The sequence below is a fragment of the Dokdonella soli genome (genome assembly GCF_039523175.1).
GTDB classification, from domain to species: Bacteria; Pseudomonadota; Gammaproteobacteria; order Xanthomonadales; family Rhodanobacteraceae; genus Dokdonella_A; species Dokdonella_A soli.
Map to the genome: position 1 here is coordinate 171,781 of NZ_BAAAEU010000007.1, position 57,088 is coordinate 228,868.

At 66.6% G+C, this 57,088-nt stretch carries 52 protein-coding genes and 1 other RNA gene (1 of these 53 cut by a window edge); 8 read left to right on the plus strand and 45 right to left on the minus strand.

The features are described from left to right. From ABD002_RS09160 to rsmI, 14 genes are all read right to left on the minus strand, one after another. Window positions 1–135 carry the 5' end (the start) of a cell division protein FtsQ/DivIB gene (locus ABD002_RS09160; RefSeq protein WP_343789869.1) on the minus strand. Its footprint begins 693 nt before the window's first position, so the window shows 135 of its 828 coding nt (coding positions 1–135); it begins with the start codon at window positions 133–135; its stop codon lies beyond the left edge, outside the window. After that, entirely contained in the window at window positions 132–1,112 is a 981-nt protein-coding gene (locus ABD002_RS09165) for a D-alanine--D-alanine ligase (protein ID WP_343789871.1), read from the minus strand. Before ABD002_RS09165 ends, ABD002_RS09160 begins: the two co-directional genes overlap by 4 nt. Further along, entirely contained in the window at window positions 1,109–2,554 is a 1,446-nt protein-coding gene (murC, locus tag ABD002_RS09170) for a UDP-N-acetylmuramate--L-alanine ligase (RefSeq protein WP_343789874.1), read from the minus strand. The genes ABD002_RS09165 and murC overlap by 4 nt, the downstream gene beginning before the upstream one ends. Beyond that, a complete protein-coding gene (murG, locus tag ABD002_RS09175; RefSeq protein WP_343789877.1) occupies window positions 2,551–3,615 on the minus strand; it encodes an undecaprenyldiphospho-muramoylpentapeptide beta-N-acetylglucosaminyltransferase in 1,065 nt (354 codons plus the stop codon). The genes murC and murG overlap by 4 nt, the downstream gene beginning before the upstream one ends. A 32-nt stretch (window positions 3,616–3,647) precedes the next feature. Beyond that, window positions 3,648–4,856 carry a putative lipid II flippase FtsW gene (gene ftsW, locus ABD002_RS09180; RefSeq protein ID WP_343789880.1) on the minus strand — a complete coding sequence of 403 codons (1,209 nt, stop codon included), beginning with the start codon at window positions 4,854–4,856 and terminating at the stop codon, window positions 3,648–3,650. A gap of 139 nt (window positions 4,857–4,995) precedes the next feature. Further along, window positions 4,996–6,129 carry a phospho-N-acetylmuramoyl-pentapeptide-transferase gene (gene mraY, locus ABD002_RS09185; RefSeq protein WP_343789883.1) on the minus strand — a complete coding sequence of 378 codons (1,134 nt, stop codon included), beginning with the start codon at window positions 6,127–6,129 and terminating at the stop codon, window positions 4,996–4,998. Further along, entirely contained in the window at window positions 6,119–7,495 is a 1,377-nt protein-coding gene (locus ABD002_RS09190) for a UDP-N-acetylmuramoyl-tripeptide--D-alanyl-D-alanine ligase (RefSeq protein WP_343789886.1), read from the minus strand. The genes mraY and ABD002_RS09190 overlap by 11 nt, the downstream gene beginning before the upstream one ends. Then, complete coding sequence (locus tag ABD002_RS09195; RefSeq protein WP_379988853.1) at window positions 7,489–9,030, minus strand: UDP-N-acetylmuramoyl-L-alanyl-D-glutamate--2,6-diaminopimelate ligase; 1,542 nt, start codon at window positions 9,028–9,030, stop codon at window positions 7,489–7,491. The genes ABD002_RS09190 and ABD002_RS09195 overlap by 7 nt, the downstream gene beginning before the upstream one ends. Next, window positions 9,027–10,796, minus strand: a complete 1,770-nt coding sequence (locus ABD002_RS09200; RefSeq protein ID WP_343789889.1) for a peptidoglycan D,D-transpeptidase FtsI family protein — start codon at window positions 10,794–10,796, stop codon at window positions 9,027–9,029. The genes ABD002_RS09195 and ABD002_RS09200 overlap by 4 nt, the downstream gene beginning before the upstream one ends. Before the next feature lie 72 nt (window positions 10,797–10,868). Then, window positions 10,869–11,126, minus strand: a complete 258-nt coding sequence (gene ftsL, locus ABD002_RS09205; protein WP_343790195.1) for a cell division protein FtsL — start codon at window positions 11,124–11,126, stop codon at window positions 10,869–10,871. Between the two features lie 8 nt (window positions 11,127–11,134). Then, window positions 11,135–12,058, minus strand: a complete 924-nt coding sequence (gene rsmH, locus ABD002_RS09210) for a 16S rRNA (cytosine(1402)-N(4))-methyltransferase RsmH (protein ID WP_343789892.1) — start codon at window positions 12,056–12,058, stop codon at window positions 11,135–11,137. A 13-nt stretch (window positions 12,059–12,071) separates the two neighbouring features. Then, complete coding sequence (mraZ, locus tag ABD002_RS09215) at window positions 12,072–12,518, minus strand: division/cell wall cluster transcriptional repressor MraZ (protein ID WP_343789895.1); 447 nt, start codon at window positions 12,516–12,518, stop codon at window positions 12,072–12,074. Window positions 12,519–12,860: 342 nt separating this feature from the next. Then, an RNA gene (gene rnpB / locus ABD002_RS09220) (RNase P RNA component class A) lies at window positions 12,861–13,311 on the minus strand. A gap of 215 nt (window positions 13,312–13,526) precedes the next feature. Further along, window positions 13,527–14,369: a 16S rRNA (cytidine(1402)-2'-O)-methyltransferase gene (gene rsmI, locus ABD002_RS09225; protein ID WP_343789898.1), complete on the minus strand. Its 843-nt coding sequence runs from the start codon at window positions 14,367–14,369 to the stop codon at window positions 13,527–13,529. Window positions 14,370–14,565: 196 nt separating this feature from the next. Here rsmI and ABD002_RS09230 point away from each other — a divergent pair, with 196 nt between their 5' ends. The 5 genes from ABD002_RS09230 (at window position 14,566) to ABD002_RS09250 (ending at window position 20,705) form a co-directional block, all read left to right on the plus strand. Further along, complete coding sequence (locus tag ABD002_RS09230; RefSeq protein ID WP_343789900.1) at window positions 14,566–16,341, plus strand: penicillin-binding protein activator; 1,776 nt, start codon at window positions 14,566–14,568, stop codon at window positions 16,339–16,341. Next, the gene (locus tag ABD002_RS09235) at window positions 16,338–16,712 is read left to right on the plus strand and encodes a YraN family protein (RefSeq protein WP_343789903.1); all 375 of its coding nucleotides are present in this window, start codon (window positions 16,338–16,340) and stop codon (window positions 16,710–16,712) included. The genes ABD002_RS09230 and ABD002_RS09235 overlap by 4 nt, the downstream gene beginning before the upstream one ends. A 9-nt stretch (window positions 16,713–16,721) precedes the next feature. Next, complete coding sequence (locus tag ABD002_RS09240) at window positions 16,722–17,312, plus strand: BON domain-containing protein (protein WP_343789906.1); 591 nt, start codon at window positions 16,722–16,724, stop codon at window positions 17,310–17,312. Window positions 17,313–17,413: 101 nt separating this feature from the next. Beyond that, the gene (locus ABD002_RS09245) at window positions 17,414–18,802 is read left to right on the plus strand and encodes an FAD-binding oxidoreductase (protein ID WP_343789909.1); all 1,389 of its coding nucleotides are present in this window, start codon (window positions 17,414–17,416) and stop codon (window positions 18,800–18,802) included. A gap of 454 nt (window positions 18,803–19,256) precedes the next feature. After that, window positions 19,257–20,705, plus strand: a complete 1,449-nt coding sequence (locus tag ABD002_RS09250) for a hypothetical protein (protein ID WP_343789912.1) — start codon at window positions 19,257–19,259, stop codon at window positions 20,703–20,705. Window positions 20,706–20,721: 16 nt separating this feature from the next. Here ABD002_RS09250 and ABD002_RS09255 read toward each other — a convergent pair whose 3' ends face one another. The 9 genes from ABD002_RS09255 to glyA form a co-directional block, all read right to left on the minus strand. Next, window positions 20,722–21,213 carry a phosphatidylglycerophosphatase A family protein gene (locus ABD002_RS09255; RefSeq protein ID WP_343789915.1) on the minus strand — a complete coding sequence of 164 codons (492 nt, stop codon included), beginning with the start codon at window positions 21,211–21,213 and terminating at the stop codon, window positions 20,722–20,724. Next, a complete protein-coding gene (gene thiL, locus ABD002_RS09260; protein WP_343789917.1) occupies window positions 21,210–22,193 on the minus strand; it encodes a thiamine-phosphate kinase in 984 nt (327 codons plus the stop codon). The genes ABD002_RS09255 and thiL overlap by 4 nt, the downstream gene beginning before the upstream one ends. A gap of 181 nt (window positions 22,194–22,374) precedes the next feature. Next, on the minus strand, window positions 22,375–22,839 hold the full coding sequence (nusB, locus tag ABD002_RS09265; protein WP_343789920.1) for a transcription antitermination factor NusB: 465 nt from the start codon (window positions 22,837–22,839) through the stop codon (window positions 22,375–22,377). Then, the gene (gene ribH / locus ABD002_RS09270; protein ID WP_343789923.1) at window positions 22,836–23,366 is read right to left on the minus strand and encodes a 6,7-dimethyl-8-ribityllumazine synthase; all 531 of its coding nucleotides are present in this window, start codon (window positions 23,364–23,366) and stop codon (window positions 22,836–22,838) included. The genes nusB and ribH overlap by 4 nt, the downstream gene beginning before the upstream one ends. Window positions 23,367–23,597: 231 nt before the next feature. After that, window positions 23,598–24,704: a bifunctional 3,4-dihydroxy-2-butanone-4-phosphate synthase/GTP cyclohydrolase II gene (gene ribBA, locus ABD002_RS09275; RefSeq protein WP_343789926.1), complete on the minus strand. Its 1,107-nt coding sequence runs from the start codon at window positions 24,702–24,704 to the stop codon at window positions 23,598–23,600. Further along, window positions 24,701–25,312 carry a riboflavin synthase gene (locus ABD002_RS09280; protein WP_343789929.1) on the minus strand — a complete coding sequence of 204 codons (612 nt, stop codon included), beginning with the start codon at window positions 25,310–25,312 and terminating at the stop codon, window positions 24,701–24,703. Before ABD002_RS09280 ends, ribBA begins: the two co-directional genes overlap by 4 nt. Window positions 25,313–25,332: 20 nt before the next feature. After that, window positions 25,333–26,637, minus strand: coding sequence for a bifunctional diaminohydroxyphosphoribosylaminopyrimidine deaminase/5-amino-6-(5-phosphoribosylamino)uracil reductase RibD (gene ribD / locus ABD002_RS09285; RefSeq protein ID WP_343789932.1), 1,305 nt, complete (start codon window positions 26,635–26,637; stop codon window positions 25,333–25,335). A 4-nt stretch (window positions 26,638–26,641) separates the two neighbouring features. Then, window positions 26,642–27,160 (minus strand): transcriptional regulator NrdR, encoded by a 519-nt coding sequence (nrdR, locus tag ABD002_RS09290; protein WP_343789935.1) that lies wholly within the window; start codon window positions 27,158–27,160, stop codon window positions 26,642–26,644. Between the two features lie 178 nt (window positions 27,161–27,338). Further along, window positions 27,339–28,592, minus strand: a complete 1,254-nt coding sequence (glyA, locus tag ABD002_RS09295) for a serine hydroxymethyltransferase (RefSeq protein WP_343789937.1) — start codon at window positions 28,590–28,592, stop codon at window positions 27,339–27,341. A 201-nt stretch (window positions 28,593–28,793) separates the two neighbouring features. Between glyA and ettA the strand changes: the two genes are divergently transcribed. After that, window positions 28,794–30,455: an energy-dependent translational throttle protein EttA gene (gene ettA / locus ABD002_RS09300; protein ID WP_343789940.1), complete on the plus strand. Its 1,662-nt coding sequence runs from the start codon at window positions 28,794–28,796 to the stop codon at window positions 30,453–30,455. Window positions 30,456–30,652: 197 nt separating this feature from the next. Further along, a complete protein-coding gene (pyrF, locus tag ABD002_RS09305; protein ID WP_343789943.1) occupies window positions 30,653–31,495 on the plus strand; it encodes an orotidine-5'-phosphate decarboxylase in 843 nt (280 codons plus the stop codon). A 130-nt stretch (window positions 31,496–31,625) separates the two neighbouring features. On the opposite strand, the gene def is transcribed toward pyrF, so the two are convergent. Further along, entirely contained in the window at window positions 31,626–32,156 is a 531-nt protein-coding gene (gene def, locus ABD002_RS09310) for a peptide deformylase (RefSeq protein ID WP_343789946.1), read from the minus strand. Between the two features lie 170 nt (window positions 32,157–32,326). Here def and ABD002_RS09315 point away from each other — a divergent pair, with 170 nt between their 5' ends. After that, on the plus strand, window positions 32,327–34,288 hold the full coding sequence (locus ABD002_RS09315; protein ID WP_343789949.1) for an OPT family oligopeptide transporter: 1,962 nt from the start codon (window positions 32,327–32,329) through the stop codon (window positions 34,286–34,288). A gap of 4 nt (window positions 34,289–34,292) precedes the next feature. On the opposite strand, the gene ABD002_RS09320 is transcribed toward ABD002_RS09315, so the two are convergent. The 21 genes from ABD002_RS09320 to ABD002_RS09420 form a co-directional block, all read right to left on the minus strand. Next, window positions 34,293–35,198 carry a glycosyltransferase family 2 protein gene (locus ABD002_RS09320; RefSeq protein ID WP_343789953.1) on the minus strand — a complete coding sequence of 302 codons (906 nt, stop codon included), beginning with the start codon at window positions 35,196–35,198 and terminating at the stop codon, window positions 34,293–34,295. A 17-nt stretch (window positions 35,199–35,215) separates the two neighbouring features. Beyond that, on the minus strand, window positions 35,216–37,075 hold the full coding sequence (locus ABD002_RS09325; protein WP_343789956.1) for a hypothetical protein: 1,860 nt from the start codon (window positions 37,073–37,075) through the stop codon (window positions 35,216–35,218). Beyond that, complete coding sequence (locus ABD002_RS09330) at window positions 37,072–37,992, minus strand: class I SAM-dependent methyltransferase (RefSeq protein ID WP_343789959.1); 921 nt, start codon at window positions 37,990–37,992, stop codon at window positions 37,072–37,074. Before ABD002_RS09330 ends, ABD002_RS09325 begins: the two co-directional genes overlap by 4 nt. Continuing rightward, on the minus strand, window positions 37,989–39,194 hold the full coding sequence (locus tag ABD002_RS09335; protein WP_343789962.1) for an ABC transporter ATP-binding protein: 1,206 nt from the start codon (window positions 39,192–39,194) through the stop codon (window positions 37,989–37,991). The genes ABD002_RS09330 and ABD002_RS09335 overlap by 4 nt, the downstream gene beginning before the upstream one ends. Then, window positions 39,191–39,961 carry an ABC transporter permease gene (locus ABD002_RS09340; RefSeq protein WP_343789965.1) on the minus strand — a complete coding sequence of 257 codons (771 nt, stop codon included), beginning with the start codon at window positions 39,959–39,961 and terminating at the stop codon, window positions 39,191–39,193. The genes ABD002_RS09335 and ABD002_RS09340 overlap by 4 nt, the downstream gene beginning before the upstream one ends. 106 nt (window positions 39,962–40,067) lie before the next feature. Further along, entirely contained in the window at window positions 40,068–41,024 is a 957-nt protein-coding gene (locus ABD002_RS09345) for a peptidylprolyl isomerase (RefSeq protein ID WP_343789967.1), read from the minus strand. A 446-nt stretch (window positions 41,025–41,470) separates the two neighbouring features. Next, a complete protein-coding gene (locus ABD002_RS09350; protein WP_343789970.1) occupies window positions 41,471–42,802 on the minus strand; it encodes a hypothetical protein in 1,332 nt (443 codons plus the stop codon). Between the two features lie 160 nt (window positions 42,803–42,962). Continuing rightward, window positions 42,963–44,435 carry a hypothetical protein gene (locus ABD002_RS09355; RefSeq protein ID WP_343789973.1) on the minus strand — a complete coding sequence of 491 codons (1,473 nt, stop codon included), beginning with the start codon at window positions 44,433–44,435 and terminating at the stop codon, window positions 42,963–42,965. Window positions 44,436–44,609: 174 nt separating this feature from the next. After that, complete coding sequence (locus ABD002_RS09360) at window positions 44,610–45,023, minus strand: hypothetical protein (protein ID WP_343789977.1); 414 nt, start codon at window positions 45,021–45,023, stop codon at window positions 44,610–44,612. Next, window positions 45,013–47,352 (minus strand): type II secretion system secretin GspD, encoded by a 2,340-nt coding sequence (gene gspD, locus ABD002_RS09365; protein ID WP_343789979.1) that lies wholly within the window; start codon window positions 47,350–47,352, stop codon window positions 45,013–45,015. Before gspD ends, ABD002_RS09360 begins: the two co-directional genes overlap by 11 nt. Window positions 47,353–47,365: 13 nt before the next feature. Continuing rightward, a complete protein-coding gene (locus ABD002_RS09370; protein WP_343789981.1) occupies window positions 47,366–48,109 on the minus strand; it encodes a hypothetical protein in 744 nt (247 codons plus the stop codon). Next, window positions 48,106–48,714 (minus strand): type II secretion system protein GspM, encoded by a 609-nt coding sequence (gspM, locus tag ABD002_RS09375; RefSeq protein WP_343789984.1) that lies wholly within the window; start codon window positions 48,712–48,714, stop codon window positions 48,106–48,108. Before gspM ends, ABD002_RS09370 begins: the two co-directional genes overlap by 4 nt. Next, window positions 48,701–49,948 (minus strand): PilN domain-containing protein, encoded by a 1,248-nt coding sequence (locus tag ABD002_RS09380; RefSeq protein ID WP_343789987.1) that lies wholly within the window; start codon window positions 49,946–49,948, stop codon window positions 48,701–48,703. The genes gspM and ABD002_RS09380 overlap by 14 nt, the downstream gene beginning before the upstream one ends. A 6-nt stretch (window positions 49,949–49,954) precedes the next feature. Then, window positions 49,955–50,899, minus strand: a complete 945-nt coding sequence (locus tag ABD002_RS09385; protein ID WP_343789989.1) for a type II secretion system minor pseudopilin — start codon at window positions 50,897–50,899, stop codon at window positions 49,955–49,957. Then, entirely contained in the window at window positions 50,896–51,609 is a 714-nt protein-coding gene (locus ABD002_RS09390; protein WP_343789991.1) for a prepilin-type N-terminal cleavage/methylation domain-containing protein, read from the minus strand. The genes ABD002_RS09385 and ABD002_RS09390 overlap by 4 nt, the downstream gene beginning before the upstream one ends. Further along, window positions 51,606–52,169 (minus strand): type IV pilus modification PilV family protein, encoded by a 564-nt coding sequence (locus tag ABD002_RS09395; protein ID WP_343789994.1) that lies wholly within the window; start codon window positions 52,167–52,169, stop codon window positions 51,606–51,608. The genes ABD002_RS09390 and ABD002_RS09395 overlap by 4 nt, the downstream gene beginning before the upstream one ends. A gap of 36 nt (window positions 52,170–52,205) precedes the next feature. Then, window positions 52,206–52,682, minus strand: a complete 477-nt coding sequence (locus tag ABD002_RS09400; RefSeq protein ID WP_343790197.1) for a GspH/FimT family pseudopilin — start codon at window positions 52,680–52,682, stop codon at window positions 52,206–52,208. A gap of 80 nt (window positions 52,683–52,762) precedes the next feature. Beyond that, entirely contained in the window at window positions 52,763–53,194 is a 432-nt protein-coding gene (gene gspG, locus ABD002_RS09405; RefSeq protein ID WP_343789997.1) for a type II secretion system major pseudopilin GspG, read from the minus strand. Window positions 53,195–53,340: 146 nt separating this feature from the next. Next, window positions 53,341–54,558 (minus strand): type II secretion system inner membrane protein GspF, encoded by a 1,218-nt coding sequence (gene gspF, locus ABD002_RS09410; RefSeq protein WP_343790000.1) that lies wholly within the window; start codon window positions 54,556–54,558, stop codon window positions 53,341–53,343. Window positions 54,559–54,562: 4 nt separating this feature from the next. Further along, window positions 54,563–56,305, minus strand: coding sequence for a type II secretion system ATPase GspE (gspE, locus tag ABD002_RS09415; RefSeq protein WP_343790002.1), 1,743 nt, complete (start codon window positions 56,303–56,305; stop codon window positions 54,563–54,565). A 59-nt stretch (window positions 56,306–56,364) separates the two neighbouring features. After that, window positions 56,365–57,088: exosortase H-associated membrane protein (locus ABD002_RS09420; RefSeq protein ID WP_343790005.1), on the minus strand; the 724-nt coding region annotated here is incomplete at its 5' end.

Genomic DNA, 57,088 nt, shown 5'->3' on the forward strand with positions numbered 1-57,088 from the left:
GGCACGCACGCTGATCTGTGTCACCGGCCAGCGGTCACTCGCGAACCAGCCGTTCAGCACGCCGACGATCGGCAGCGCGACCAAGGTCAGCGCGATGCCCCAGGCGATGAGCTTGAGCAGGAAACCGCCGTTCATGTCGCGCTCCCCGCGGGGGCGCCGGTGGCGGACTCCCGATCGAAGCTGGTTTCCAGCACACGCCAGCAGAGTTCCTCGAACCCGATGCCGACCGTGCCGGCCGCCTTCGGCACCAGCGAGTGGCTGGTCATGCCCGGCGCGGTGTTGACCTCGAGCAGGAAGTTGCGGCCCTCGCGATCGCGCATCACGTCGACGCGACCCCATCCGGAACAGCCGACCGCGTCGAACGCGGCCAGCGCGAGCGCGCGCAGTTCGGCCTCGGCCGCACCCTCGAGACCCGGACACAGGTACTGCGTGTCCTCGGCGACGTACTTCGCGTGATAGTCGTAGAACGCGCCTTTCGGCACGATGCGGATCGACGGCAGCACCTCGCGGCCGAGCACGGCCACGGTCAGTTCGTCGCCCTCGATCATCTGCTCGACCAGCAGATCGCCGGGGTAGCGCGCCGCGAGTTCGGCGGCTGCGTCGAGATCCGCATCGCGGAACACGCGGGTGACGCCGACGCTGGAGCCCTCGCAGGCCGGCTTCACGATGACCGGCAGACCGAGCTTCGCCGCGGCCGCATGCACGTCGACCTTGCCTGCCGCTGCGCCCTTGCGCAGTGCGACGAAACGCGGCGTCGGCAGGCCTTCGGCGATCCACACCTGCTTGGTGCGCACCTTGTCCATCGACAACGCCGAGCCGAGCACGCCGGAACCGGTATACGGCACATGCAGCGATTCCAGCGCCCCCTGCAGCACGCCGTCCTCGCCACCGCCGTGCTGGCCGTGCAGGATGTTGAATACGCGTGCGTAATGGCCCGCGCGCAGTGCGTCGAGCAGGGCCGGGATGCCGTCGACCGCATGCGCATCGACGCCCCTCGCGCGCAGTGCATCGAGCACGTTGCGGCCGGAATTGAGCGAGACCTCGCGCTCGGCGGACCGGCCGCCCATCACCACCGCGACTCTGCCGAATTCGCGCGCGTCCGTGACCCTCATCGTTCGGTGTCCTCGTTGCCCAGATGGCCGCTCGTGGCGATTTCGTTCGCGGTCGCGCCGATGTCGCCGGCGCCAAGCATCAGCAGCAGATCGCCATCGCGCAGCAACGGCGGCAGTGCATCGCGCAGGTCGCGCGGATGCTCGATCAGCACCGGGTCGACCTTGCCGCGCGCGCGCACAGCACGCGCCAGCGCGCGGCCGTCCGCGTTCGCGATCGGCGTCTCGCCGGCCGGATAGACCTCGGTCAGCACCAGCACGTCGGTCTCGGCCAGCACGTTCGCGAAATCGTCGAGCAGGTCGCGCGTGCGCGAGTAACGGTGCGGCTGGAACGCGACGACGAGGCGACGCTCCGGCCAGCCCGCGCGCGCGGCGGCGAACACTGCTGCGAGTTCACGCGGATGGTGGCCGTAGTCGTCGACCAGCATGGCCTTGCCTTCGCTGAGCGCGATCTCGCCGCGCATCTGGAAGCGCCGACCGACCCCTTGGAATTTCGCCAGCGCGCGCTGCATCGCCTCCGGCGGCACGCCGAGCTGCCAACCGACCGCACAGGCGGCCAGTGCGTTCAGCACGTTGTGGCGCCCGGGCAGGTTCAGCGTGACCGGGAAGCTCGGGCCGCCTTCCGGAAGGTGCAGCACGAACTCGGTCGCGCGGCCGCTCTGGTGCAGGTCCGACGCGCGCACGTCGGCCGGTGCATCGATCCCGTAGGTGAGCACGCGCCGGTTCGTCTCGCGCGCGAGTTCGGCGACTTCCTCATCGTCCACACAGAGCACGGCGACGCCGTAGAACGGCAGGCGGTGCAGGAAATCGCGGAATGCCTTCTTGACGCGCTCGAAATCGCCGTCGTAGTTCTCAAGATGGTCAGCATCGATGTTGGTGACGATCGCAATGACCGGCGACAGCAGCAGGAACGAGCCATCCGACTCGTCGGCCTCGGCGACCAGGTACTCGCCGGTGCCCAGGCGCGCGTTCGCGCCGGCCGCGATCAACTGGCCGCCGATCACGAAGGTCGGATCGAGGCCGGCCTCGGCGAGCACGCTCGCGGTCAGGCTGGTCGTGGTGGTCTTGCCATGCGTGCCGGCGACCGCGATGCCACGGCGGAAACGCATCAATTCGCCGAGCATCTCCGCGCGCGGCACGACCGGGATGCGGCGCTCGCGCGCGGCGAGCAGTTCCGGGTTGTCCGGCTTGATCGCACTCGACATCACCAGCACATCGGCGTCGGCAACGTTCGATGCGTCGTGGCCGCGGTCGATGCGCGCGCCAAGGCCTGCGAGGCGCCGCGTCGTCGCGTTGTCGGCCCTGTCCGAACCCGACACCGAATAGCCGAGATTGCACAGCACCTCGGCGATGCCGCTCATGCCGACGCCGCCGATGCCGACGAAATGCACGCGGCGGAAGTCCTGCATGATGTCGCCATGCTGCTTGAGGCTGACCGGTGTCATGCGGCCACCTCCAGGCAGACATCGGCGATATGCGAGGCGGCGTCGGGTTTGGCTAGGCTGCGCGCCGCCTCCGCCATGGCGAGACGACGCGACGGATCGGCCGCGAGCGTGGCAATCGCATCGGCCAGCCGTCGTTCGAAGTCCGCGCCTTCCGCGGCCAGCACGGCTGCGCCCTGCGCGACCAGTTGCGTGGCGTTGCGGGTCTGGTGATCGTCGACTGCCTGCGGGAACGGCACCAGTACCGAGGCAACGCCCGCGGCGCAGAGTTCCGCCAGCGTCAACGCGCCTGCGCGGCAAACAACCAGATCCGCCCAGGCATACGCCCCGGCCATATCCTCGATGAACGACTCGACGCTGACCTCGACGCGCGATGCGCCATAGACGCGGCGCGCACGCTCGAGATGGTGCGGTCCGCACTGGTGGCGCACCACGATCGCAAGATCCTTCAGGCGCCCTAGCGCCTGCGGGAACGCTACGTTCAACGCGTGCGACCCCTGGCTGCCTCCAAGCACGAGTACGCGCAGCGGTCCGGCACGATCCCTGAAGCGCTCGCCCGGCTGCGGCAGCGCAGCGATCGATGCGCGCACCGGGTTGCCGACCCATGTCGCCCCCGCGAACGCATCGTCGAATCCGGCGAGCACGCGCCTGGCGAAGCGCGCGAGCAGGCGGTTGGTGAACCCGGGAACACTGTTCTGCTCGTGTACGACCACCGGAATGCGCGCCAGCCATGCGGCGATGCCGCCGGGCGCAGCCGCATAACCGCCCATCGACAACGCGCTGCGCGGTGCATGGCGCTTGAGTACGGCGCGCGTCGCCGCGACGGCGCGTATCAGCCGCAGCGGCGTGACGAGCAGGGTGAGCAAACCCTTGCCGCGCATACCGGAAATCGCCAGCGTTTCGAGCGGCAGGCCGTGCTGCGGCACCAGACGCGTTTCCAGACCGCCGTCCGCGCCGAGCCAGATCACCGGCACCTTGCGCGTGGCCAGTTCCGCGGCAACGGCGAGGCCCGGGAAGATATGTCCGCCCGTGCCGCCGGCCATGATCAGCACGGGCCGATTCATCGTGGGGCGATCCGTGCCGGAGCTGCTCGCGGTCATGCGCGCACGTCCGCGAGCTGGCGCTCGGCAATCAATTGCAGCATCGCGTTGTCGGCACGGCTGACTTCGTAGCTGATGCGCACGAGCAGGCCGATCATCGCGCAGGTCATCATCACGCTGGAACCGCCGGAGCTGATCAGCGGCAGGGTCAGGCCCTTGGTCGGCAACACGCCGAGGTTCACGCCGATCGAGACCAGCGCCTGCAGCGCGATCATCAGCGACACGCCGAACGCGCAATAGCCGGCGAAACGCTGGCCCTGCTCGACCGCGCGCAGGCCGAGCACGAAACCGCGCCCGACCAGCCACGCGAACAGGCCGAGCACGAGCACGATGCCGGCGAGACCGAGTTCCTCGGCGATCACTGCAAGGATGAAGTCGGTGTGCGCTTCGGGTAGATAGAACAGTTTCTGCACGGAGGCGCCGAGACCGACGCCGGTCCACTCGCCGCGGCCGATCGCGATCAGCGCCTGGGTCAGCTGGAAACCATCCTTGAACGGATCGGCCCAGGGATCGAGGAACGAGGTCAGGCGCTTGACGCGGTAGTCCTGGCTGAGCGCGAGCCAGCCGAACACCGGAAGCGCGAGCGCGCCGAGCATGGCGAGATTGCGCACGCGGGCGCCGCCGAGCCAGATCATGCCGACGGTAACGCCGAGCAGCAGCGTCGCCGAACCGAAATCCGGCTGCGCCAGCAGCAGTCCCACCAACCCGCCCGCGATAACCAGCGGTTTGATTACGCCGAAGAAGCTTGCCTGCACGTTCTCGCGATGGCGCACCAGATAGCTGGCCATGTAGATGACCAGGATCAGCTTGACCGCCTCGACCGACTGGAAGCCGACGAAGCCAAGCCGGATCCAGCGCCGCGCGCCGTTGACGCGGATGCCGATCAGCGGCACGAACACGAGCAGCAGCAGCACGATGCCGCCGAGCAACAGCGGTAGCGCGTTGCGTTCCAGCCAGGACAGCTCGACGCGCGCCATCACGACGCAGGCAGCGAGGCCGAGCGTGAGGAACACCAGATGACGTTCCAGATAGTAGAACGGCCCGACGTGCTGGCCGTCTGCGATCGCGATCGAACTGGACGCGACCATGACCGCGCCGAGGCTGGCGAGCGCGAGCGCGGCAAGGATCAGGCTGAGGTCGTAGCGCCCCTTCGCCTCGCTGCGCCGCGTCGCCTGGGACTCCTCGTTGTAGTTGAACAGCAGCATCAGCGCACCCCAGAAGAGAACCCGGCCGCCGCAGGCGGCCGACCACCGTCGCTTTCCCGCGCAGCGGGAGAGGGGGGGACCACTTGCGAAGCAAGTGGTGGGGTGAGGGAACGCTGGCTCGATGCCATCTGGCCGTTCATCAGCGCACCTTCAACGTAGCTAACCCAATCAGCACCAGCACCACAGAGATGATCCAGAAGCGCACGATCACGCGCGGTTCCGGCCAGCCCTTGAGCTCGAAGTGGTGATGGATCGGCGCCATGCGGAAGATGCGCTTGCCGGTCAGCTTGAAGCTCGCGACCTGCAGCACCACCGACACGGTCTCCATCACGAACACGCCGCCCATGATCAGCAGCACGACTTCCTGGCGCACGATCACCGCGACCGTGCCGAGCGCGGCGCCGATCGCCAGCGCGCCGATGTCGCCCATGAACACCTGCGCCGGATAGGTGTTGAACCAGAGGAAGCCGAGCCCCGCGCCGGCCAGTGCACTGCAGAAGATCGCCAGTTCGCCAGCACCCGGGATCGCCGGAATGCCGAGGTATTCCGAGAACACGCGGTTGCCGGCGAGATACGCGAACACGCCAAGAGCGGTCGCGACCAGCACGCTCGGCATGATCGCGAGGCCGTCGAGGCCGTCGGTCAGGTTCACCGCGTTCGAGAATCCGACCACGATGAAGTAGGCCAGCGCGATGAAGACCGCGGCGCCGAGACCGACCAGCCATGGCCCGGAGGCCGCCGCGTCGACCACGTGGCCGAGCGGGATCTGCGCCTGCTTGATCAGCGGCAGGTAGAACGTCGTCGAGGCCGGCGTCTCCGCGGTGAAGTACAGGAACAGCGCGACGCCGAGCCCGAACAGCGACTGCCAGAAATACTTCCAGCGCGCGGCGAGACCGCGGCTGTCGCGCAGCACCAGCTTCTTGTAGTCGTCGTAGAAGCCGATCGCACCGAACGCGACGGTGACGCCGAGCACGAGCCAGACATAACGGTTGCGCAGGTCCGCCCAGAGCAGGGTCGACACCGCGATCGAGGCGATGATCAGCGCGCCGCCCATGGTCGGCGTGCCGGCCTTGACCAGATGCGTCTGCGGACCGTCACTGCGGATCACCTGGCCGGCCTTGACCTCGGCCAGCTTGCGGATGATCGCGGGACCAGCGAGCAGCGACACCGCGAGCGCGGTCAGCGTGCTCATGATCGTGCGGAACGTGAGGTACTGGAACAGATGGAAACCGCTGATCCAGCCCTTCAGCAACTCGGCGAGTTCAAGCAACATTGCGCTCTCCTCCGTGGCCGTTCGCGCCGTCCAGCAGCGCGCGCACCACACGGTCCATCGCCGAAGAACGCGAGCCCTTGACCAGCAGCACGACCCCCCCGCGCAGCTCACCGCGCAGCGCGTCGATCAATGCCGCCTGATCGGCATAGTGCTCCGCACCGCCGCCGAACGCATCGACTGCAGCGCGACTGAGCCGACCGACCGCGCGCAGGTGCCGGATGCCACTGCGCTTTGCGAGCGCGCCGATGTCGGCGTGCAGGCGCTCCGCGTCGGTGCCGAGCTCGGCCATGTCACCCATGACCAGCACGCGCTCGCCGGGCTCGCCGGCGAGTGTCGCGATCGCGGCCGCGAACGAGCCGGGATTCGCGTTGTAGCTGTCGTCGATCACGATCGCACCGGACGCATGCTCGCGTCGCAGCAAGCGGCCGGAGACATTCGGCACCGCCTCGAGGCCGGCGCGAATCGTCGCCAACGGCACGCCGAGCGCGATCGCGATGGTGCTGGCGGCGAGCGCATTCATCACGTTGTGGCGGCCCGGCAGCGGCAGCGCGATCTCGGTGTTGCCGGCCGGCGTCAGCAGGCGGAAACGGCCTGCGGCGTTCGCTTCCGGATCGAGGTTCGCGCTGATGTCGGCGCGTCGCAGCAAGCCGAACCTCAGCACGCGCCGCGGCGCCGCGAGCACCGCGAAATAGTCAGCGAACGCATCGTCCGCATTGATCACGGCGACGCCGTCGGCCGGCAGCGCGCGATAGATCGCGCCCTTGGTCTCGGCGACGCCCTGCAGGGTGCCCATGCGTTCCAGATGCGCGGCGGCGACGTTGTTCACCAGCGCGACGTCCGGCTGCGCTATCGCTGCGAGATACGCGATGTCGCCCGGCTTGCCGGCGCCCATTTCGAGCACCGTGTATTCGCTGTCCGCAGGCATCGCGAGCAGGGTCAGCGGCAGGCCGATCTCGTTGTTGAGATTGCCGGCATTGACATGGGTGCGACCATGCCGCGCGAGGATCGAGGCGACCAGCGTCTTCACCGTGGTCTTGCCGTTGGAGCCGGTGATACCGATCACGCGCACGCGGCGCCGTGCGCGCATCGCGCGCGCTGTCTCGCCGAGCGCGACCTGCGTGTCGGCGACGATCACTTGCGGCAGATCGACCGGCAGCTCGCGGCTCACCAGCAGCGCTGCGGCGCCGCGCTCACGTGCGTTGGCGGCGAAATCGTGCGCATCGTGGTGCTCGCCCTTGAGCGCGACGAACAACATGCCGGCGCCCAGCGTGCGCGTGTCGGTGGAGACCGCTTCGATTGTGCAATCGGCCCCGCGCAACTGGCCGCCCGTCCATTGCGCGATGTCGCTCAGGTGCAGGTTCAGCATGCGCGCTGCTCCAGCGCGCGGCGCGCGATCGCGAGGTCGTCGAACGGCTGCTTCACGCCGCCGATTTCCTGGTACGGCTCGTGGCCCTTGCCGGCGATCAGCACGATATCACCCGGCTGCGCGTCGGCGATCGCGTGTGCAATCGCGGCGGCGCGGTCGCGTTCGATCGTCGCGCCCTGCGGCCGCGCGAGCCCGGCGACGATCTGCTCGACGATCACGTCGCCATCCTCGCCGCGTGGATTGTCGTCGGTGACGATGATGCGGTCGGCCAGCGCCTCGGCGATCGCGCCCATCTCGGGCCGCTTGCCGACGTCGCGCTCGCCACCGCAGCCGAACACGCAGATCAGCCGTCCGCTGCAGTGCGCGCGCAGGCTGGCCAGTGCCTGTTCGAGCGCGTCGGGCGTGTGTGCGTAATCGACGACGATCAGCGGCTGCGCGCCGACGCCGCCGAGCCGATTCATGCGGCCGGCGACCGGATCGAGCGCGGCGAGCGCAGCCCGGATCGAGTCAAACGTGAAGCCGATCTGGCCGAGGCAGGATGCAACCGCGAGCAGGTTCGAGACATTGAAGCGGCCGAGCAGGCGCGTCACAACCTCGCCCTCGCCCCAGGGAGTGGCCAATCGGAAGGCCTGGCCGGTCGCGCCGGTTTCGATCGTGTGTGCGACGACATCGACGTCGTCGCGCTCGACGCCGTAGCGCAGCAGCGAGACGTCGGCCGGAACCGTCGTTGCGAGCGCGCGCCCGAACGCGTCGTCGGCATTGATGACCGCGGCGCCCAGCCCGGGCCATGCGAAGAGACGTTGCTTGGTTGCGCCGTAGGCGCGCATCGTGCCGTGATAGTCGAGATGGTCGCGGGTCAGGTTGGTGAACACCGCGACGTCGAATGCGACGCCGTTGACGCGGCCCTGATCGAGCGCATGCGAGGACACTTCCATCGCGACATGGCTCGCACCGGCGTCGCGGAATTCCGCGAGCAGCCCGTGCACCGCGATCGCGTCCGGCGTGGTGCGTTCGCCTTCGCGAATCGCGCCGTAGAGACCGGCACCGAGCGTGCCGATCGTCGCGACGCGATGTCCGGCATGGTGCAGCGCCTGCGCGAGCAACTGCACGGTCGAGGTCTTGCCGTTGGTGCCGGTCACGCCGATCACGTTCAGCGCGCGCGAAGGCTCGCCGAAGAAGCGCGACGCGATCGCGCCGAGTTCCGCACGCAGCCCTTCCACCCACACGACAGGCACGATCTGCTCTTGCCCGATTCCCGATTCTCGATTCCCGATTCCCGGCTGTAAGGCGACGCCGGACGCGGACGCCGTGCTGCCCGGCTTCTCGGCCAGGATCACCACAGCGCCACGCGCCGACGCCGACGGGGCAAACGTGATGCCGTGTGCGTGCGCGCCAGCGAGCGCGACAAAGGCATCGCCCGCGCTGATGCGGCGCGAATCAAGGCTGAGCCCGTGCACGACGATGTCGCCCGCGGCGCCGGCATCACCGCGGCCTTGCAGGAGATCGCGCACGCGCATGTTGCGTACGATGCTCATTCGGGGACTTCTTCCTCGTAGTTCGACTCTTCGGTTGCGCCATCGGGCGCCTGCCGGGTCGTGCGTACGGTGTGCGCGTTTTCGGGCGCCGCGGTGTACCAGTTCTGGACGTTGTCGGGCGGCACGTCGAGCAGACGCACCGCTTCCTGCATGACCTTGCCGAACACCGGCGCGGAGACCAGCGCGCCGTAGAACGCGCCCTGCGGGTCGTGGATCACGACCACGCCGACCAGGCGCGGATTGCTGGCCGGCACCATGCCGGCGAACAGCGAGATGTATTTCTTCTGGTAGCCGCCGCCGATCGCGGTGCGCGAGGTGCCGGTCTTGCCGGCGACGAGGTAGTTCCTGATCGCGGCCTTGATGCCACCGCCGGGCGGCACGATGACCGTCTCGAGCATCGTGCGCAGACTCGCCGCGATCTGCGGATCGATCACCGCACGGTCCGGATTCTGCGCGCCCTTCACGAACGTCGGCGAGCGCAAGCGGCCACCGTTCGCGAGCGCGGCATACCCTTGCGCAAGTTGCAGCGGGGTCACGCTGACGCCGTAGCCGTATGCGATCGTCGCCTGCTCGACCGGACCCCAGTTCTTCGCGATCGGCAGATAGCCCGGCGATTCGCCCGGGAAGCCGCAGCCGGTGGCTTCGCCGAAGCCGAAGCGGTGGAACACGTCGTACATGTGGTCGCGCGTCATCGTCTGCGCGATCTTCGCGGCGCCGACGTTGCTCGAATAGGTGATCACGCCGGTGACGTCGATCAGGCCCTTGTTGTGCACGTCGCTGATCGTGTGGCCATACAGCGTGTAGGTGCCGGGCGAGGTGTCGACCGGCGTATGCGGCTTCCACTTGCCGCTCTCGAGCGCGGCCGAGATCGTGAACGCCTTCATCGTCGAGCCGGGCTCGACGACGTCGGTGACCGCGCGGTTGCGCCGATACGCGGGATCGACGTTGCTGCGCGCGTTCGGATTGAACGACGGCTGGTTGACCATCGCGAGGATCTCGCCGGTCGGCACGTCGAGGATCACCATCGAGCCGGACGAGGCGTGGTGTTCCTGCAGCGCGGCCTTGAGTTCGCGATAGGCGAGGTACTGGATGCGCCGGTCGATCGAGACCGTCAGGTCTCGCCCCGGCTGCGCCTCGCGCACGAGCTCGACGTTCTCGACCTCGTGGCCGAGGCGGTCGCGGATCACGCGCTTGATGCCCTTCTCGCCGGCAAGCCAGTGGTCGAACGCGAGTTCGAGACCTTCCTGGCCGTGATCGTCGATGTTGGTGTAGCCAAGCACGTGAGCAATCACCTCGCCACTCGGGTAGTAGCGACGGAATTCGCGCTGGCTGGAGACGCCGGGGATGTTGAGCTTCAGGATCGCCTGCGCGTCATCCGGGTTCAGATGGCGCTTGATGTAGTAGAACTCCTTGTCTGAACGCTCGATCAACCGCTGCTTGAGCGATTCCTCGTCCAGGCCGGCCGCGTTGGCGAGTTCCGAGATGCGATCGGCATGCTCGAGCAGTTCCATCGGATTCGCCCAGATCGATTCGACCGGGGTCGACACCGCAAGCGGCTCGCCGTTGCGGTCGAAGATCGTGCCACGCGAGACCGGAATATCGATGTCGCGCAGGTATCGCGCGTCGCCCTGCTCCTGATAGAAGTCCTTGCGTACGACCTGCAGGTCTACCGCGCGCACGACCAGCGCGCTCGAGGCCAAGCCGAGCATCAGCAGCACGACGTAGAGCCGCGTGCGTGGATTGGCCGGCTTCATGCGCTGGTTCACCGCGTCGCTCCCGCGTGACGCGCGGCGCATGGGGCACGGCCGGCCGTTTGGCGAATGGTTCCCTTCATTGCCTCACCGCTTGATCACGACGGTTTCCGGCGCGCTCGGCGAGACCATGCCGAGCTTGCCGCGCGCGATCTGTTCGATCCGGTTGTTCTCTGCCCAGGTCGCCTGCTCCAGCTGCAGGCGGCCGAACTCGAAGTTGAGGTCGTCGCGCTCGTTGCCGAGCCGGGTCAGCTCGACGAACGCGAGCCGGCTCTGCTGGCGCGCGTAGACGACGCCGATCGCACTGGCGACCGTGGCCAGCAGCAGGATCGAGAACGCGGTCATGCGCACGATCACGTGCGCTTCTCCGCGACGCGCAACACCGCGCTGCGCGCGCGCGGATTCGCCGCGACCTCGGCCTCGCCGGCGAACTGCGCCTTGCCGATCGCAAGCAGCGCCGATGGCGTCGCCTCCGGCGCCGGCAGTCCGCGCCGCACGCTGCGCACCACCTCGCCGCGGATGAACTGCTTCACCGCGCGGTCCTCGAGCGAATGGAAACTGATCACGGCAAGGCGTCCGCCCGGCTTGAGCCGCGCAAGCGCGGCCTCGAGACCACGTTGCAGCGCGCCGAGTTCGTCGTTGATATGGATGCGCAACGCCTGGAACGTGCGCGTCGCCGGATGCTTGTGGCGCTCGCGGTAGCCGATGGATTTGGCGACGAGGTCGGCGAGGTCGCGAGTGGTCGCCAGCGGGCGCTCACGTGTGCGTTCCACGATTGCCCGCGCGATGCGTCGGCTCATCCGTTCCTCGCCATGGCGCCACAAGACATCGGCGATCTCGTGCTCATCCGCCGCTGCCAACCATTGCGCCGCACTCAATCCCCGCGTCGGGTCCATGCGCATGTCCAGCGGACCTTCGTTCTGGAAGCTGAAACCGCGCGTCGCGTCGTCGAGCTGCGGCGAGGAAACGCCGAGATCGAGCAACACGCCATCCAGCCCCGCCTCCGTTTCCGGCCAGTCCGCGAGTTCCGAGAAATTCGCGTGCCGGATCGCCACGCGCGGATCAGCCTTGAATTCACGCTCGGCGCTCGTGATCGCCTCCGGATCGCGATCCATCAACAGCAGGCGGCCCTTCGGACCCAGCCTCTTGAGCACCTCGCGCGCATGCCCGCCGCGTCCGAGGGTGCCGTCGAGATAGATTCCATCCGGCCGCACGCGAAGGCCTTCCAGGACCTCCGCCAACATCACCGGCACGTGCTGCAATGGCGTCGAACTCACGTACCTGACTCCCTTACAACTTCAGATCGGCCATGTCCTCCGTGATCTGGTCCTCGCCGATCGTTTCGCGGATCTTGGCGAGGTGCGCTTGTTCGCCCCACAGCTCGAGCTTGTTGTCCATGCCGAGCAGCACCGCGCGCTTCTCGATGCCGGTCGCAGCGCGCTGGCTGCCCGGCAACTGGATGCGGCCGTTGCCGTCCGGTTCGACGTGCGCGGCGGCGCCCACCAGCTTCATCTGCATGTCGCGATGGACCTTCTTGACCTTGGACAGCGCATTGACCTCGTCGCGCACGCGCTCCCATTCCTTTTCCGGGAAGATCCACAGGCAGCCGGGCTCGAACGGGTTGTAGGTGACGACCAGGCGATTGCCACTGACCTTCGCGACAAGCTCGCGCTGCGCCGCGGGAATCGCGACCCGGCCCTTGTCGTCCAGCGTGACGGCTGTTTCGCCTTGGAACATAACCCACTATCCACCACAAAAAACCACTGAAACCCACATTAGGCCGCAAGCTACGGTCTGTCAAGGAAAAATCAGGGCAAAACGCGGGCAATTCGCAAGTGTTTGTGACGGGTCGGACAGGGCCGAAAATGACTCGCCTTCACGTGATTCCGAGGAGTGTTCGCCAACGTATTGAACGGACAATGCGAACGACTCCCACGAGGCCGAGAAAATGTGTACAAATACGGCGGATCGACGGAATCCCGGCCGGCGGGTCCGTCGTGCTCCGGCGATCGCCGCAGGCGCGCCGATGCGATGGCGGCGACATGCTCGGGCACGGCCGCATCCGGTTCATCAGGAAAAAGGGGGAGCCGGCCGGTAAGCCGGGTTCTGTCGTGAGCAGCCATTCCTCTAGGTCCTGCGTCGCCGCAGGACTCGAGCGACCAACCCGGGAACGACGCGGGCAGCGTCATGGTTCCCCTATTCGGTCTTGCTCCAGGTGGGGTTTGCCGTGCCGGTCTGTTGCCAGACTCGCGGTGCGCTCTTACCGCACCGTTTCACCCTTGCCACGCATCCCGTCACCCCTCTGCTGCCCCGCATCCTTTTGGATACGGACTTGGCCGTCGCGCTACGCGCGCCGGCAAGTCCTCCAATCGTTTTCATGGCAGCACAGGGGTGACGGGACCGTTCGGCGGTTTGCTCTCTGTTGCACTTTCCGTCGGCTCGCGCCGCCCAGGCGTTACCTGGCACCCTGCCCTATGGAGCCCGGACTTTCCTCGGCGCGCGAACGCGACGCGGCTGCTTAGCCGGCTCCCGTGGTGAGTTTAGCGGAAATGCTGTGGCACGAGCGCGCGGAGCCGGGAAACATGTGCTCGTCGCCCCAGCGAGGAGCGCGGCGACAACGGTGAAGCTGGCCCGAAGCGCGAGCGCCCAAGGCGCAGGTCACGCCGGGACCCAACCGAGTGCGTATCAGGAACTCGATCCTGGCTTTCGCCGGGATGACGAGTGCCCGTGATGCTCGGCCACCCGCTACCGACCGCCGTCTGCCGCCTCATACAACGCCTTGCGAGGCGCGCCAGTGATCGCCGCCGCGAGCTTGGCCGCACGGGCCGGCGGCAATTCCTCGCGCAGCAGCGCGAACACGCGCCGGCCCTCGGCGAGCGTCGCATCCGCTGCGTCGCCTTCGGCGCCGGAAATCAGCAGCACGAATTCGCCGCGCTGCTGGTTCGCATCCGCCGCGACGCGCGATGCGATCTCGCCGAGCGGCGCCGCGATGATCGTCTCGAACAACTTCGTCAACTCGCGCGCGAGCACGGCTGCACGCTGCGCGCCGAAGACCTCCACCGCAGCCTCGAGCGATTCGAGAATGCGGTGGCTCGACTCGTAGAAGATCAGCGTGCGCGTTTCCGCAGCAAGCGCCTGCAGACGCTCATGTCGCGCCGCCGCCTTCGCCGGCAGGAAGCCCTCGAACACGAAGCGATCGCTCGGCAAGCCAGCAGCGGACAACGCCGCGATCGCCGCGCACGGACCCGGCACCGGCGACACCTCGCAACCGGCCTCGCGCGCTGCGCGCACCAGACGGAAACCCGGGTCGCTGACCAGCGGCGTGCCGGCATCGGAGATCAACGCGACGTCGATGCCGGCGCACAGGTGTTCGACGATGCGCGCCGCCTGTTCGCGCTCGTTGTGCTCATGCAGCGCAAGCGTGCGTGCGCGACTGCCCGCATGCGCGAGCAAGGGTGCACTGTGGCGCGTGTCCTCCGCGGCGACCACGCCGACCGCACGCAAGGTGTCACGCGCGCGCGTAGACAAGTCGCCGAGATTGCCGATCGGCGTCGCGACGACCCACAGCCGGCCCGGTTTCGCATCCATCTCATTCTCCAGCTTTGCGGCCAGTCACCGGACACGCGTGCCTACCTTGTCCGCAGGAGTGCCGCCCGCGATCGGCTATCATCGCAGCGTAGCTCCAATCGCGCGCGGACGGACCATGATGCTTCGCTGGCTTCGCAGGACGCTGAACCTCTCCATCGCGGCTGCCACGTGCGCAGCGCCGCGTGAACCCCGCCGCATGGCCGCACCACAACTCGCGTTCGCCGCGCTGCTGTGCGCGCTGCTCGGCGCCTGCGCGACGCTGTCCGAACCGACCGGAGTCGCCCCATCCTACGCGGAGGCCGCGGACGCCGAACAGCTCTATGCACAAGGCGAACTCGACCAGTCCGCCGCGGCGTTCCTGCAGCTCGCGCAAGCCCATCATGGCGACGAGGCCGCACATTACCGGTTGCGCGCAGCAGAAGCATTGCGTGAACGCGGCGACCTCGACGGCGCGGCGCGTGCGCTCGGCGACGTCAAGCGCCGCCGCCTGCACGGCAACGAACCGCTGCGCCTGGACCTGCTCGATGCCGAAATCGCACTCAAGCACGGCGACATCGCACAGGCGCAGGCGTTGCTCACGGTTCCCGATTCGGACGTGCCGCAGAACCTGCGCGTGCGCGCGCTCGAACTGCGCGCACGCGCCGATCTCGCCAGCGGTGACGCGTTCGCATCCGCACGCGCGCGCGCAGCGCTCGATCGCTATCTCGCCGGCGCCGATCGCGAACAGAACCGCAAGCAACTGACCGACGCGCTCGCGGCAATGAACGCGAATGCGCTGAAGACGCGCATCGAGACGCTGCCCGCCGGCGATCCGCTGCGTCCGTGGGTTGAACAGGCGCTGCGCGACAAGGGCCAGACGCTCGCGCGCGAGCTGCCGCGTCCGAGCCATCCGGTCGGCACGATGCAGCCGGGCGCGAACGGCGCGATGCAGGCGGAAGGGTACACGTCGCTCAAGCATGTCGCGCTGCTGCTGCCGCTCAACGCGCAACTCGCGGCGGTGTCGCAGTCGATCCGCGACGGCTTCCTCTCCGCCTATTTTGCGGACACAACAGGCCGCCGCCCGGACGTGCGCATTTACGACTCCGGCAAGACGCCGGCGGACGCGATCGCCGCCTACAACGCGGCAGTCGCCGACGGCGCCGACCACGTGGTCGGGCCGCTGCAGCGCGAATCGGTCGGCGAACTTTTCCATCAATCGCTGAGCGCGCGCGTGCTCGCATTGAACCACCCGGACACCGGCGAAGTGCCCCCGCCGGGCAGCGCCGAGTTCGGCCTGTTGCCGGATGCCGAGGGCGCGCAAGTCGCCGAGCACATGCGCGAGCGCGGCATCGCACGCGCAGCGATCATTGCCGCCGACACCGAGTGGGCCGATCGCGCGGCACGAGCATTCCGCGCGCAGTTCGAGGCCGGCGGCGGCAGTGTGGTCGGCGAGACGCGGCTGCGCGACAAGGACGTCAACTACTCCACTTCGATCACCCAGGCGACCGCAAGCCTCGGCTCCGGCGCCGATGGCGGTGTGTTCATCAGCATGCGTCCGCAGCAGGCACGCCTGCTGCTGCCCCAGCTCAAGATCGCGAACGCGGCCGCTTCGGTGTTCGCGACCTCGCACGTGTACGCGGGCGACAACAACACGTCGCTCGACCGCGACCTCGACGGCCTCGAGTTCTGCGACGCGCCGTGGCTGTTTGGACCGGTTCCGGGGCGCCCGGACCGCAACCAGGTATCGAGCCAGTTCGCCAGCGCGAGCGGTGTCGGCGCGCGATTGTTCGCGTTCGGCATGGACGCCTACGCGCTGCTGCCGTACATGGACTGGCTGCTCGCTCATCCGGATGCGTATGTCAACGGCGCGACCGGCGAACTCACCGCCGACAGCTTCGGGCGCATCCATCGCGTGGTCGGCTGGGCGCGCTTCCGCAACGGCGTCGCACTGCCGGCCGATGGAGCTCTGAGCGCCGCCCCGATGCAGCAATGAACGCGCGCGCGGCCGGCGCCCGCTACGAGGACATCGCGCTCGCGCATCTCGAGCGCTGCGGACTCGCGTTGATCACGCGCAATTTTTCCTGCCGCCATGGCGAGCTCGATCTGGTCATGCGTGATCGCGACACGATCGTGTTCGTCGAGGTGCGCTATCGGCGCGGTGGACGCCGTGCCGCGGCCTTCGGCGACGGCGTTGACTCGATCAGCGCGGCGAAGCGCATGAAACTCGTGCGCGCCGCCGAGGTCTTCCTGTCGGCGCATCCGCGCCTGGCGCATCATGCGTGCCGGTTCGATGTGCTCGCGATCGCCGGTGATGCAGCGGTGCCGTCGCTGGACTGGCGACAAAATGCTTTCGAAACTTGCTGAGGATTTTTCATGCGCTACCAATCACTGCTGACCTGGCTCTCGCTGCTCCTCGTGCTGCCACAACTCGGCGGCTGCCTGCTCGCGATCGCCGGCGGTGCCGCGGTCGGCGCGAGTGCGGCTCACGACCGCCGTGGAGCCAGCACCTATGTCGACGACAAGCGCATCTATCTCGGCGCCTACGATTCGATCAACAAGGACAAGGAGCTCGCGCTCAAGAACGATGTGATCATCGTCGTCTACAACGGCGTCATATTGCTGGTCGGCGAAGTGCAGACGCCCGAGCTCAAGCAGCGCGCGGAGCGCCTGGTCGGCGGCTTCGAGGGTACGCGCCGCATTGTCAACGAGATCGAAGTGCGCGAACCGGAAGGGTTCTGGTCGCGCCGCCGCGACAACACGATCACCGCGCAGGTGAAGACCGCGCTGCTCGACCTGACCAGCCTGCCCGGCTTCGACCCGACCCGCGTCAACGTGACCACCGCGCACCGCGTCGTCTACCTGATGGGCAAGGTCACGCACGAAGAGGACGGCGCGGTCATCGACATCGCGCGCAACGTGTCCGGCGTCGAGCGTGTCGTCAAGGTGTTCGAATACATGGATTGAGTTGCAGCGATCCGACAGCCGGGAAAAGCGTATAACGCCACAATCCTCTTGCTCGTCGTCCCGGCGAAAGCCGGGACCCAGCGTCTTTCGCCCGGACCAGCATGCTCGTTCCAAGTGCCCTCACCGACCTGCAACACATCTTCCCCGCCGATGCGCTGAGCATCGACGCGGCCGAATGCCTGGTCTATGGCTACGACAATTCGCGCCGGCAGATCACGCCGGACGCCGTGGTCTTTCCGTCCACGCATGAGCAGGTGGCTGCGCTGGTGCGCGCCTGCCGCGCGCATCGCGTGCCGCTGGTCGCGCGCGGACGCGGCACCAATACGACCGGCGCCAGCGTTCCGGTCGAAGGCGGTGTGGTCGCGAGCTTCGAACGCATGAATCGCGTGCTGCGCATCGATCCCGACAACCGCCTCGCGGTCGTCGAGCCGGGGCTGCTCAACGGCGACCTGCAAGCTGCACTGGCACCGCACCGGCTGTTCTGGCCGCCCGATCCGACCTCGGCGCCGTACTGCACGATCGCCGGCAACATCGCCTGCAACGCCGGCGGCCCGCGCGCGGTGAAGTACGGCGCGACGCGCGACAACGTGCTCGCGCTGCGCGCGGTCGCCGGCAGTGGCGAGGACTTCCGCTGCGGCAAGCCGACCACCAAGGGCGCGACCGGCTACGACCTGACGCGCCTGCTGATCGGCTCCGAAGGCACGCTCGCGATCGTGACCGAGGCGACACTGAAGCTGACGCCGCTGCCTTCCGCGAAGCGCACGCTGCGCGCGACCTATGTCGACGTGACCGCAGCCGCGCACGCGGTCGCGCGCATCATGGCGCAGCCGGTCACGCCGTGTGCGCTGGAATTCCTCGATGACCAGTGTCTGGCGCTCGCGCGTGCGCACGGCGGCGATGCGATTCCGCTTGCCGGTGCGATGCTGGTCATCGAAGTCGATGGTGAGCCGGATACGCTGGCGCCGGCGGTCGATGCCGTGTCGCGTGCGGCGCGCAGCGACGGACTCGTCGAACTGCTGGTCGCCGCCAGCGAAGAGGAAGTCGCCAGGCTCTGGGCAGCGCGCAAGGCACTGTCACCTGCGCTGCGCACCTTGTCGCCGAACAAGATCAACGAGGACGTGGTCGTCCCTGTCAGCCGCGTGCCCGAACTCGTCGCCGCGACGCGGACCCTCGCCGCGAAATACGCGCTGCCGATCGTCTGCTTCGGTCACGCCGGCAATGGCAACCTGCACGTGAACCTCTTGCCCCGCGACGACGCCGAACTCGCGCGTGCGCACGATGCCTTGAGCGAAGTCTTCGACGCGGTGATCCGCTTCGACGGCACGCTCTCCGGCGAACACGGCATCGGCATCGTCAAGCGCGACTTCATGCCGCGCGCGCTCGATGCGAATGCGCTCGCGCTGATGCGCCGGATCAAGAGCGAGTTCGATCCCGACGGCATACTGAACCCGGGCAAGTTGCTTCCCGACCGTGACATCCCGCAGCACTGAGCGAGCATTGATCGCGCCGCGACCACATCGGACGTTGGCTGTGTTCTTCGTACGATCCGCAGCGTAGACTCCGGCGCACGGGGAGCTCGGGGACAGCGGCGGCGACAAGATCGCCCAAGCATGAAGGGGAGTGATGGCATGAAAACGCACCGCTTCGCAGTGGCGCTCGCATGCGTTCATTGGGATCGCAAACCCTGGCCGCGGCCGTCACTACTTGCGCGTTGATTTCCGACATGGCCGTCGGTTTCGTGACCCACGACATCGCCCATGCCAACGCGCAATCTGCGCTACGTGGCAAACCACGTCGTGCTCCAGCCGGAACGTGACAGCACCGGCACCACCTCGTTTCAGTTCATCTGCGATCGCTGGCTTCATCAGCTGCACGGCGTAGACGGGCGGCTTCGACCACTGCCACGGCACGATTTGCAATCATCACCCGACAAAGGACGATGTCATGAAAGCAAATCCACTTGTCACTGCACTCGCGATGGCCGCCGCCTGCCTCGCCGGAACAGCGCACGCCGTCAGCCTGAATCCGAAAGGCCTCGGACAGGTGCTGATCTACCCTTACTACACGGTCAACAAGAACCAGGACACGCTGGTTTCCGTGGTGAATACATCGGGTATTGGCAAGATGGTCAAGGTCCTCTTCCTAGAGGGCTACAACGGCCGCGAAGTACTCAACTTCAACCTGTACCTGTCTCCGCACGACGTCTGGACGGCGCGCGTCAGCCAGGTCTCTGACGCCGGTGGCGCTGCGGTCTTCACGCGTGACCATAGCTGCACCTACCCGCCGGCGGGATACTCGTTCCGTGCTTCCGCCTACGCCGGCGGCAGCGTGTTCCCGGCCGATGGTGGCCCGACCGACGTCTCGCGTACGCGTGAAGGCTATGTCGAGCTGATCGAAATGGGCGAAATCGTGGCGGGAAGCCCTCTCGATGTTGCCACGACCCACGTCCAGGACGGCACGCCGAATGACGGCACGCCGGCTTGCACGCCGAGCGCGATCGGCAACGCCGCCGGCGCCAATCTGTCGATTCCGAACGGCGGCCTGTTCGGCTCGGGTTCGATCATCAATGTCGGCCAAGGTACGTTCTTCGGCTACAACGCCGATGCGATCGAAGGCTTCTCGTCGCAGATCCTGTTCTCGGGTTCGGGTCTGACCCCGTCCCTGCAGCAGGCCAATACGGCCACGTCGACGGCCGGTGGTGCGATCGCCTACGTGTTCACGAACGGCAAGCTGCTGACTCTGGACTACGCGAGGGGTGTCGATGCGGTGAGCGCGGTCTTCACGGCCAACGCGATCTACAACGAGTACCTCGCGGTGCCCGGCATCGGTGCGGCCACCGACTGGGTCGTCACGTTCCCGACCAAGCGCTTCCACGTCGACGGCAAGGCATACAGCTTCACCACCGTCATCCCGCCGTTCCATGAACTGTTCCATGCGCCCGGCGTGTCGAACGCTAAGGTCGGTATCTCGCTGTTCGATCAGGAAGAAGGCTTCACGACCCAGCCGGACGACTTCTCGCCGCCGAGTGCGACGGCTCCGTCCTCGTTGCCGTACGAAGTCAACGTGATCAGCTTCCTGGCTTCGAGCGACCCGAATGCCGGCAAGACCTCGGGCGTGTTTGGCTCGAAGCTCGTGTCGAACATCCCACCGTACGGCGGCGCGGGTTGGATGCAGCTCGACCTCGCCAGTGGCGACGGTGGTCACGCGCTGCGGCCGGCCGCGAATGGTGATGTGCTCCATGGCCTGCCGGTCACCGGCTTCATGGTCTACAACGTGATCAACGCCAATGCGCAACCCGGCAAGCTCGCCAACTACGGCGGCTTGTTTTCGCATCGCGCGGGCGTGTCATGTTCATCGAGCAACCCGCCACCCGCGCAGGATCCATGCTCCTGATTCGCGACCTTGCAGATCAGAAGAACGACATGGCGATCGCAATCACGATCGCCGCATAGGCACCCGCGAGCACGTCGTCGAGCATCACACCGAACCCGCCCTTGATCGCGCGGTCGGCCCACGACACCGGCCACGGTTTCCACACGTCGAACACACGAAACAGCAGGAAACCGGCGACGATCCACGGCCAGCCGTGCGGCCAGACCAACAGCGGCGCGAGCGCGATCCACTGGCCGACGAACTCGTCCCAGACGATTACACCGGGGTCCTCGATGCGCAGCTTTCCGATCACGACATTCGACGCCCAGACGCCAAGCGCGAACGCCAGCACGAGGACGATGAGGTAGAGCGGCAGCGGTAGCTCGCGCAGCGCCAGCCACGGAATCAGCGCGACCGCGGAGCCGGCGGTGCCCGGCGCGACCGGACTCAAGCCCGATCCGAAGCCGCTGGCGATCCAGCCCGCCGGATCTCCAAGGATCGCGCGCCGCTGCGCCGCGTCGAGCCTCACGCGAAATGGTCCCAGCCGCGACGGCGTAGTGCGATCGGCGTGCCGTTCGCATCGAGCAGACGCACGCCCTGCCCTGCGACGACGCGACCGATCCGCGTCGCACCACAGCCGACTCGTGCGAGGTCACGTTGCACGTCGGCCACGTGTGCCGGTGGCACGCTGAATGCGAGTTCGTAGTCGTCGCCGCCGCCGGCCTGCAATGCAAGTCGATCCGGCGCGTCGAACAACGCGAGCAGCGCGGACGAAGCCGGCAGCTCGAGCGCGTCGATCTCGATGCCGACGCCACTGCGCGCGGCAATGTGGCCGAGATCGGCAAGCAGTCCGTCCGACACGTCGATGCAGGCGGACGCGAGCTCGCGCAATGCTGCGCCGGCCGCGAGCCGCGGAGTCGGGCGCAGCAGCCGCGAGATCAGCCACTCGCGCGTTTCCGGCGGCGCGTGGAACAGCGCGTTGGCCTGCGCGTCGCGCGGATCAAGGCAGCGCAGGCCGGCTGCGGCATCGCCGAGCGTGCCGGTGACGAAAACCGCATCGCCGATCTGTGCCCCGTCGCGGCGCAGTACGTGTGCGGGCGGGGCGAAGCCATGCACGACGACCGTCACCGTCAGCGGACCACGGGTGGTGTCGCCGCCAACGAGGGCGACGCGATGCTGCGCGGCGAGTTCGGCGAAACCGCCGGCGAAGCCTTCGACGAACGTGCGATCGGCGTCGGGCAAGGTCAGCGCGAGCAGCGCCCATACCGGCATCGCACCCATCGCAGCCAGGTCGCTGAGATTGACTGCGAGCGATTTCCAGCCGAGATCCTGCGCGCTCGTCATCTCCGGGAAATGCACGCCGGCGACCAGGGTGTCGGTGCTGACGATGAGATCGAGGCCCGGCGGCGGCCTGAGGATCGCTGCGTCGTCGCCGATGCCGAGACGCACATCGGCGCGCTCGATCGCGCAGCGTTTGTGGATCAGGTCGATCAGGTCGAATTCGGCCATCGTTGCGCGCTCCAATCCCGTCTTGCAAAACCGGGCATCCTGCCGCGGCTTGCAAACAAACGGCCGCGGCAGAGCCGCGCCACGTTTGTCGCATCAAGCATCAACATGCTTGATGCGACGGCACATCCCTGTGCCGCAGCGGATTTTTCAAACCGCAGCCGTGCGCGAAGCCGGCGCAGGCTCAGGATCGGCCCGTTCCGTACTCGGCGCCGCGCCAGACCGCGGCGAGCTTGTCGAGCACGCCGTTGACGTAGGTGTGACCGTGCTCGGAACCGAAGCGCTTGGTGGTCTCGACCGCCTCGTTGATGACCACGCGATACGGCACGTCGGGGCGCTCGCGCAGCTCGTAAGCGGCAATGCGCAGCACCGCGCGTTCGATCGGATCGACGCGCTCGACCTCGCGATCGAGGAACGGCGCCATCGCGGCATCGAGTTCGGCATGGCTGTGCTCGACGCCGCGTACCAGCGCCTCGAAATACTCGAGGTCGGCGATCTGCATGTCCTGCTCGTGGCGGAACTGGTCGATCACCCCGTCGATGCGGTTGCCGCTGAGCTGCCAGGCATAGACCGCCTGCAACGCGCGGCGGCGTGCGCGCGAGCGCGCGGCGAGATCGATACCGTGAGTCGGGCGTGGGGGATTCGTCATGATTCGCCTTTGCGATCGTCCTTGATCGCGAGAGTCGAGAAGCGGCCATCCCGGCCCGCACTTTCCAATTTGCTCCACAGGTCGGCCATCTCCAGCGCGGCGAGTGCGACTTCCTCGCCCTTGTTGCCATGCGCGCCGCCGGCGCGGGCCTGCGCATCTGCGTGAAGCTCGACCGCGAGCACCCCATTCAGCACCGGCATGCGGTGTTCCAGCGCGACGCGCATCAGTCCGTCCGCACAGCCGTCGGCGACGTGTTCGTAATGCCGGGTGTCGCCGCGCACGACACAGCCGAGCGCGATGATCGCCGCACAGCCGCCGGTCGCGGCGAGCTTCGCCGCGGCCTGCGGGATCTCCCAGGCGCCCGGCACGCGCACCAGATCGATCGCGGCATCGGCGACACCGTGCTCGCGCAGCGTGTGCAGCGCGCCGTCCACCAGCGCATCGACGATGCGCGGGTTCCAGCGACTCGCGACGAGCGCATAGCGCGCATCGGCAACGGGGCGCAATTCACCGGAATACGTGGGCATGCCTGGAAGAAAACCTTGATTCGCGACGCGCAGTTTAACCGCCCTTCGCTACCTCAGGGCGGGCGAGCGCTATTGGCGCACTCAAACCGGCCTGCCCGGATGTTGCAGGAACGGCTTCGGCCGCGATGCTTTTGGTGCGGTGAACACCATCCCCGCCGAACCCTCGCCTTGAAGGGGGGTTCGAAGAGCATCGTGGCTGAAGCCGGTCCTGAGCCCGTCGAAGGGCCGCTCCTACGAGGGTTTGTGGTCGGTGATTTCCTCGTAACCGGCGACTTCCAGTCCGAATCCGACGAGGCCCACCAGTTTGCGCGGCGTGCCGAGCACGCGCAGCCGGTGCACGCCGAGGTCGGCGAGGACCTGCGCGCCGAGGCCGAGTTGCCGCCATTGCTTCTGGCTGTCCGCGTCGCCGGCTGGACGCCCGTGCAGCCGGTCGAGCAGCGCGTCGGCCGTATCATCGCCGGCGAGCACGACAACGACGCCGCGCCCTTCCTCGGCAACGCGCCGCAATGCCGCAGTGACGGTGAGTCCGAGGTCGTCACGCTTCAGGTGCAGCACGTCGGACAGCGTGTTGCGCACATGCACGCGGGTCAGCACCGGCGCACCGTCGTCGACCGTGCCGCGCACCAGCGCGAAGTGCAGCTCGCGTGCGAGCAGGTCGCGGTACGCGATCAGGCGGAAGCGGCCGAACTCCGTCTCGACATTGCTTTCATGTGCCCGCTCGATGGTCTTCTCGGTCTCGAGGCGATAGCGGATCAGGTCAGCGATCGTGCCAATCTTCAGACCGTGCTTCGCGGCGAACACCTCGAGTTCCGGGCGCCGCGCCATCGTGCCGTCTTCACTGAGGACCTCGACCAGCACGCCGGCGGGCTCGAGTCCGGCCAGCGCGGCGAGGTCGCAGGCGGCCTCGGTGTGGCCGGCACGCGCGAGCACCCCCCCCGGCTGTGCCGCGAGCGGGAAGATATGGCCCGGCTGCACGATGTGCTCCGGTCGTGCGTCGGCACGCACCGCGGTGCGGATCGTGTGCGCACGGTCGTAGGCGGAGATGCCGGTGGTCACGCCTTCGGCGGCCTCGATCGAGGCGGTGAAGTTCGTGTGGTGCGGCGAGGTGTTGGTGTCGACCATCGGCTTCAGGCCGAGCTGGCGGCAGCGTGCGCGCGTCATCGACAGGCAGATCAGGCCGCGGCCCTCGCGCGCCATGAAGTTGATGTCCGCGGGCTCCACCTTCTCGGCGGCCATGATCAGGTCGCCCTCGTTCTCGCGATCCTCGTCGTCGACGATCACGACCATGCGCCCGGCGCGAATGTCGGCAAGGATTTCGGGGATCGTCGCGAAGCTCATGGTTGCCCTCCTGTCGCCCGGTCGCCGAACAACCGCTCGACATAACGCGCGACCAGATCGACCTCGAGATTCACTGCATCGCCCGCCTTGCGCGTGCCGAACGTGGTTTGCCCCAGCGTGTGCGGGATCAGGGTCACGCCGAAGGTATCGGCATCGACCGTGTTGACCGTGAGGCTGGTGCCGTCGACGCAGATCGAGCCCTTGACCGCGACATAGCGCATCAGCTCCGCCGGTGCGCGGAACGTCCAGCGCTGCGAGGCGCCGTCGTCGTCAACGCGCACGACGCGACCCATGCCGTCGACATGGCCGGACACCAGGTGGCCGCCGAGCCGGTCGGCAAGACGCAGCGATTTCTCGAGATTGACCGGATCGCCGGCGCTCAGCGCACCCAGTGTGGTGCGCGCGAGGGTTTCCGCCGAGACATCGGCGAGGAAGCGTGCGCCGTCGAACGCAACTGCGGTCAGGCAGACGCCGGCGACCGCGATGCTGTCGCCGATTGCGACGTCGCCGAGATCGAGCGTCGTCGCGTCGATCACGAGACGCGCATCACTGCCGTGCGTCTCGCGCGATGCGATGCGGCCGACGGCCTGGATGATTCCGGTGAACATCTACTTCTCCAATCGAGCCGTCATCCCGGCGAACGGTGTTGCGTTTCGGAGGTTCTCAACAACAGCCTCAGGTCTTCGCCGATCTGCCGCTGCTCGACGACGCGCAGCTGCCAGCGCGCCGCCATGTCCGACAAAGACGGCAGCGCGAGCAGCGGTCGCGCGGCATCGCCGAGCAGCACCGGCGCGACATAGAGCAGCAGCTCATCGACCAGTCCCGCGGCAAACAATGCGCCGGACAGGATCGGTCCGGCTTCGACCTGCACCTCGTTCATGCCGCGCGCGGCGAGCTGACGCAGCACCTCCGCGAGATCGAGGCCGCCAGCGCCGGTTTCAACCGCGGCGCATTCGACTTGGACAAAGCGGTCACCGCCGGCGACCGCGCCGCGCGCGTGCAGCAGCAGCGTCGGTGCGGCGCCATTGAGCACCTGCGCGCCGCGTGGTGTGCGCAACTGACGATCCAGCACCACACGCATCGGCGCGACAAGACCGGGAAAACCATAGCCCTCTCCCCCCAGCTCGCGGGGGGGAGAGGGTTGGGTGAGGGGGCGTGGCCGCGAAGGTTCGACGCTGCTGGCATCTTGCGGAAGATCTCGTGCTTCGTTGGACGCAACCACAGCGACCAGTCGCGTTGCGCCTCCACGCTCTGCCCCCTCACCCCAACCCTCTCCCCCGGCGCAGCCGGGGGAGAGGGAGTTGGAGCGCACGGTAAGCGCCGGGTCGTCGGCGAGCACGGTGCCGATTCCTGTCAGGATCGCCGAGCTGCGCGCGCGCCAGCGCTGCACGTCGGCGCGCGCGGCCTCGCCGGTGATCCACTTCGATTCGCCATTCGCCAGCGCGGTGCGGCCGTCGAGACTCATCGCGAGCTTCACGCGAACCCATGGCCGGCCGCGCTCGACGCGACTGAAGAAACCGCGATTCAGCTCACGCGCCGCTTCGCGCATCAGCCCGGATTCGACCGTAGTACCGGCCCCACGCAGCCGATCGATCGCGCCCCCCTCACGCTGGAATGCGTCTTCGGTCGCGATCACCACGCGCGCGACCCCGGCAGCGATCAACGCATCCGCGCAGGGTGGTGTGCGTCCGTACAGGCCGCAGGGTTCGAGCGTCACGTACACGGTCGCGCCACGCGCGCCTTCACCGGCCTCGCGCAACGCAAACACTTCCGCATGCGGACCGCCCGCATGCCGGTGCCAGCCCTCGCCGACCACCACATCGCTTTGAGCGATCACGCAACCGACGCGTGGATTCGGTTGCGTCGTGGCCAGACCACATTCGGCGAGGCGCAGCGCGCGTGCCATCAACGCGTGGTCGCAGGCGGAAAACATCGGACTAGCTCTTGGCTTTGCGCTGCACGGCCTCGCCGAGCAGCGGCAGCTGCAATCCTTCGATCGCCGGCAGGTCGCGTTCGAGGCGCTCGATCTCCTCGCGAAACGCCTGCACATCCTCGAAGCTGCGGTAGACCGAGGCAAAACGCACATAGGCAACGTGATCGAGCTTCTTCAGCTCGCGCATCACGAGTTCGCCGATACGCAGGGAAGGCACCTCGCGCTCGCCGCTGCGGCGCAGGTCCTCGACCACCGCCCGCACGGCCGCATCGACTTGCTCGCTGCCGACCGGGCGCTTCTGCAACGCGCGCATGAAACCGGTGCGCAGCTTCCCTTCGTCGAACGTCTCGCGGCGACCGTCGCCCTTGACCACGCTCGGCAGCTTGATCTCGGCGGTCTCGAACGTGTTGAAGCGCTCGCCGCACTGCTCGCACTCGCGGCGGCGACGGATCGTCGCGCCGTCCTCGGACACGCGCGAGTCGATCACCCGCGTGTCTTCGTGCTGGCAGAAGGGACAGTGCATTCAGAAGGCCGGGAATGGAGAATCGAACTGCGAAGGCAGGAGGCCGGAGCGAACAGCGAAGCTGGCCCGAAGGGCGAGCCGCAGGAGCGGCGAGTCAATCGGGAGTCGGGAAAAGCACACGCGCTGGAGGAACCGGGCTCTCACGATTCCCGATTCCCTATTCCCGGTTCCCGGCTTGTCAGCCATATACCGGAAACGCCTTGCACTGCACGGTGACCTTGTCGCGCACCTTCGCGATCACGTCGGCATCGGTCGGCGCATCGAGCACGTCGCAGATCCAGTTCGTGAGGTCGACGCAATCGGTTTCCTTGTAGCCGCGCGTGGTCACCGCAGGCGTGCCGACGCGCAGACCCGATGTGATGAACGGCGAGCGTGGATCGTTCGGCACCGCGTTCTTGTTGACCGTGATGTGCGCATTGCCGAGCGCGGCTTCCGCATCCTTGCCAGTGACGTCGCGGACGATCAGGTCGATCAGCATCAGGTGATTTTCGGTGCCGCCGGAAACGATCTTGTAGCCGCGCCCAATGAAGGTCTTCGCCATCGCCTGTGCATTCTTCACGACCTGCGCCTGGTAGGTCTTGAATTCCGGGTCCAGCGCCTCCTTGAATGCGACCGCCTTCGCGGCGATCACATGCATCAACGGGCCACCCTGCAGCGCGGGGAACACGATCGACTGCAGCTTCTTCTCGATCTCGGCGCCGGCGCCTTTGGCGACGACGATGCCCCCACGCGGACCGCGCAGCGTCTTGTGCGTGGTCGAGGTCACCACGTGCGCGTGCGGCAGCGGGCTCGGATAGACACCGGCGGCGACGAGGCCGGCGACGTGCGCCATGTCGACGAAGAACAATGCGCCGACGGAATCGGCGATCTTGCGCATGCGCGCCCAGTCGACCACCTGCGAATACGCGCTGAACCCGCCGATCAGCATCTTCGGCTTGTGCTCGCTGGCGAGGCGCTGCACCTCGTCGTAGTCGATCAGGCCGTTCGCGTCGACCCCGTATTGGACCGCGTTGAAGAGCTTGCCGCTGAGGTTGACCTTGGCGCCATGAGTCAGATGGCCGCCGTGCGCGAGGCTCATGCCGAGAATCGTGTCACCCGGATTCAGCAGCGCGAAGTAGACCGCTTGGTTCGCCTGCGAGCCCGAATGCGGCTGCACGTTCGCGTAGTCGCAGTCGAACAGCTGCTTGACGCGCTCGATCGCCAGCGTCTCGGCCACGTCGACATACTCGCAACCGCCGTAATAACGCTTGCCTGGATAGCCTTCCGCGTACTTGTTGGTCAGCACCGAACCCTGCGCCTCGAGCACGCGCGGACTCGCGTAGTTCTCCGACGCGATCAGCTCGACGTGGTCTTCCTGGCGCTGGCGCTCGGATGAGATGGCCTTGGCGAGTTCCGGGTCGAAACCTTCGATACGCGAATCCTTGGGAAACATTTCAGAACCTGTGCAAGCCGCGGGGAACGGCAATGGTACCGCGTTGCGGCGCGGTTTATGGCCGATTTCCTGCCATAGTCCGGCGGATCGGCCTGCCGTACATGACGAGCCGGCCGGCGATCGGCGATAATCGGCCATTCCCCCTTTTCACCTGATCCGGCGCTGCTCCCAGCGCGGGCGTCGGGTTTGTCCGGAGCAGGCATGCAATACATCTACACCATGATCGGCGTCAGCAAGGTCGTCCCGCCGAAGCGCCAGATCATCAAGGACATCTCGCTGAGCTTCTTCCCGGGCGCCAAGATCGGCCTGCTAGGCCTCAACGGCGCCGGCAAGTCGACCGTGCTGCGCATCATGGCCGGCACCGACACGGACTTTGTCGGCGAGGCGCGCCCGAACCCGGGCACCAAGATCGGCTTCCTCGAGCAGGAACCCAAGCTCGATCCGGCCAAGACCGTGCGCGAGGTCGTCGAGGAAGGCGTGCACGAGATCATCGGCGCGCAGCAGCGCCTCGAGGAGGTCTACGCGGCCTACGCCGAGGAAGGCGCCGATTTCGACAAGCTCGCCGCCGAGCAGCAGCGCCTCGAGAACCTCCTCGCAGCGACCGATGCGCATGCGCTGGAGCGCCAGCTCGAGGTCGCCGCCGACGCGTTGCGCCTGCCGCCATGGGACGCGATCGTCGGCAAGCTGTCCGGCGGCGAGAAGCGCCGTGTCGCGCTGTGCCGCCTGCTGCTGTCCAAGCCCGACATGCTGCTGCTCGATGAGCCGACCAACCATCTCGACGCCGAATCGGTGGAGTGGCTGGAACATTTCCTCGCGGCGTTTCCCGGCACCGTCGTCGCGGTCACCCATGACCGTTACTTCCTCGACAATGCCGCCGAGTGGATCCTCGAGCTGGACCGCGGCCGCGGCATTCCGTGGAAGGGCAACTACTCGTCCTGGCTGGAGCAGAAGGACGAACGCCTCAAGCAGGAAGAATCGGGCGAGAAGGCGCGCCAGAAGGCAATCCAGCGCGAACTCGAATGGGCGCGCAGCAATGCCAAGGGCGGCCGCAGCAAGGGCAAGGCGCGTCTCCAGCGCATCGAAGAGCTGCAGGCGGTCGACTACCAGAAGCGCAACGAGACCAACGAGATCTTTATTCCGCCGGGCGAGCGCCTCGGCAGCCAGGTCATCGAGTTCAAGGGCGTGTCCAAGTCGTTCGGCGATCGCCTGCTGATCGAAGATCTCAGCTTCGCCGCGCCTCCGGGCGCGATCGTCGGCATCATCGGCCCGAACGGCGCCGGCAAGTCGACCTTGTTCAAGATGATCACCGGCCAGGAAAAGCCGGACCAGGGCGAGATCGCCAAGGGCCTGACCGTGAACATCGCCTATGTCGACCAGAGCCGCGAGAAACTGGAAGGCACGCACAACGTGTTCCAGGAAATCTCCGGCGGCGCCGACATCCTCAACATCAACGGCATCGAGATCCAGTCGCGTGCTTATCTCGGGCGCTTCAACTTCCGCGGCCCGGATCAGCAGAAACTGGTCGGCACCCTGTCCGGTGGTGAGCGCGGCCGTCTGCATCTGGCCAAGACCCTGCTGCAGGGCGGCAACGTGCTGCTGCTCGACGAACCTTCGAACGATCTGGATATCGAAACCTTGCGTGCGCTCGAGGATGCGCTGCTCGAATTCCCGGGCAACGTGTTCGTGATCTCGCATGACCGCTGGTTCCTCGACCGCATCGCCACGCATATCCTCGCGTTCGAGGGCGATTCGCACGTCGAATTCTTCCCCGGCAACTACAAGGAATACGAGGAAGACAAGAAGCGTCGCCTCGGCGACGAGGCTGCACAGCCGCACCGGATTCGGTACAAGAAGCTGGCTTGATACGACGCGGCTCGAGATTCGGGATTCGGCTACGCGTTCGTCGTCCCGGCGCAGGCCGGGACCCAGCCTCTCGTACGCAACATCAAAGACGCTGGGTCCCGGCCTGCGCCGGGACGACGATAATGAGAAGGCATCCCGAGATTTCCGACTTCGCCTCACCGCGCCCGGACGCCCTTCGCTAGCGAGCAGGAACGACCATGAGCTTCATGCAATCCCTCGCGCACGCCTGGCAGCGCAACGACTCGCTGGTCTGCGTCGGCCTCGATCCGGAGCCGGCGCGATTTCCTGGCGCGCTGCGCGGCGATCCCGACGCGATCTTGACGTTCTGCCGCGCGATCGTCGACGCGACCGCGGACCTCGTCTGCGCGTTCAAGCCGCAGATCGCGCACTTCGCCGCGCACGATGCCGAGGGCGCGTTGCGGCGCCTGATCGCGCATATCCACGACAAGCACCCCGGCGTGCCGGTGATCCTCGACGCGAAGCGCGGTGACATCGGCTCGACCGCGCAGCACTACGCGGGCGAAGCCTTCGACCGTTACGGCGCCGACGCGGTGACGGTGAATCCGTATCTCGGCCGCGATTCGGTGCAGCCGTTCCTCGATCGCGCCGACAAGGGCGTGATCATCCTGTGCCGCACCTCCAATCCCGGTGCGCGCGACCTGCAGGATCTCGACGTCATTGATCAGAGCCGCGGTGGGCGCAAGCTGTACCAGCACGTCGCCGAAACCGTCGCACGCGACTGGAATGCAAACGGCAACTGCGCGCTGGTCGTCGGCGCGACTTACCCGGCGGAACTCGCCGACGTCCGCGGCCGGATCGGTGACCTGCCGTTGCTGGTGCCCGGCGTCGGCGCACAGGGCGGCGATGTCCAAGCCGTCGTCAGCAACGGCGAGACCGCGAACGGCACCGGCCTGATGATCAGTTCGTCGCGCGCGATCCTCTATGCGGGTTCCGGCGAGGACTTCGCCGATGCCGCACGCGCGGCTGCAGTCGCGCTGCGCGACGAGATCAACCGGCACCGCGCAACCCTGCCCCTGTAGGAGCGGCTTCAGCCGCGATGCTTTGAAGCCCTCCCCTTCAAGGGGAGGGTTGGGTGGGGATGGTGTTCACCGCGCTACGAAAAGCATCGCGGCTGAAGCCGCTCCTACGCCGCTCCTACGGTGCCTTTCTCTATTCGTCGACGACGTCGAGACCGGGAAACAGCACCTCGGAGTAGCCAAAGCGCGAGAAATCGGTGATCCGCATCGGGTACAGCACACCGATCAGGTGGTCGCACTCGTGCTGCACGACACGCGCGTGGAAGCCTTCCGCGGTGCGCTCGATCGGCTGGCCCTGCGGATCAACGCCGCTGTAGCGGATCCGCGACCAGCGCTCGACGACGCCACGCAGGCCGGGCACCGACAGGCAGCCCTCCCAGCCCTCCTCGCGCTCCTCCGACAGCGGCGTGATCACCGGATTCAGCAGGATCGTGCGCGGCACCGCCGGCGCGTCCGGATAACGCTCGCTGTGGTCGAAGCCGAAGATTGCGAGCTGCAGGTCGACGCCGACCTGTGGCGCGGCGAGGCCGATGCCACCGGCAGCCTGCATTGTGTCGAACATGTCCGCGATCAGCACCTGCAGTTCCGGCGTTCCGAACAGCTCGACCGGCTTGGCGACGCGCAGCAGGCGCGGATCGCCCATCCTGAGGATTTCACGAATCATTCGAAGCGCCCGTCTGGCAAGATCGGCGCCATTATCGCGCAGGCTGCCGCACACGCCGATGAATGGCGCGGCGTTGCGGCGCGCCAGCGTGACGCGCCTGGGCGCATGTGCTTTCATAGCCGTTGGCGCGCGCCAAAACGCGCTTTCGATCGTCCGACCGAGGTAACCCGATGAAGTCCGAACCCGCCGCGGCCGCGCCTGCCGCGCAGCTCGCCGCACCCGCACAGCTCACCGCACGCGCGATCATCCTTTCCGTGATCCTGGCGATGATCCTCGCCGCCGCGAACGCCTATCTCGGCTTGTTCGCCGGCCTGACCATTGCGACCGCGATCCCGGCCGCGGTGGTCTCGATGGCGGTGCTGCGCCTGCTCGGCGGCGGCACGATCCTCGAGAACAACATCGTGCAGACCGGCGCCTCGGCCGGCTCGTCGATCGCAGCCGGCGTGATCTTCACGCTGCCGGCGCTGGTCATGCTCGGCGCCTGGCAGGACTTCAAGTATTCCTGGGTACTGGCGATCGCCGGCCTCGGCGGGCTGCTCGGCGTGCTGTTCTCGGTGCCGCTGCGCCGCTCGATGATCGTCGAGCAACCGCTCGCGTTCCCCGAGGGCAAAGCCGCCGCGGAAGTGCTGCGCGCTGGCGAGAATCCGGGACCGGGCGTGAAGATCCTGGCCATGGCCGGTGCGCTCGGCGCGCTGGTCAAGCTCGCAGCCGAGAGCGGCCTGCGCATGATTCCGGACAACGCAGTCGGCTCCGGCTTCATCGGCCGCTACCTCGGCTACATGGGCACCAACCTGTCGCCGGCGCTGCTCGGTGTCGGCTACATCATCGGCCTCAACGTCAGCATCGTGGTCGTCTCCGGCAGCATCCTGTCCTACAACATCGCGATCCCGCTCTACCACGCGTTTTTCATGAACCACGATCCAGTGCTGGCGACGCAGCTCGTTGGCGCCAGCGCAGCGGACGCGGCCAGCCTGATCCGCTCCGCGCAAGTGCGCTACCTCGGCGTCGGCGCGATGCTGATCGGTGGCGTGTGGACCCTGTTCTCGCTGCGCAAGTCGCTGGTCTCCGGCATCAAGAGCGGCATCGCCGCCGCCCGCAAGAGCGGCGGTGCCGTGATCGCCGAGACCGAGCGCGACCTGCCGATGAAGTGGATGCTGGTCGCGCTGGTCGCGTTCACGCTGCCGCTGCTCGCGCTCTATCAGGCGATCGTCGGCCAGTGGATGGTCAGCATCCCGATGACGATCATCATGATCGTCGCCGGCTTCCTGTTCGTGTCGGTTTCCGGCTACCTCGCCGGCCTGGTCGGCTCGTCGAACAATCCGGTGTCCGGCATCACGATCGCGACGATCCTGTTCGCGTCGGTGGTCCTGATGCTGCTGCTCGGCCACGACTCGAAGATCGGGCCGGTCGCCGCGATCATGATCGGCGCCGTGGTCTGCTGCGCGGCCGCGGTCGGCGGCGACAACCTGCAGGACCTGAAAGCCGGCTATCTGGTCGGCGCCACGCCATGGAAGCAGCAGCTGATGCTGATGATCGGCGCGTTCTCCTGCGCGCTGGTGATGGCGCCGGTGCTGAACCTGCTGTCCGCCGCCTACGGCATAGGCCCGAAGACCGCTGCGCATCCGAATTCGCTGGAGGCGCCACAGGCGATGCTGATGAAGTCGGTCGCCGAGGGCCTGTTCGGCGGCCACCTGCCGTGGGACATGATCGGCCTCGGCGCGGTGATCGGCGCCGCGATCATCGCGCTCGACGAATGGCTGAAGGCACGCGGTTCGCATTTCCGCGTGCCGGTGCTCGGCGCAGCGATCGGCATCTACCTGCCGCTGGAACTGATGGTGCCGATCTTCCTCGGCGGCCTGATCTCCTGGTTCGTCGAGCGCAAGCAGGGCGTCCACCCCCATGATGAGGCGGAACGCGACCGCGTCCATCGCCCCGGCACGCTGTTTTCGGCAGGCCTGATCACCGGCGAGGCGCTGACCGGCATCCTGATCGCGATCCCCATCGTCGTGTCGGGCCGCGCCGACGTGCTGGCGCTGCCGAAGACCCTGCAGTTCGGCCAGGCCGTCGGTCTGGTCGTGCTGGCGATCATCGGCTGGTTGCTCTATCGCGGCGCGGTGCGACGCCACGCCTGAGCGATCAGGCGCGGGAAATGAGCCCGCGCAGGACGATCAAGGGCGCCTTCAGCGCGAAGTGCGCCCCGAGGCCGGACCACACGAGCGCACGCAGGAGCGGATTGCGCGCGGCCGGATCGAACTTGAGGAAATAGCGCCACATGCCGCGGTGCTTGTGGCGCGCTACGAACCACGGACGATGCCGGCTGGAGCTGCCCTGGGCGTGGATGACGCGCACCTCGTGTGCGATCGCGACGCGAAATCCTGCGTCGCGCACGCGCCGGCACAGGTCCAGGTCCTCGACGTGCAGAAAATACCCCTCGTCGAATCCGCCGACCCGATCAAACACGTGACGCGGCAATGTCATGCAGGCGCCCGAAACCGCCTCGACGGTCTCGATCGCGATCGGCGCGCCACTGAATGCCGGCATCTCGACGCCCGCAAACGCGGGCCAGCGCGACTCCAGCCGCGCCAGGCCGGTCATGCTCGCCAGCACGCGCCGCAAGGTCGGGTCGCGGCGGCGGTTGCCACGTGCGGGTGTTCCATTCGCGTCGCAGACGGTCACGCCCAGCAGGCCCAGATCGGGGGCGGCATCGAGGCTTCCGCGAAGGCGCGCGACACTATCCGGCCTCAGCTCGCAATCGGGATTGAGGATCACCAGCACGTCGCCACGTGCGAGCGCGGCCCCCCGGTTGCAGGCGGGTCCGAACCCGAGATTCGAATCGTTGCGCAGCACGCGCAGCCGCGCCTCACCCGCGTGCGCGGCTTGCACGCGCTCGACCTCGCCGTCACCCGATGCGTTGTCGACGAGAACGACTTCGACCGGCGCGTCCGACGCCAGTGCGGACTCGATGCAGGTGCGCAGCAACGGACCGCTGTCGGCTGCGACGACGACGATGCTGGTCAGCCCCTGGACGGTCGGCGCATCCATCGATACGTCAGTACCGGTCAGATCGCGCCGAGCAGGCGTTCGCCCTGCTCCCGCGCCCAGGTCCACAGCGCCGGCCATGCCTCGCAGGCCGAGGCCAGCTGCGCGGTCTCATCGCGCAGCAGCGTCGCGCAGGCCGCGCCATCCGTGCCCGTGGGCCAGTCACCCAGACGCGGTGGATCCTTGGCGATCAAGGCGCGTCCGTTCGCCTCGATGATCGAGCGCACATCCGCCTGCCAGTAGACGGGCGCATCCTGCGCCGCATCGAACTGGTGCTGCAGGCGCTCAATCAGGTCCGCGCGCGTATACGCGAGGTACTCGTGCAGCTGGCGCAGGCGGCCCGCTTCGCTGGCCGCGCCGACGTCGCGCAGATGCGCGGCGAGCAAGCCGAGACGTTGCGCCGGATCCTCGGCGTTGAAATCCGGCAGCTGGCGCTGCACGAATTCGCTGACGAAATAGTTGAAGCGTGGCGTGTGCGCAGCGAGTGTGGTGGGCGAGCGTTTGCGCTGGCTTTCCTGCACGTGGCCGATCGCGACCGGCAATTCGAGCATCAACGCATCCGGATGGCAGAGAGCGGTCAGCCGCGAGAACAACGCATCCTCGCCGCGCCCCTGCGGGTTCGTGCATGGCAGCATCATCGAGTTGTCGAGCGCGAATGGGGTGAAGGTGGCGCTGCCGGCGCGTGCCTGGCGATGGCCGTACCAGAGGCTGCCCGCCTCGACGTTGCGCAAATAGCTGTCGCGGTCACGCACGAACTCGGCGCGCTCGGCGGGCGGCAGCTGGTACAGCCAGAGGCCCGATTCCGTGCGCGAACTGCCGTAGCTGCCGTGCTGGGTCGCCAAGATCGGCGCGTCGCCGCGCAGATGGTCGAGGCGGCTCACCGGCAGGCCGCGCAACGCGGTGCGTTCGATCGCGTAGCGTGAACCGCTGGCCAGCGCACCGAGTGAGCGCCCGGCCGCGTCCAGATGCAGCTCGAACGGATCGCCCTCGATCTCCTCGCCGGCGCCGAGCGCGTTCTCGATATTGCGATAGAAATGCGTGTGCGCGGCCGCAGACGGGTTCGGGTCGAGCCCGACCTGCGCATCGTCGGGCCGACGCAGCGGCAGGCGATGGTCGTCGTCCAGCAGTACCAACCGTGCGCCAGCCGACAGCAGCAGGGCGAGATTCCAGGCGCGACCACCGCCGAAGCGGTTGGCCGATTCCGCTCGCAGCAGAAGATAGGGCAGGATCGGGGCGGCCTGCGGCACCGCGCGCGCGATCTTCGCGACCAGACGTTCACGTTCGGCGGCACCGAGGTAGCTCAGCTTGCAGCCGGTCGCGCGCGCGAACTCGCGCAGCAGATCGCGATGCCGGTTGACCGCTTCGCGCGTCGTCGAATCGTCCAGCAACACGTAGTGGCGGTTCGCGCGGAAGCGGCGCTCATAGTCGGCTAGCGTGCCGAGCAGGTGTTCGAGCTGCTGCGGGCGGTCGCAGGCGCGGATGAATACCGCGCGAAGCGGTGCCGGTTCACGCGGTGCAGCGGTCGTGACCCGCTGCAGGAAGTCGCGATCGGAAACCAGCAGCCCGCGCGTGGTCAGGCTCTCGAGCACGCGCGCGACGCCGTCGCGCTGCGACTGCAGGCCGGGAATCGTCGCCAGGATGCGTGCAACGTGCTCGTCCAGCGAGCGGAACTCACGGCTCTGGTCGAGCGCCTGCAACACCTGGAAGGTCATCACATGCGTCTCGCCGCTGCGCTTGACCTGGAAGATGCATTCGCTGTTCGACAGCGACGCGACGACGCCATCCTCCGATGCGTACAAGGGCGCGTTCGGGTCGGTGCGCGGCGGCGGCGCCACATTCAGGCTGCCGTAGTTGATCTGATAGTTGAGGTCGGTGCTCATTCGGTTGACCGGTTGCGTCGCCACCAGCGCCAGTCGCGACGCAGTGGAGGACTGGGTTCGACAGGCCACGCCGGCACCTGCGCACGCAGGCGTTCGATTTCAGCCTCGAGTTCGGCGATGCGCGCGCCAGCACCCATGTTCTTGCGGATTTCGTGATTGTAATGCGCGTACACCGATTCCTCGCGATCGCCGAACAGCGACAGCGCGGGCATTCCGTCCGGCAGCGGGTGCCCGGAGCAGATCGCGACGTAGTACATCGGTGCGTAATCGAGGCCCTCGGCCATCGCCTCACCGCCGACTGCTGCGGTCCAGGTCTCGGCATGGCCAGGGTTCGACTCCAGCGCCCACAGTGCGGACTGGAACAGCAGCTTCTGGCCGTACAGCCGGACCACGGGGAAATGCGGTTTCAGCAGATCGAGCAGTTCCTCGCGATACAGCTCGCGCACGTGGAACTCGTTGCGGAAGCCGGCGAGCTCGCTGTAGGTGCGCTTGTCGGGCGACGAGATGACCAGCACGCCGTCCTCGGCGAGTACGCGCGCGAAGCCGGCCAGCAGCTGTTCCTGGGCCGCGAGGTGTTCCAGCGTCTCGAACGAGACGACCAGATCGAAGGCGCGATCGCGAAAACCGAGGCTGGTCGCATCCATCCGCTCGAAGCGCAGGCGCGGCTTGTCGGCGTAGCGCGTGCGCGCGTGCGCGACCGCGGTAGCATCGACATCGACGCCGACCACGTCGGCCGCGACGTCGGCCAGCAGGGCCGAGCCGTAGCCTTCGCCACAAGCCGCGTCGAGCACGCGCTTGCCGGCCGCTAGCCCGCGCGCAAACGCGTAGCGATGCCAGTGCTCGTACCAGATCTCGCGCACGCACTCGGGCGTGAAGCGTTCGCCGGTGAACGGGAGTGCGTCGCCGCGGTCGCTCATGACGCGTTGCCTCCGGAACGCGCATGCGTCCAGCGATGCGCAAGGCGCACCATGCCGAATTCCCGCGTTGCACCGCGCACGACCACGCCGCGCTCCAGCGTATCGAACAGGCGTACACCTTCCGGGTCCATCGGATGCACGCGCACGCTGTAAGCGCCAGGCAACAGGGCGAGATCGGCGAATTCGAGCTCGCAGGCGTACTCGTTTTCGCCGAGCCGCTGCGGCACGCAGCCGTCCATGTCGGTGCTGACCCCATAGACCGGAGTGCCGTCCGCGCGCACGACGCCGATCGCGAAGCTGGGCACGCGGCCATCGCGCGAACGGATGCGCGCACGCACCTTCAACGTCTCGCCGCTGTCGAGCAGCAGCGGGGTTTCGGAATCCACATCGTTGAGGGCGACATCGAGCACGCTGAACTCCAGGTTGCCGCGTGTGGCTTCGCGCTGGTTCGGCTGTGGCGCGGATTTGCGCTCGTGGTAGGCCAGATAAGCCTGGGTCACGTCGAAGACGTCGCCGGCCATCGCGACTTCGCCTTCGCGCAGCCAGCAGGCGTGGCGGCACAGCTTCTGCACATGGTACATGCTGTGCGAGACGAGGATCAGCGTGCCGCCACCGGCGAGGTAGTCCTTCATCCATTGCACGCATTTCTTCTGGAATGACTCGTCGCCGACCGCGAGCACCTCGTCGGTGATCAGCAGATCCGGCTTCAACGCGGCGATCACCGCGAAACCGAGCCGCACGACCATGCCCGACGAGTAGTGCTTGACCGGTTCGTCGATATAGCGGCCGATGTCCGCGAACGCGATGATCTCGGGCAGGCGCCGACGCAGTTCCGCGCCCTCCAAACCGTGCAGCGCCGCGGACATCGCGATGTTGTCGCGACCGCTGTATTCGGGGTGGAAACCGGCACCGAGCTCCAGCAGCGCGCCGAACTCGCCGTTGACATTCACGCTGCCGGTGCTCGGCGTCAGCACGCCGGTGATCAGCTTCAGCAGGGTCGATTTGCCGGCGCCGTTCTCTCCGATCAGGCCGAGCGATTCGCCGCGACAGACCTCGAGGTTCACGTCGCGCAGTACGCTGATACGGTCGTTGTCGACGCCGCTGAACAGCAGGCGCCCGAGCGCGCGCAGGCGATCGCTGCTGCGATGGACTTTTGGATACGACTTGCCGAGGCCGCGCGCCTCGATCAGCGGCGCGCTCACAGGAAATCCTCGAAATGTGGATCGAGGCGGCGGAACAGCCGATGTCCGATCGGCAGCGCCGCGGCGGCGATGACCAGCGCGATAGCCAGGTGGCGGAAATTGAAACTGCCGTGATCGAGCAGCAAGGCGCGGAACGATTCGGCGTAGAACGTGAACGGGTTGAAGTCGAGCCAGCCGCGGAAACGCTCGGGCAATTGCGCGCGGTCGTAGTAGACCGGCGCGCCGAACATCAGCAGCGGCAGCAGCTGGCCGAGCGCCTGCACGAGGTCACGCACGAAGATCTGCACCGACGCGCTGATCAGCGCGATGCCGAGCGCGAGGGCCGCGAGCGGCAGATACAGGAGTAGCGCCGGCAGCAGCCCGGCCAGATGGATGCCCTGGCCGGCGAACGCGAGTACCAGCACGATCACCACGAAGCCGACGATATGGATCGCGAAGCTCGTCCCGACGCTGGCTAGCACGAGAATCTCACGCGGCAGCGCGACCTTGCCGATCAACGCGGCATTGTCCTGGATCGCGGTGGTCGAGCGCAGCACCGCCTCCGCGAACGCGGTCCACGGCCACAGCGCGGTGGCGAGGAACGGTACGTAACCGAGCGTGTCCGCACCGGGCACGCGCGCCTTGAACACGTTGACGAAGACGAAACTGGTGATCGCCAACTGCAGGAGCGGCTGGAACAGCGCCCAGAGGCCCCCAGAGAAACTGCCGGCGAAGCGGTTGCTCAGTTCGCGCCGGAAGAAGCGCAGGGTCAGTGCGGCTGCGGACATGGAAGCGGCGACGCCCCGCGTTGGTTGATGGTCCCGGCGATGCCGAATCCGCCCCGCACTCGCGGCCACCGCGGCGGCGACGCATGGCGGGGCGCGCAAACTCCCTTCACGGTTTCGCGGAGCGAGTCGGCTCCTTGCCGGGTGGCGTCGGGGCCACTCCATAGCGTGTACGCAGTGAGGCGACGTAATCCGGGTTCGCGTCGATCGGCTTGTTGCGCAGGATGTCCACGTGCTCCTTCATCGATTTCTCGACATAGTTGCTGCGGAGCGTTGTGATGATCTGGTCGCGAACCTCGTTGAAGGCCTTCGGCTGTACCGGCGCCTTCGCGACCAGCTTGAGGACGTGGAACCCGTAGCTCGTCTTCACGACTGGCGAGATGTCACCGGGTTTCGCCAAGGCCTTGGCCGCGGCCGCGAACGTTGCCTCGTAGCGGTCGCCGCCCGCGTGGGTGATGAGTCCCTGATGGCTGCTCTTGTTTGGATCGTCGGAATATTTCGCGACCAGCGCATCGAATTGCGAAGGATCCTTGCGGGCTTCCGCCTCGACCTGATCCGCGAGCGCCTTTGCGTCCTCCTCGCTGCGCGACTGCGTCGAGACCAGGACATGCTTCACATCCAGGATCCCCGGCACCGAATACTTCTCCTTGTTCGCGATGTACTCCTCCTGCGCGAGCTCGCTGAAGTCCGGCATCTTGAGCCCAGCCCTGAGGTGGGCCATTTCAGCCGCGGACAGGGCCAGATCGGTCGCGCCGCCCTTCTGCTTGAGGATGTCCGGATCCTTGTCCAGTCCCTGCGCGCGCGCCTCGGCGGCCAGCTGCTTCTGCACGAGCAGGTTGCTGATCACCGATTCGATGCGCTTCGGACTATTGAAGAAGGGCGCGCGATCCGTCATCGGCATGCGTTCGACGAATGTGTCGATGTCCGCGAACGTGACCTTGGCGCCGCCCTGGCTTGCGATGACTGCCTGTGCATCGAAGGGAGGCGTGTCAGCGTGGGCGGTGCACGCGAAGAAGGGGGCGGCCAGCAATGCGCCGACGAACAGGCGGTGAATCGTATTGGTCATCTCGACTCCAGGTGGATGCGAACGCGTCGCTGGTGGCACGGCGCTGTCTTGGGCCGGTGAGTGCGCTGAACGAACAATCCGGCGCGGCGATGCCGCGACCGGATTCGATTTTCGTTGGTGCCCGAGCCGCTGTCATCGACCGGCAGGACGGCGATATGTTCCCTCGCCGGTGCGGCCGATTGATTCAGGTAATCCGGAGCGTTCCGCCAAAGCATTGCTGCATGTGGCAACCTCGCCGGCAACCCGGGATTCCGAAGCCGCAGAGCCCGTCATTCAACCGCCTCCACAACCGCCTTTGCGGCGCCTCACGGCGGACTGTCCGCGCGCATTGCGGGTCTGCGAAGGCAATCCTGAAGCCCCGCGCTGCTGCAGTTGCCAGCCTGCGCTCGACCGCGATCCATCCATGGATCGCGCGATCAGCGCGGACTGCTTCAGCCCGCTATGCGTCAGTTGTGGTTGTTGTTGAACGACGCCCTGCAGATGCCGTTGCTGCAGTCACCGACGGCGTATTGGACAGGGGTTGTCGCCCGGATGTTCAGGTAGTAGGTCTGCCCCGGCGTCACCGTGCAGTACGCGGTTCCGGCCGCGGTCGGCACCTTCCATGCCATACCGATTTGACCGCCAGAAACGTTGGCGTTTTGGCAAATGCCGCCTGGCGCGAAGTCACCGCAGGTCGTACTGATCGACATGTCGACGCCCTGCACACCCTTCATCGTTTCCCCGTGCGTGAAAAATCCGGTCTGGGTGGATGGCAGGCCGCTCGCTGGCACCGTGAATTGGGCGGCGATGATTTGCGCCGTGTTCCAGTTGCCAAGCGTCACATAGCCCTGGTTCCACGGCATCGGCACGAGCGTGTCGCCCGCGGCAAGATGGCCGAAGATGCTGTCGAGGGTCGTGATGTCCACGTTCTGCGTGCATTGCGCGGGCGCGTTGTAATTCTGGTAGCAGACGTTTGCGATCGTCTGGCGGTTGGCCAGACAGCTGCCGCCAGTACCTGTTACGGCCACGCTGGCGGCTGTGCTCTGGGCCGATCCGGGCACCGAGTTCGTGCAGTTGAGCGTGAGCGAATACGTGCCCGCGACCGCCGGCGTGACGGAGCGCGGCGAGGTCGGCGACGTCGTGTCGGTCCAACCCGGGAGATTGGCCGAACTGCCATTCAGCGAGGCGCTGCCGGTGCAGGCCGAGGCGCCGGTCACCGCCCAGCTGACCGGAAACGCGGTGCCGACGTTCGCGGTGGCCGGAGCGGTCAAAGCGAAGCTCGCCGGTTGTGGCGGCTGCTGTGGTGCGGTTGCGGTGCCCGAGCCGGTGGCAAAGCCACTGGTATTGGTACAGGTGACATTGAGCGAATAGGTGCCCGCGTTGGGCACGGTCACCTGAGCGGTGTGCGGACTGTTGCAAGCCGCGCCTTGGCACGCGTTGGTGCCGACTGGCCAGCCGGCCATTCCGTTCGTGCCGCCGTAGGTGCACTGCGTCGCGGCGGCGGCAGCCGACCAGTTGACCGTGAATGCCGTGCCTGCCACTGCCGTTCCGGGCACCTGGATCGCCGCCTGGAAGTCGGATGCGCCACCGCAGCCGCTACCGGTCAGGGTGACCCCGGTAGCCTTGAGATCGGTCCCCCCCGGCACGAGCTGCAGGCCTTGTGTATCGGTGGTCGCCGTGCAGTTCGTATTCTGCGTCGTTGTGAGGTTGAGCGTCACCTGGGCGCCGGCGAGCGGGGCTGCCGAGAGCAAGGCGGCACCGACGGCATGAAGGAGCGTGCGTACTGAAAGAGATTGCATTTGGGGGGGTTCCGAACTGCGGCGAAATGCACCACCTCGCATTCTATAGCGCAACAACGAGCTTCTGCCAGAACAACATGGTTGATCTGTGTGGAAATTCCACAAAAAAAGAGGGGGCCGCGAGGCCCCCTCTCTTCAACTCTTTACAGCAACGAAGCGATTACGAGCAGGCCGGCGACTGCGCCGTCGCGCCGAGCGTGCACTGACGGCTCACACGATGACGGAACACGCCACCGTAGTTCGCCAGCTTGCCCGGCTGGGCGTTCGCGTTGATGATGTCGTACGCCTCAAAGCCGGTGACCGGCAGGCCGTGCAGCACGTCGCCATTGGCAGCCGCGCGCATCAAGTGACCACCGTCGCCCGAAGCGAGGTCGAGGCTCAGCCAGCCGGCAATGCCGTACGGCGGAATGTTCGACACCAGCTTCGAACCGAACACGCCCGACGTGGTGCCGGCGTTCGGATCGTTCGAGGCGAGGAAGCTGATCACGTTGACTTCGTACGGCAGCGAGGAAGGATGACCCACGCTCGGCGGCGAGAAGTCGTCCGGCTGCGTGATCGTGCCTTCTTCCTGGTCGAACATGTTGATACCGACCTGCATGTTCGACTGACCGGCATTGCTGGCACCGAAGACTTCCGCGAACGGCGGAACCACGGTGGCGGTGACGTAGAACGGATCGACATAGAAGCGCTTGGTCGGGAACGTGAGCACCCAGTCCGTAGCAGCGCCGAGACCCGGGGCAGCCAGCCATTCGTTGTAGACCGCATTGGCCTCAAACACCGCGCTGACCGCATCGATTGCCTTGGCGTAGTCAAGCGTACGCAGCACGCCGTTGTCGAACACGTAGGCGATGGCGCCGCCCACGAATGTCGAGGTGGTCGTGTTCGCCTGCTGCAGCGACGGGGTCAGGCCCGACGAACCCGAGAACAGCACGATGCTGCTGAAGCCGTCGATCGCATCGGCGTTGTAGCCGAAGAACGTGCCCTGGCCGACATTGACGATCGAGCCCGAACCGAACAGACCGCCGCGCGGAGCGGACAGGAATGCACCGGCGCCGTTGCCGATCACGCTTAGCGTGCACTTCGGCACGCCCGAGTTCGGGCCGCTGCCCTGGACGTGCGTGGTCGCGCCAGCCAGCGGACTGGTCGGGATGATCTCGCCCATTTCGATCAGCTCGATGTAACCCTCACGCGTACGCGTGATCGAGGTCGGGCCGCCGTCCGCCGGGAACACGCTGCCACCCGCATAGGCGGAGGCGCGGAACGCCACGCCCGTCGACGGGATCGCCGGGTAGGTGCAGCTGTGGTCGGCCGTGAAGACCGCGGCGCCGCCGGTGTCGGAGGTCTGGCTCACGCGTGCCGTCCAGACGTCGTCCGGCGACAGGTACAGGTTAAAGTCCAGCACTTCGCGGCTGTTGTAGCCCTCGAGGAAACGGACCTTGACCGCCTTGCCGCGCGTCGTGGTGTTGACCACGGAGAGCGCGGTGTCCTGGCTCTTGTTGACCGTGTAGTACGGATAGATCAGAACCTGGCCAAGACCGTCGGGATTCAGGTCGACGGCGTTCGCCAGGCCCGCGAAGCCAGCGACGCCGGCGATGCCGGCGACGACGGCTGTCGTCAAGTTGTTTCTCTTCATCGCAACACTCCTAAATTTGACCACAGGGCTTTTTGCTTTACCGCCAACCTCGCTCCGATGTGCAACGGACGCCCTTCGCAGGCTTGGGCGAGGTTAGGCAACAGCGCTGCCATGTTAAGACAAAGGAAACACTCGTGCAATCCCCTATGCCACAACGTGCTTTTAGCAGCGAATTCAATCACTTGGGAGAAAATACCACTCCCCTTTCACGAGTATCCAGTTTTCATCCTGGGTACGTGTCGCCTCGATCGCCTTGCCGACTCCGGGCATCACCAGCGAGTACGTCACATCGACATGGACCGTGCAGCGATCCGTATCACATTCCTTGCGGTTGAACTTCACGGCCTTCCATTGCACCGGACGATTGTTCATCGCGCTCGCATAGTCCTCGCGTGTGCGCGTGGTGCGGACGCCGGGCGTCAGGTAGTCGTACGCCTTCTCCGCCTGGTGCGCAATCAGGAACTTCCAGCGCTCGACCGAGCGCTGGTCGACGTTGTCCGGGTTGGCCTTGTCGGCGCAGCCGGAGAGGATCAGCAACGCCGTAGCCGCTGCGAGTGAAACAACGAATTTGAGTGGCTTAGTGGTCACGCGGCGGATCCTCTTGCGGTTTCGCATGATCGGGGATGGGATAGGTCTCGACTGGCTGTTGCGGCGCTGCCGGCTTCGTCACCGCGGCTTTGGTGCGAAGTGGTGCCAGCGATTCGAACTGGCGGCTGTAGTCCTCGGTCATCTGGCGCGCTTCGTCGCTGTTGCTGATCACGCGCGGCGTTATCAACACGATGAGCTCGGTCCGATTCGTATTCTTGCTGGTCTGTCCAAACAGGTCGCGCAGGAAAGGCACTTTGCTGATGAGCGGAACACTGTTGGAGCCCGTTTGCGTTTGATCCTGGATCAAACCTCCGAGCAGGAGAGTCTGGCCGCTCTGCACCGCGATCTGGGTCTGGAACTGGCGCTGGTTGATCGGCGGATTTCCGCTGCTGCTCGTGATCGGTCCCGGGCTGCTGACTTCCTGGCTGATGTCCATGTAAACAAGACCGCCCGGATTCACGCGCGGCTTGACATCCAGCGTGACGCCAGTGTTGAGGTACTGCACCGAACCCGTCTGTGCCAGATTGGTCGTGCCAGTAGTGCCGGTGCCGGTACTACCGATGCCGTACCCGCTGATGTAGTTCTGCACGACCGGAATCTGCTGGCCGACGCTGAGCTGAGCTTCCTGGTTGTTATTGACGACCAGCGACGGTGCGGATAGCGACTTGGCTTGCCCGCTGGTTTCGAGCGCGCTGAGCTGCACCTGGAATTTGCTGTTCAGAAACGAATAGAAGAAGGTTCCCGCGCCGTTGCCCGACGCAGGTGGTCCGGAAGAACCGATTGTGCTTCCAGTCCGATGGTAGGGATTGGGATACGGGTACTTGCGATCGGGATTAGTGTACTGCCCTCCCGCCGCCTGATGTTCAAGGCTGCCAAGCCACCACTGCACGCCATATTGCAGGCCGCCGGTCAGCGAGACCTCAAGAATCCTGGCCTCGATCTGCACCTGCAGCGGCTCCACATCCAGCTTGTGAATCGCGGTCTGGATATTGTCCCACTCGAACGGCGTCGCCATGATCATCAGCTGGTTGTTGTCCGAGATTGACGAGATCCGGATATCGCTTTCCTTGTTGCCGCCCGATGCGCCGGCTGCGGGCGCCGCGACTGGCGCGCTCTTCTCCTGCGCCGATTGCGGACGCAGCGAATTCTTGTAACTCATCGACGAACCACCGGTACCACCTATACCGCCGATCGTTACCGGCTTCAGACCCTGGCCGACTTTGCCCGACGTGCTGCTGCGCCGCGCGCCGCCGGACGTGCCCAGGAAGATTTCACTGAGATAGTCGGCGAGATCATCGGACTTGAGGTTCTTCACACTGTAGACGTAAAGCTGCGTCGTGTTTTCCTTGCCACCGCGATCAAGTCGGTACAGCCACTCCTCGGCCTGCTTCAAATAGGCCGGTTGCGGCGTGATCACGACCATCGAATTGGTCTGCTCGATCGGCATGAAGCGGAACATGCCGGCCAGCGGCGATTCGCCCGCGGTGCCGAAGATCTTTTCCAGATCCGGCATCAGCTTGGCGACCTCGACGTGCTGCATCGCGTACACGCCGATCGACATGCCCTTCATCCAGTCGATGTCGAAGGTGTCGATCGTGCGCTGGTAGTTGTCCAGCTCGGATGGCGTGCCGGCCAGCACGAGCAGGCTGCGGTTCGGGTCGATGCTGACGAACGCATCGGCCTTCGCATAGGGCTTGAGCAGCTTCGCGGTTTCGCTGGCCGAGATGTAGTGCAGCGGGAAGATGCGCAGCGCGTAGCCCGGCTGCTGGGTCGCGCCGACGCGCGGGGTCAGCTTGCCTGGAATCGCATCCTTGGCCTGCAGCACGGTGTAGCGGCCGCCCTCGTGCACCAGCGCGTTGCCGGTCCACGAGAGCAGCATCTCGAGCACCGGCATCGCGTCCTCGCGGCGGATCGGCCGCGAGGTCGAATAGGTAACGTTGCCGCCGACGTTCGGCGCGATCGTGTAGTTCTCCTGCAGCATGTCGCCGAGGATCGCCTTGACCACCGCCTGGATCGGCTGATTCTCGAAATTGAATGTGACCTGGCCTTCGCCGCCGACATTCTTCGCGGCCGGCTGAGGGTTGAAGAACTTGCCGGTGCCGACCTCGAGTTCGGGTTTCGGTGGCGGGCGGTTGGCATTGGTCTGCGGCGAGACCGAGATGCCGGTCGCGCCCTCGGTCGGCAGCGTCGGCGGCGCAGGCTTCAGGATCGTGTCCGCGGTCAGGATATCGCTGCTTTCCGCGCGTTTTTCCTTGGTCGCAGGTGCAGCGCAACCGGCCAGCAGCGCAAGGCCGCAGGCAATCAGCAGGGTGGTCAGTCTCGATCGCACTTGGCTCACTCCATCACTTCTTCGGTTGCTCGGTTTTTTCACCGGTGCGCAGACGTTCCGCATCTTCGCGCATCTGCTTGCGGCGTTCCTCGATGCGGCGCGCGAGGTCCGCGTTGGCGTCTGCACCGGTTGCCGCCGGCTGCGTATTGGGCTGCGCATTCGGGGGCACTCTGCCTGGCGGCTGGACCGGAGCGGCCGGTTTCGCCGGCGTGCCGGGTTTTGCGGGGCGCGGTGCGGTCGGCGACCCGACGGCGATTTCCAGCTCAACCTCGGTGGTCTCGTTGGCCGCGCTCCTGAACACGGCACCGCGTGGCCTGACCTCGATCAGCGTCCAGCTCGCCTGATCGCCTTCCAGGGGCATTCCGACCTTCAACGCCATCGCTTGGTTCCGCGTCTTGTCCTGCAGCATCGCGATGCGCACATGATTCCTGTCATCGAGGATCACGCCGGTCAGAGCGACATTCAGCGGGCTCGGCGGCGGCGCCGCCTCGCCTCCGCTTGCATCCAGCGGGGTCGGCTTGCGGTCCTCGTTGAACAGCGGACGCGCGTCGATCGCCGCGAACGCAGTCGCCGGCGGCAGACTCACCGGCTTGCTGTCGATCGTGCCGACCACCGGGTGACCCGGATCGCCCTCCGCGTCCGCGGCCCAGCGATAGCCGCGGCCGAGTCCGGCGTACTGCGCGATGACGAGCAGCAGCAGCGCCCCGCAGACGCCGGCAAGCACCTTGGTCGTGACTCGTGCGGCCTGAACGTTCATTTGGTCTTGCCCGGCTGGCGCAGATAGCCCGACAGGTTGAAACGCACGTCGAGTGGGGTCGGCACGACTTTCGCGCCGGGCGGCGTGTAGGTCTGCTGCTTGTAGATCATGACCTGGTCGACGAACAGGTACGGCTTGCCGTTCTCCAGATCGTAGAGGACCGCGGAGAGCGGTTCGAGGTCGCATTTGAGCCGCACCTGCACGGTGACGCGCTTGTAAAGCTCCTCCTCGCTGCCGTTGAAGTTCTGCGCACTGATCTGCTGGCAGCGCTTCTCGTCCTTCGCGTGCTCGGTCATCGCCTGCTTGAGGCGCTGGATCAACGCAGCGGATGCTGCGTTCGCGTCAGCCTCGGCGAGAAATGCCTGGTTGCCCTGCTCGTAGGCCTTCACCTCGGCGAGGCGCTTCTCGATCACGGGTTTCTCCGCCGTGGTCTGGCGGTAGCGCAGCTGCTGCTCGCGCAGGTCCGCCATGTCGCTCGAGAACTGCATATGCGGCGCGACGAACCACCAGTGGATGCCGATCAGATAGACCAGCATCAGAACGATCAGCAGCAGCACGATCGCGAGGAAACGGCCATCCCTGGGCTGGAATCTACTCGTCGCCATTTGCGACCTCCGCGGGCTTCCTGGGCGCGTCCTTGCCAGCCTGCGGCTTGGCCGCACCGGCAGCCGGGTTCACGGCCGCTCCTGATGCTGGCGCACCTTTCGCGTCGGCCGCTGGGTTGCAATCCTTGAGATCGGCGTTGATCTGGAAACGGTCCTTGTTGGTACGCGGATCCGGCTGCACCTGACCCTGGAAACCGGGATTGCCAAGGCACGGCGAGGCGCCGAGCAGCGCGATCAGCTTGGCCGCTTCCTTGGCCTGGCCCTGCACCTGCACCTGCTTGTTCTCGATCTGCAGGCGTTCCAGATAGGTGTCCTCCGGCAGGCGTTCGCTGAGATCGTTGATCAGGGCCACGATCAACGGACCCTTGCGCTTGCGATCGGTCAGGAAGTTCGCGCCGGCAATCGAATCGGCCAGGGTCTTCTTCAGCGCCGCGACCTGCTTCGCCTCGGTCTGGGACTTGTCCACTTCCGCGCGCATCGACTCGACCGCGGCGGCACGATTGGCCAGCGACTCATTCATCACGACCACGAGCAGCATCAACGCCAGCGCAGCGAGGCCGAGGTTGAGCGGCAGGCGCATGTCGCGGCGGCGCGCGCGGCGCTCCAGCGGCAGCAGGTTGGTGCGGCGACGTCCGGCGCCGGGCACGCTGCGCCAGCTGTCGACGCCATCGAGGTCGGCCGCGCCGGCCGGCAGCGCGCCGAGTTCCTGGTCGAGCTGGCCGCGCGGAATCAGCACCAGCTCGACCTGCGCATTGCGCCCGCTCGCGTCGTGCCGAACCACGCGGCTGTCGAAGTAGACCTGGTCGGCCTTGAACGGCGTCTGGCGGTCCATCTCGAAGGAGAGCACCTGGCGCAGGTTTTCCTCGGCCGCGGCCGGCAGGCTGAGCGTGCGCGTCAGCACGCGCTCGGCCGGGATGCAGAACACGGTGCGCACCATCGGATCGTCGATCGCGCTGCGCAGGCGCTGGAACTCGGCACTCTGCGCTTCCGGCGGAAGATCACGGCGAATCCGCGCGTACTCACTCTCCGTTTCGCCGCGCTCACGCCAGACCACGATCTCGTCGCTGCGCAGGTCGAGCAGCAACGATTCTGAACGCTCGGCCAGCACGCCGCGCCAGCGCGCCGGCAGGCACGCGAGCAGCTCGCCGCTCCACCACGTGAAGAAACGCGGCAGCGGCGTCTTGGCAAGGCGCGTCCGCAGACGCGCGAGTTGTCTGTCTAGGGCTGGGTTCACGGCGAATTACGAGGTTTCCCTATCGCGCCAACGCAGGATCACGTACGGTCTCCCGGCCGTATTGATCCCACCCATGCGGATGGTCGCATCCAAGGTTGTGCTGGCGCCATTGGGCAGCTTCGCACGGGATTTAACACTATACGTGAGGCCTCCGCCGCCCGCTATCAGCGGCGTACCGTCGGGCAGGGTGAGGCCCGCGCCGGCGATGTCGCCCGGGGCGAGCGCCTGACGCTGCCGGATCAGTTCCCGCGCGATTTCCGGTGTCATTCCCGGCAGCGCCTCGAGCGCTTCCAGCGGCGCAAACGCCGCGCTGGGCTGGTTGCGCCCGGAATAGATCGTCAGCGCCGGCTCCAGCTGCGCGTACAGTGCGTAGTCCATGCCGAGCACCTGCTGCAACTCGGATACGGTATTGAATGGCGCATTGGCCGGTCCGTAGGAAAGCCCCGCGGCCTTGTAGTCGGCGGCCTTGGCGCCATTGGGGCGTTTCGCTTCGCCCGGTTCACGCCAGTCGAGGATCGCATCGGACAACGCCTGCGCCTTGTCCAACTCGATGCCGTGCGCGACGAGCAGGTTCGTCAGCATGGCGCCGTCGGCCGCGTTGATGTCGATCTTGCCGGAGTCGTCAGTGATGCTGACCTCGAGCTCGGCGTCGCCGTAACCGAACGTATAGGGACGGCCGTCCGCCACCCAGCGTTCGAGCGGATCGGCCTTGCGCAGCTCGAACACGGCGAGGTTGAGTCCGGCCTCCGCCGCGTAGCGCGCCTGCGTGGTGTCGAACAGGTGCCTCGACTGCAGATTCTCGGTGCGCGCAACCAGCGAAAAGCTGCCGAGCAGGATGGCCAGCATCGCGATGACCCAGAGCACAAGCACGAACGCGACGCCGCGCGCACGGCGGCGCGCGAACGCGCTCACGCGCTTGTGCCTCGCGCCGGTGGTCCGCGGCGTCCTCACCGCTTGCTCCCGGGATTGATGTGCGTCCCGAGCTGCATGCCCGGGCCGACTGCCTGCTGGAGCGGTCGGTTCTGCCGCACCGCACCGATATCGAGCAGCAGCGGAATCTCCATCGCCGGAAACTCGATGCGCGCCTCCGGACGCATGCGCACAACGATGCGCACCATCACCGGCACGAGGCCGGGATCGTCCCATTTGTCCAGCCAGTCGGTCAGTTCGCCCTGCTCGTCCAGCGTGCGATATTCGAAGCGGCCGTCCTCGATCTGGTCGAGCAGGATCGAGGGTTCGGTCACGGACTTCTTCGCATCGAGATCAAAGCCGTTGAGCATCTCGTCGGTGAACAGCAACTGCCGGCCGCCGCGCCGGTTGCCGGCGAACGCGAGTGTCTGCACATACGGTCCGCCCTTCGACAGATAGCCCGGCATCGGTGCGACGAAGCGCATGAAGTCGCGCTTGCCCTCGAACACGAGATTCGTGTTGGTGCTGGTGTCGCGCCCGAACGCCAGCGGCATGATCCGGCTGACCTGGTGGCGCACGAATTCCTGCGCGACGCGCAACCGGTTGGTGCGGTCGATCGCCAGCTCGCCCGAATGCATCCCCTGCACCGCGGTGCGGATCGCACCATAGGTGCCGGCCAGCAGCAGCGCGAGCAGCAGGATCGCGAGCATGACCTCGAGCAGCGTGAAGCCGCGGGCGACCGGCTTCGTCATCGCTTGGCTCCGCCGGAGCGCGGCGCCGGCAGGTTGATGCCGCGCTGGACCTTGTTCGCATCCGGGTTCGTCACGCGCAGCGTGCTGAAATTCGCGGTGTGCGGGCGGGCGCCGAAGCGGCCGCCCCAGATCACGGTGAGGTCGATCTGGTAGAGATCGAACGGCGCGACCTGCAGACCCCCGCCGAGTCCGGCGTTGGCGGCCGAGACCTTCGGATTCTGCGCGCCCGCGCCTTTGGCACCGCTGCCCGCCGCGGGCGTCTGCTGTGGCGGCGGTTCGACGCTGGCCGGATCGACTTGCTGGATGTCGAGTTCCCAACTGTAGGCGTCGTCGAAGCGGCCGTTGCTGCGACCCGCCTCGATCGGCCGACCGACACCGACGGTATCGAGCTTCGACTCCGCCCACAGCGCCGCCATCGTGTAGTCCGACGATTGCCGTATGTTGCGCATCGAGGTCGTCAGGATCTGCATCAACACGCCGATCCCGATCGCGAAGACGAGGAACGCCGCAACCATCTCGATCAGGCTGAAGCCGCGCGCGGGTGGGCGAAAGGGTTTCATCGTGTAGGTGGACCGCAGGACTCGCGCCGAGTTCGGCTATTCAGGTTTTTCGTCGAGCGCAATGTCCCCGGTCAGCCAGGCGACATTGATGCGCCACTCGCGCTGGCCCTGCAGCACCGAGATGCGGCCACCGGTCGAACTGCCGTCCGCGAAGAAGCGGATGCCGCCGGAATTGGCGCCGGTCTGTTCGGTTTCCGCCGTGGTCAGGCGCAGGCTCATGCCCTTGGGCAACTGCACCGCCCCCTTGCCGGGCGCGGTGTAGGAGTTGTTGTCCAAGTCCAAGGTCAGCACCTCCTGCTCGCCCTTCACGATCGCCTGCCCACGCGTGTAGCGCAGCGCCGCGACAAGGTCGCGGCTGGCGCCGCGGATGCGCGCGCCCTGCAGGCTCTTCGAGAACGAGAACGTGACCGCAGTGAGCGCGATCGCGAGCAGCACGATCACCGCCATCAGCTCAATCAGAGTGAAGCCCAGCGCGCGCTTGCGCGCGCGAGGGCGTGATGGGTGATTGGTGATTCGTGATTCGAAAGAGCCGCGACGCGACAGATCGAAGCACTCTGCCGAATCACGAATCCCGAATCCCGAATCACCGCCTTTCATTGCCAATTGCCGTAATCGGCGTTCACGCCATCACCGCCGGCCTGGCCGTCCTTGCCGAGAAAGATGATGTCGAAATCGCCGTGCTCGCCGGGAGCCTTGTACTGGAAGGTGTGGCCGAACGGATCCTTGAGATCGGACTCCTTCGCATACGGCCCCTGCCAGTTCGGAGCATTGCCGGGCTTGGTGACCAGGTCCTCGAGACGCGCCGGTGGCGCGCCGTTGTCGAGCGCGTAACCCTCGACCTTGCCGGCCAGCGCCTGCACCTGCGCCTTGCCGGAACCGTACTTGCCCTTGTCGACGTTCTTGCCGACCTGTTGCACGACGATGCCGGCGACGATGCCGATCAGCACGATCACGGCCAGCATTTCGATCAGGCTGAAACCCGCCGTGCGTGACAGGGTGCGGACGTTGCGTTGTGGATTGCTCATGGGTTGCCTGATCCTCTTTGCGGTTTCTGTATCGTCCCGCCGCACTTTGAACGGCGCGTAGCGCGGGACAGGAACTGGATCCCGGCCTTCGCCGGGATGACGAACGAGTGGGGCCTTCCTAATTCCCGATTCCCTGTTCCCGGCTCTCAATGCACCGCGCCGGCGATGTTCATGATCGGCAGCACGATCGCCAGCATGATCATCGCGACGACGATGGTCATCACGATCGTGGTCGCCGGCACCAGTGCAGCGAGCAGGCGGTCCAGCGTGTTCTTCACCTCGATGTCGAAGGTGTCGGCCACCTTCATCAGCATCGTGTCCAGCTCGCCGGATTCCTCGCCGACGCTGATCATCTGCAGCGCGAGTTTCGGGAAGCGCTTCGATTGGGTCAGCGCATAACCAAGGCCGCCGCCGGTCTTCACTTCCTCGGCGGCAATGCCGACCGCTTCGGCGAGCACCGTATTCGTCATCACGTTGCGCGCGACCGACAGTCCGCTGAGCAGAGGCACGCCGTTCTTGAGCAGCGTGCCGAGCGTGCGCGCGAGGCGCGCGACCTCGACCTTGCGGATCACGTCGCCGACCACGCGCGTCTTCAGCAGGCGCTCGTCGATCTTCAAACGCGCCGGTGGATCGGCCATCTGCCGACGAAACCAGCCGATGCCGAACACGATCGCCGCGATGATCAGCCACCAGAAATTCTGCAGGGTCGAGCCGACCGCGAGCACGACCTTGGTGATCAGCGGCATCTCGACGTTCATATCCGCGAACATCGGCGCGAACTGCGGCACCACGTAGACCAGCAGCACCATCAGCGACACCATCACCATGCCGACTAGGAAGGCCGGATAGATCATCGCGTTGACCACGCTGCTCTTGAGCGCTGCGCTGCGCTCGAGATAGTCGCCGAGGCGCGCCAGCGTATCGTCCAGCGAGCCGCCGGCCTCGCCGGCGCGCACCATGTTCACGTACAGCTTCGAGAAACTGCCGTGCTCAGCCTCGAGTGCATCGGACAGCGGCGTGCCGCCGCGCACCTGGTCGCGCACGCGTTCGAGCAGGCGTTTGGCCTTCTCGCCCTCGGGCAGGTCGAGCAGGATCTGCAGCGCTCGATCGAGCGGTTGACCCGCGCCGAGCAGGGTCGCCAGCTGCTGCGTGAACTGCACGACCTGCGCATCGGTCAACGTCTTGCGCTTGAACAACGCCGCAAACAGGCTCGCCGAATCGCCGCCGTCGGCCTCGCGCACTTCCAGCGGAATATTGCCGGCGTCCTGCAGCTTGCCGATCACCTCGTCATGACTGGCGACGTCGAACTGGCCTTCAAGCGTTTCGCCGGCCGGCGTGACCGCCTTGTAATAGAACAGCGTCATTGGATCAGCTCTCCTGCGTCACGCGCAGGACTTCCTCGATCGTCGTCTGGCCCTGCATCGCCTTGACCAGACCGTCCTCGTACATCGTGCGCATGCCCTCGCTGCGCGCCTGCTGCTCGATTTCGCCCATGCCGGCGTGCTGCATGATCTGGCGACGGATCGCATCGGACATGACCAGGAATTCCATGATCGTGGTGCGACCGTAGTAGCCGGTCGGGTTGGTCACGCTCGATCCCGGCTTGTAGAGCTGGATCGGGCGTTCGTCGCTGAGCGCGTCGAGGTGGAACTCCTTGATGACCTCGGGCAGCGGCTCGTACATCTGCGCGACACTGCGATCGAGCCGGCGCACCAGGCGCTGCGCCAGGATGCCGTTCACGGTCGATGTCAGCAGGTAATCCTCGACGCCCATATCGAGCATGCGCGTGATACCGCCGGCCGCGTTGTTCGTGTGCAGGGTCGACAGCACCAGGTGGCCGGTCAGCGCGGACTGGATCGCGATGCGCGCGGTCTCGAGGTCGCGCATTTCGCCGATCATGATGATGTCCGGGTCCTGACGCACGATCGAGCGCAGCGCATGGCTGAAGTCGAGGCCGATCTGCGGCTTGGCCTGGATCTGGTTGATGCCTTCGATCTGGTACTCGACCGGGTCCTCGACCGTGATGATCTTGACGTCCGCGGTGTTGAGCTTGGCCAGCGCGGTGTACAACGTGGTCGTCTTGCCAGAGCCGGTAGGCCCCGTAACGAGCATGATGCCGTGCGGCAGCTCCAGCACGTTGATGAACTTCTGCAGGAACTGGTCGGTAAAGCCGAGCGTGTGGAAATCGAACACGATCGCTTCGCGGTCGAGGATACGCATGACCACCGACTCGCCGTAGGCGGTCGGCACGGTCGATACGCGAAGATCCAACTCCTTGCCCTGCACGCGGATCATGATGCGGCCGTCCTGCGGCAGGCGGCGCTCGGCGATGTTCAGCTTGGCCATGATCTTGATGCGCGAGATCACCGCCGCGGTCGACGCCGCCGGCGGCGACTCGACTTCGTGCAGCACGCCGTCGATGCGGTAGCGCACCTTGAGGCGGTTCTCGAACGGCTCGACGTGGATATCCGAGGCGCGCTGCTCGACCGCGCGCTGGATGATCAGGTTGACCAGGCGAATGACGGGTGCTTCCGAGGCGAGGTCGCGCAGGTGCTCGATGTCGTCCTCGCTGCGGTTGTTCTCGTCGGTCAGGTTCTCGACGATGGTGCCCATCGCGGAACGGCCGGAGCCGTAGTAGCGCTCGATCAGGTCGTCGATCTCGCTGCGCAGGCCGATGTTGAGCTTGACCTTGCGTGCGGTCGCGAGCTGCAGCGCCTGCACCGGAAACGTGTCGGCCGGATCGGCGACCAGCAGGGTCACCTCGTCGTCGCTCTCGCCGATCGGGCAGACGTGGTGATGCTTCAGGAAGCGCACCGAGGTCTGCACGTTCGCCGGCGGCGCCTCCGGAAATTCCTTGGCCGACAGCAACGGCAGTTTCAGCAGTTCCGAAACCGCCTCGGCCATCTCACGCTCGGACACCAGGCCGAGCCGGGTCAGCAGCGACACCAGGCTGCCCGAAGCGGGATCCTCCTCATGCAGGCGCCGACCGCGCACGAGATCGGTTTCCTTCAAGCGGCCACGCGCGACCAGGAAATGGCAGATGCGATCGTCGAGGCTGGCTTCAGCAGCGGCCTCGGTGACAGGATGTTCGATCGGTGCGACGGCAGCCATGAATCCCCTACGCGCAAGAAATCAGTCCAACCACGGACCGCATTGTTCCACACCGGATGTCAATGCTGATCGTGGTCTCTGCTTTGACCCCCGATTGTGGCCGCGGGTTCCCCGCCCGAACGGACCAGAAGGTCGATGAAGCCGCGGTTCAGCCCGATCCACAGCGTGACCGGCACCACCGCGGGCAGGATCAGATACCCGAATTGATAGGCCAGCGCAATCGCGTTCGGGGCGAGACCCGCGCGCGCGATCGCGGCTGCACCGCTGTCGCCGGCATCGAACGCGAGCGCCTTCAGGCTCTCGGCGACGATGCCGAAGGCCAGCGCGATCCAGATCACCGCCAGCGCGAGCCCGAGCTGCACGATGCGCCGGCCCGTCGACAACGGTGTCGCCATCGCCAATCCACCGAACAGCGGCAGCGAGTACGCATAGACCATCGGATTGATCGTCGGCTCCAGCACGCCGACACCACCGGGACCCTCCGGCCCGGCCGGCACCGTGACCGTGACCGACGTCGACAGGCTGACCAGATAGTCAGCGTGACCGATGACATGGCCAGTCGCGTCGAGCAGATCGCCACCGCGCGCGACCGCGGCGAAGAGCCCGCCCCAGACGCCGAGCAGCACCGATTTGGCGAGCAGTACGGCCGGCAGGATCCACAATGGCGCGAGCACGAACCAGATGACGAAAGCCAGAGGCAGCCACAGCAGCGCCTTCAATGCGAACTCGCGGATCGGATTCAGCGCCACGCTCGAACCTGCGAGGAACCATGTAGGAGCGGCT

Bases quoted from the DNA above. Each gene is read 5' to 3' on its own strand.
- mraY (WP_343789883.1), bottom strand. From the start codon at position 6,129: ATGTTGCTTGAACTCGCCGAGTTGCTGAAGGGCTGGATCAGCGGTTTC.
- gspE (WP_343790002.1), bottom strand. From the start codon at position 56,305: ATGGCTGCCGTCGCACCGATCGAACATCCTGTCACCGAGGCCGCTGCT.
- ABD002_RS09320 (WP_343789953.1), bottom strand. From the start codon at position 35,198: ATGGATGCGCCGACCGTCCAGGGGCTGACCAGCATCGTCGTCGTCGCA.
- ribBA (WP_343789926.1), bottom strand. From the start codon at position 24,704: ATGAGCTTCGCGACGATCCCCGAAATCCTTGCCGACATTCGCGCCGGG.
- ABD002_RS09315 (WP_343789949.1), top strand. From the start codon at position 32,327: ATGAAGTCCGAACCCGCCGCGGCCGCGCCTGCCGCGCAGCTCGCCGCA.
- ABD002_RS09355 (WP_343789973.1), bottom strand. From the start codon at position 44,435: ATGAAGAGAAACAACTTGACGACAGCCGTCGTCGCCGGCATCGCCGGC.
- glyA (WP_343789937.1), bottom strand. From the start codon at position 28,592: ATGTTTCCCAAGGATTCGCGTATCGAAGGTTTCGACCCGGAACTCGCC.
- ftsW (WP_343789880.1), bottom strand. From the start codon at position 4,856: ATGCTGCTGTTCAACTACAACGAGGAGTCCCAGGCGACGCGGCGCAGC.
- ABD002_RS09280 (WP_343789929.1), bottom strand. From the start codon at position 25,312: ATGTTCACCGGAATCATCCAGGCCGTCGGCCGCATCGCATCGCGCGAG.
- pyrF (WP_343789943.1), top strand. From the start codon at position 30,653: ATGAGCTTCATGCAATCCCTCGCGCACGCCTGGCAGCGCAACGACTCG.
- ABD002_RS09250 (WP_343789912.1), top strand. From the start codon at position 19,257: ATGAAAGCAAATCCACTTGTCACTGCACTCGCGATGGCCGCCGCCTGC.
- ribH (WP_343789923.1), bottom strand. From the start codon at position 23,366: ATGCCCACGTATTCCGGTGAATTGCGCCCCGTTGCCGATGCGCGCTAT.
- nusB (WP_343789920.1), bottom strand. From the start codon at position 22,839: ATGACGAATCCCCCACGCCCGACTCACGGTATCGATCTCGCCGCGCGC.
- mraZ (WP_343789895.1), bottom strand. From the start codon at position 12,518: ATGTTCCAAGGCGAAACAGCCGTCACGCTGGACGACAAGGGCCGGGTC.
- gspM (WP_343789984.1), bottom strand. From the start codon at position 48,714: ATGGCGACGAGTAGATTCCAGCCCAGGGATGGCCGTTTCCTCGCGATC.
- rsmI (WP_343789898.1), bottom strand. From the start codon at position 14,369: ATGGATGCGAAACCGGGCCGGCTGTGGGTCGTCGCGACGCCGATCGGC.
- ettA (WP_343789940.1), top strand. From the start codon at position 28,794: ATGCAATACATCTACACCATGATCGGCGTCAGCAAGGTCGTCCCGCCG.
- gspF (WP_343790000.1), bottom strand. From the start codon at position 54,558: ATGACGCTGTTCTATTACAAGGCGGTCACGCCGGCCGGCGAAACGCTT.
- ABD002_RS09330 (WP_343789959.1), bottom strand. From the start codon at position 37,992: ATGAGCGACCGCGGCGACGCACTCCCGTTCACCGGCGAACGCTTCACG.
- ABD002_RS09395 (WP_343789994.1), bottom strand. From the start codon at position 52,169: ATGAAACCCTTTCGCCCACCCGCGCGCGGCTTCAGCCTGATCGAGATG.
- ABD002_RS09190 (WP_343789886.1), bottom strand. From the start codon at position 7,495: ATGCTGAACCTGCACCTGAGCGACATCGCGCAATGGACGGGCGGCCAG.
- ABD002_RS09325 (WP_343789956.1), bottom strand. From the start codon at position 37,075: ATGAGCACCGACCTCAACTATCAGATCAACTACGGCAGCCTGAATGTG.
- ABD002_RS09370 (WP_343789981.1), bottom strand. From the start codon at position 48,109: ATGAACGTTCAGGCCGCACGAGTCACGACCAAGGTGCTTGCCGGCGTC.
- ABD002_RS09195 (WP_379988853.1), bottom strand. From the start codon at position 9,030: ATGAGCATCGTACGCAACATGCGCGTGCGCGATCTCCTGCAAGGCCGC.
- gspG (WP_343789997.1), bottom strand. From the start codon at position 53,194: ATGAGCAATCCACAACGCAACGTCCGCACCCTGTCACGCACGGCGGGT.
- ABD002_RS09245 (WP_343789909.1), top strand. From the start codon at position 17,414: ATGCTCGTTCCAAGTGCCCTCACCGACCTGCAACACATCTTCCCCGCC.
- ABD002_RS09230 (WP_343789900.1), top strand. From the start codon at position 14,566: ATGGCCGCACCACAACTCGCGTTCGCCGCGCTGCTGTGCGCGCTGCTC.
- ABD002_RS09345 (WP_343789967.1), bottom strand. From the start codon at position 41,024: ATGACCAATACGATTCACCGCCTGTTCGTCGGCGCATTGCTGGCCGCC.
- murG (WP_343789877.1), bottom strand. From the start codon at position 3,615: ATGAATCGGCCCGTGCTGATCATGGCCGGCGGCACGGGCGGACATATC.
- def (WP_343789946.1), bottom strand. From the start codon at position 32,156: ATGATTCGTGAAATCCTCAGGATGGGCGATCCGCGCCTGCTGCGCGTC.
- nrdR (WP_343789935.1), bottom strand. From the start codon at position 27,160: ATGCACTGTCCCTTCTGCCAGCACGAAGACACGCGGGTGATCGACTCG.
- thiL (WP_343789917.1), bottom strand. From the start codon at position 22,193: ATGGCCGAATTCGACCTGATCGACCTGATCCACAAACGCTGCGCGATC.
- ABD002_RS09390 (WP_343789991.1), bottom strand. From the start codon at position 51,609: ATGACGAAGCCGGTCGCCCGCGGCTTCACGCTGCTCGAGGTCATGCTC.
- ribD (WP_343789932.1), bottom strand. From the start codon at position 26,637: ATGTTTTCCGCCTGCGACCACGCGTTGATGGCACGCGCGCTGCGCCTC.
- ABD002_RS09350 (WP_343789970.1), bottom strand. From the start codon at position 42,802: ATGCAATCTCTTTCAGTACGCACGCTCCTTCATGCCGTCGGTGCCGCC.
- ABD002_RS09340 (WP_343789965.1), bottom strand. From the start codon at position 39,961: ATGTCCGCAGCCGCACTGACCCTGCGCTTCTTCCGGCGCGAACTGAGC.
- ABD002_RS09235 (WP_343789903.1), top strand. From the start codon at position 16,338: ATGAACGCGCGCGCGGCCGGCGCCCGCTACGAGGACATCGCGCTCGCG.
- ABD002_RS09240 (WP_343789906.1), top strand. From the start codon at position 16,722: ATGCGCTACCAATCACTGCTGACCTGGCTCTCGCTGCTCCTCGTGCTG.
- murC (WP_343789874.1), bottom strand. From the start codon at position 2,554: ATGACACCGGTCAGCCTCAAGCAGCATGGCGACATCATGCAGGACTTC.
- ABD002_RS09165 (WP_343789871.1), bottom strand. From the start codon at position 1,112: ATGAGGGTCACGGACGCGCGCGAATTCGGCAGAGTCGCGGTGGTGATG.
- ftsL (WP_343790195.1), bottom strand. From the start codon at position 11,126: ATGACCGCGTTCTCGATCCTGCTGCTGGCCACGGTCGCCAGTGCGATC.